Here is a 57,671-nt window from a genome sequence, read left to right on the forward strand (position 1 = left end):
AATACTACCAATTGGTAGGGGCCGCCGTTGTACAACCACTCATCGAGGGAAGCTGCTTCCCAGATTGGGTAGAAGTGCAAGCCAATTGCGTTAGATGAGGGAACAACTGCACCTGTGATGATGTTGTTACCGTACATCAAGGAACCTGCTACTGGTTCACGGATGCCGTCGATGTCCACTGGAGGAGCAGCGATGAAGGCGATGATGTAGCAGATGGTGGCGCTCAGGAGGGTAGGAATCATCAAGACGCCGAACCAACCGATGTAAATCCGGTTGTCTGTGCTTGTGACCCACTCACAAAAGCGTTCCCAGACATTGGCGCTTTCGCGTTGCTGTAAGGTTGTTGTCATTTGTTTATGATTGCTTTATTTGGTTTTCAATGTTCGTGACGGCTTTGTGTTCCGCCATGTTAATAAACATAAAGCTTTTATTTCAGTTTGTAAAGACCTTTTAAGAACAGTTTTTCTTATAGGTGTCATAAATTATGCTTTTTAAAAGCCAGAACGCTTGCTGTATAAGGAGTTTAAAAGCTGAATGCGGAATTGGTGGACGATCGCCCACCAATGAAGAATACTCATAATCTACCTGGACAACGAGATTCCAGACTTGCGTCAGTGTTAAGATACATCAAGGGTTGCGATCGCCAACCGCAAAACTCCCATTGACATATATGTAGTTGCACAAGTCCGATCGATAAAAATCCCAAGGAATGTCCCGCACCGTCACCTACAGCCCTGCTTATACTCTGGTTCCCACTTACGAGTGTTTTAACCGCTGCACCTATTGCAATTTTCGGGCAGAACCGCTGCAAAGTCCTTGGCTAACACTTGCAGAAGCCGAAAAACAGCTTTTGCTGCTGCAAACTCAAGGTGTAATTGAAATTCTCATCCTCAGCGGCGAGGTACACCCTCACAGTCAACGGCGAAAAGCTTGGTTGCAGCGGATTTACGATTTGTGCGAACTGGCACTTGCTCTGGGATTTTTGCCGCATACTAATGTGGGGCCGCTCAGCTTTGAGGAGATGGCACAGTTAAAAGAGGTGAATGTATCGATGGGGCTGATGCTAGAACAGCTTGCCCCACATTTGTTACAAACGGTTCACCGACACGCACCGAGTAAAGTGCCGGCGCTGCGGCTGCAACAGTTAGAATGGGCTGGGAAATTAAAGATTCCGTTCACAACTGGTTTGCTGCTGGGAATTGGGGAAAGTGAGGCCGATTGGATTGAGACATTAGAGGCGATCGCCCGGATTCATTCGCGTTACAATCACATTCAAGAAGTTATCCTCCAGCCTCACAGTCCGGGAAATCAACAAAGTTGGGAAGGCGAAGTTTTTGATGCTACAAAAATGCCGGAAGTAATTGCGATCGCCCGCAGCATTTTACCTGATGAAATCAGGCTGCAAATTCCCCCCAATTTAGTTGCACAGCCAAAGATATTGCTGGCTTGTTTAGAAGCAGGTGCTAGAGATTTAGGAGGAATTGGGCCGCGGGATGAAGTTAATCCCGATTATCCTCACCTGCAACACCAAACTTTAACAGAAATTTTAGCAGCATCGGGATGGCAACTCGTGCAGCGTTTGCCTGTTTATCCTCAGTACGATAAGTGGCTGCCGCAGACTTTGCAAACGGCTGTTAAACAATGGAGAGTTAGTCATTAGAAATTCTTATTTCTTAGTCCGCGCAGGCGGACTTCGTTTGACAAGAAGCGGTTTCAACCGCCGAGTGATAAAAATAAACTATTGAGATTTTAAATCAAAGAACCGCCACCATCAATCCAGACTTCAGTACCTGTGATGAAGCTGGAGGAATGTGATACCAGAAATAACACTAATTGGGCGACTTCTTCGCTAGAACCGGCCGTATTATCCGTCAAAGGAATCATGTCTTGAATGGAATCAGGGTCGACTGGAATGCGATCGAGATGGCGCTTAACGGTGCTTTCCTCAATGGCAGTTAGCACCCCGCCCGGACAGATCACATTGACTCTAATTTGGCAGGCTGCGAGTTCTAGCGCCAGCATTTTTGCAAAGGCTACTTGGGCAGCTTTTGAACAAGCGTAGGCCGTGGCACCAACTTTCCTGAAACTTCTGGTGCCATTAATTGATGATGTAATGACAATCGAACCTCCTTGTTTTTTCAGATGAGGAACAGCATACTTAACAGTCAAAAATGTTCCTCTGAGGTTGGTGTTAATTGTCCGATCCCACTCATCGGGTTCTATCTCCTCTATCGGCGACCATACACCGTTAATACCCGCATTTGCAAACACAATATCAATTCTTTGATATTCGTCAAAAATTGTTTGAAATGCTTGTTGCATTTGCTGAGAATCCCCAACATCTGCGGCAATAGCCAGCCCGCAGCCTCCTTCCTTGACCAACTGGCGGACGGTTTCTTGCCCCGTTTCCAAAATGTGATCGATAATCGCAACTTTTGCGCCTTCCTTGGCCATTAAAATGGCTGCTGCATGACCAATTCCCGACCCACCGCCGGTAATAACTGCAACTTTTTCTGAAAGTTTCATATTTTTTTAGATAAATATTTTTTTTTGCGATCGCCTAGCATAAAAATAATACTAGAGAGAGGACTAAATTCCTCACTAGAAACAAGTTTCCGTCATCAAAATCATGAAAGTTACAAGTGGTTTAAGGCACTAATTATAGCGGTAAGGTGTGCAGTGCACACCCTACTTTAGGCAGAGGAGTACGTCACTTTTAACGCAGTTCTTACGGCTGGGGCACCCAGACAGAAACTGAACCAGCGTTACACCGAAAATCCGCCCAACCATCGTCATTAGTTGTGATGGGTTCTTGGATATGTTCGGTGATGTCAATATAAGTTCGATTCGGTTGTCCGACTTCCATAAACTTGGTGCCATCGCCTCCGTTACTGAGTACCACAGCCATGCCGCCCGGATGTTCTTCATCTCCGAGTCGCGTCCAGCCAATAGTGTTGGCGTGGTCGAAGTAATCGTACTGATTGCCGTAGGAATAGGTTTGGCGCGCTAACAAGAATTTATCGAGAATAAACTGATGTTTGTCTAACCAAATCTCGTATTCGTTGCCATCGTTTGCTGTATCCTTATAGTTAGCGCCGTAATAATCCGGGTAAAAAATGCACGGATATCCTTCGCGCCGCAGCAGAATTAAAGCGTAGGCAAGGGGTTTAAACCAAGCCTCGACAACTGATTCTAGGGATTGTAAGGGTTGGGAATCATGGTTGTCAACCAAGGTAACGGCGAGGGCTGGTTGCTGTTGGACGAGGGTGTTATCAAAAATTGTTCGTAAGTCGTAGCTATTGCCGGCTTTGCTAGCAGCGTAGAAGTTGTAGTGGAGGGGCGCGTCAAACAAGGAGACTTTACCATCGGTTGCTTGGATGAAGTAGTGCAAAGCTTCAACTTCATAAGACCAATATTCACCGACTGCAAATAGGTCGCGTTGGGCATAGTGGCGAACGTGTTCCAACCATTCTTGGAAAAATTCTGCTTTAACGTGTTTGACGGCATCGAAGCGAAAGCCGTCAACGTTTGTTGTATCGACATACCACTCACCCCAGTATTTTAACTCCCCGCTGACTTCTGGGTTGTCCATATCTAAATCGCAACCCATCAGGTAGTCAAAATTACCTTTTTCTAAGTCTACTCCTTGATCGAATTCTTTGCCTTTTAGCAGGTAAACGGCATGGGTTTCTGTGTTGTAAACGTTGTAATCAATGGCGTCAAAATGCCACCAATGCCACTCCATGCTGGAATATTTTTTGTCGCGACCGGGGAAAGTAAAATGCGTCCAAGCTTTGATTTTTTGATATTCGCCTACGGTGTCATTCCGGTTGTCGGGATGGAAGGGTGTGGCTTCGGCTTCTTCTTCTGCATCGGCACCTAATTTGTGGTTGAAGACAACATCAGCATAAATCCGAATTCCAGCATCTTGTGCAGCTTTAATCGCGGCCAAATACTCATCTTTTGTCCCGTATTTCGTGCGTACCGACCCTTTTTGGTCGAACTCGCCTAAATCGAATAAGTCGTAGACGCCGTAACCTACATCCATACCGCCGCCAGTTCCTTTATAGGCGGGTGGCAGCCACAGGGACGTAACGCCTATTTTGGCTAAATCTTTTGCAGATTTTGCTAGCTGATTCCACAGGCTGCCGTCGTCGGGGCTGTACCAGTGAAAATACTGCATCATGACGCCATTTAGTTCAGACATATATTTAGTTTTTCCTGTTTTGTTAAATTGCAATCGACATTTATGTTCGTAGCTCGCTAGTTTACGTATGTCTGCAATCTATGGTTAATAAATATCATAATAGATGGGGCTGCTAAAAAGAATCTATCTGTTGATGTATTGACAACAAAATGTAAATTTGATAGTAATTATTTTAGGTCTACTAAAAAATATTAAGTTAGTGGCGATTTTGCAGCAACTCGCTCAACTCTGGTGTTCCAAGTACCGTCGATCGCCAATTCAAGCAATCTAAATCCCGGCGGGATTTCGTCAACTATAATCGGATGGCTTTTGGGTAAAAGTTGGATGCAGGTGCTGGGTGTCCCCAAGTAGGTAACTGCGCCCCGCTGTTGTTGAAATTCTTGGTGAATGTGGCCACAAAGAACGATTTTTATTTGAGGGTATCGATCGACAATTGCCAAAAATTCATCGGCATTGTGCAGCATCATTCCATCCATTATTTCACAGTCGATCGGCAAAGGATGATGGTGCAAGGCAATGATAACAGGTCGATCGCCCGTTTGTTGCAGTTGAGAATCCAGCCAATGCAAGCTTTCTGGGGAAAGCCGCCCGCCGTCGCATCCGGCTTCCACACTCGAAAGTAATAGAAACTGCCAGTTTCCTAGTTTCCATGATTTTTCTGGGGAAAGAGGCGACTGATTTAAGATTTCTGCCATGACTGGGATGTTGTCGTGGTTCCCAGGTATCCAGTAGGCGGGAATTCCGAGGGGGGCGATGAGGGAGACGAGGCGCTGGTAGGATTCTGGTGTTTCGTCTTGGGACAAGTCGCCTGTGAGTAGGAGTAAGTCGGGCGGCGGCTGTATCTGTTGCAAGCGATCGAGAACTGTTTGGAGGGTGCGGGTTGTTGAGAGGCCTTTCCATTCTCGATCGATCTCTGCAAACAAGTGAGTGTCGGTGATTTGGGCGACGAGTAGAGGAGAAACGAGTGTCATGGCTGGTGTTGCGGGCGATCGATGTAGTTCTAGAATAGCCTCGGATGGGTTTTGGGGATATGGGAAAAAAGGGCGATTCCCTACGGGATAGCTGCGCTTCACGAAATTTTTGACAGGTATGTTAAAATTTTCGAGATTTGGTGTACTATAAGAAAACGTCAAATTTCAGACGTGACGGCGGCATAGCCAAGTGGTAAGGCAGAGGTCTGCAAAACCTCCACCCCCAGTTCAAATCTGGGTGCCGCCTTAATTTTTAGTATTTTTAATAAGTCTTAAATGCTTGTGTGACAAGGTTTTTGCGTTTGTTATAGACTGTAAATTGTATTTAAATGTGCATAATTGATTGCGGAAAGTAATGCAAATTTAATGCAATGCAAAAAGTGCTGACCATTAAGACCAGAGTGGGCAGAATAGTGGGAGCTAGCGGACATTAAGAGACCACCTGTTACGGGTGAATGCCATGCTGATCTTGGCGATCGCGTTTGTAAGTTTTTCGCCCGATCGCCCTTCGACTTTTGCGCTTACGATTTGCGCCACGCTTGGGCGATTCGAGCGATTCGTTTCGGGCTAGATTCCTCGCTGGCTGCTAAACAGATGGGGCACAGCTTAGCCACGCATACGCAAACCTATCACCGGGCTCTCAATGAGCGCGAACAGCAGCGAGCTTACGATCGGATTTTGTCGCTGCACGCGCTTTCTGACTACACTTAGATTTTGGATTTTCTACCTAACACAGCATCATAGGGGCGTGGTTGTGCTTACGTGCCTCCCATTACAACAATTTCCACTAACTGTCCTCAAGTATTCTCAGATTTGGCAACTGTCTGATCGCTTGTGGGATGGAAATAATCTGATCCCCTTCGATGTCAAAGTATCTCAGGTTGAACAGTTGTCCGAGCGATTCTGGAATGGAGGTAATCGGATTACTTCCAATGCTAAGCTCTGTCAGATTCGACAGTTGCCCAAGCGCCTCTGGGATGGAGGTAATCTGATTATCAGAAAGGTAAAGCAGTTGCAGATTATACAGTTGCCCAAACGCTTCTGGTATGGAGGTGATCTGATTACCAAAAAGAATAAGGTCTGTCAAATTCGACAGTTGTCCAAGCGTCTCTGGAATGGTTCTAATTTGATTATCGTTGAGATCAAGCTTTCTCAGATTGAATAGTTGCCCAAGCGCCTCTGGTATGGAGGTGATCTGATTACTGTCGAGGTGAAGCTCTGTCAGGTTTGATAGTTGCCCGATCGTTTCAGGTATAGAGGTAATGCGATTTCCTCTGAGGTTGAGTTCTGTCAGGTTTGACAGTTGCCCGACAGCTTCAGGGATGGAGGTAATGCGATTGTAGCTGAGGTCAAGCTTAGTCAGGCTTGACAGTTGCTCTATCTCTCCAGGGATGGAGGTAATGCGATTTGAATAGAAGTTCAGCTCTGTCAGATTTGATAGTTGCCCGATCGCTTCAGGGATGGAGGTAATGCGATTTGAACCGAGGTTAAGTATTTTTAAGTTGGTTAATTCAAGGACAGCATTAGGAAACTCAGTTAACCTATTTCCAACCTGTCTGTCTTCATCTTGGCCCAACAGCAAAGTTTCAAGTTTTATGCACTTGGCAATTTCTGGTGGCAACTTTTTCAACTTCAGCCCCGACAAATCCAGTTTTGTCGAATTCTCCTCAGATGCTTGATCGATTCTCTGCACTGCTTTCTCTCGCGTCATGTTCTTTGCCTCTCAGTGAAATTCATTTTAGTGTGACTATGATTTTAGTCTATCTCTCGTCTATCAAGTTCTTCTTTCCGCAGTAAAACTTAGCTAAAACTGTCCGAAATTTCGGACAGTTTTAGGGTAGTGGTATTTCGTAAAGGACAGAGTAAAATACTCTATTTTGGAAGTCAGACTGGGTAAGACTCCTCGAAAGGTCGATTATTCTTCATCCTTTACGAAAAGACACTACCCGTACTCCTACGCGATATTTGATTTTTTGTAGATGTCTATTGACTACGATCGCAAATCGTCGATCAGTTTTTCTATAGCCATACTTTTTGTGGTTTCATCTGGCAGATAATTAAACACTTTCTGCAAAAATTCTATAGACGCATTTTCAATAAACCAATCTGCACCCGGATTATCCCCAAGATTTAAAAAATACTTTAAACGTTCCTCTATAGCTTCCTTATCTGCTTTATCCAGTTGTCCAACTCGCTTAAGCCACTCCCCTTGCGAATCTTTAAAACAGTTAGCATCAACAGTACATATCTGATGCACTAGAGCGAAGGAATTCTTAGAAAGACCATTTGTGCTTGTAGAATTAATCGGATATACAGTTGGCAAACCTTTATAGGTTTCTTGTGAAGTCAACGGAATCAGCGTCAAAGTTTGGATGTATTTAGATTCATCTTGAAATTGGTCACTTGTCCAAACAATATAAGGATGCTCTCCCCGAAAAACCCGACTCGAATTAATCACCTGAGTGCAAGAAATTGTCTTGCACTCAATCTTCCCTGGTTCATGTATCTCATAAATATGATGATGACCGAGTTTGCAACGAAGAGATACTCTATAGGGATTGATAAAATAAATCCAACCTTGACGCGGTTTTTGTCCAGCCACTCGCTCACCCCAATTCACTCATTAACTTTTCTCTTTCTTTGTACAGATTCAGTCTCACCTGTTCCTCTGGTTCGTGGCTATATTTAACCTCAAGCATGGGAGCAGTGCTATAGACATATTGTAGTAATTGATTCAGTTTATCCTCTCCGGCACCGGCCCATTCTCTCCTGATGTTGTCAAGCATGAGCTTCAGACCTAAAGGTAACTTTAAATCATCTACATTCCCGGCTCTCTCACCAAGTCTGATGAATATACTTTCTCCCTGAGATTCTTGAACAATCTCTTTGCCATTCATTTGATTTAAAACAGCCTCTATGCCTTCATTCCAAGGCCCATAGTAATAATAACGCCAATCTAAATCAGTAAGCTGTTTGTCTGTCCATTTGACCGCATAAAGATCGGCTAAGTACAAAAACTTGATTAACTGCATTTTTGTAATATAGCCTTTTGTTGCGTAGACAAAGTATTTGATCAGGTTTTCTAGCATGGCTTTCCTTCTTTTGATTTCAAAAAGCTCCCTAATTAATCTTATAATTTGTTCGCTCAATTTAACTTTATTCTATTATATCATCCAAAGGAAAGCTTGGCTATTAAACCACTAAAGAAATATCACAATTTAATTGCTAATCACTAATCGCCCCAAAGCAATTAGCAATTAGCAATCTTGCCCAAATTATCACATTTTGCTGATAATTCTCAGCAGGATTTCCACGCCTGTTACCGCTTGCCAGCCAAACAGCCCCAAAAGCACAACATTCAGAAAAATGTGAGTGTTTCTCGCCCAATCATTGCCTTTTTGCATCAGAGGAGTCAGCGAGGCCGAAATGGCAATCATTGCCGTCATTCCCAATCCTGCTACTAAGTGCGGGGCGACAAATAGTTTGCCGTTGTTGATGTAGGTGACAGCCATTCCGCCCACTGCACCCGTAACCATCAAGGCTAACAGCAAAGAACCCATCTGGTGATGCTTGATGTTGAATTTGCCCTTAATTAACTCTTTTTTGACTTCGCCTTCCGCGCTTCTGGTACGTCGGATTTGCAGGCCGAGATACAAAGCATAAAATGAGATGGCCAGCAGTACCCACATTAAAACTGGGTGGAAGAATTGGCTCCAAACTTTCACTGACTGAGGAATTTCGAGATTCATAGTGTTCTGAGGATTAGCAAACATACTTCATAAAACTTAGCATACCAGTCAGGCCGTCTCATGTGATGGTAAAAATATACGGTATGAGAGACTATTATGCCTGCCACTAAACAAGACGCTGTATTGATTCAAGCCGCCAAGACTGGCAACATTATTCACGTCCAAGCTTTACTCGCTAAGGGAGTTAACGCTAACGCCAAAGACTCTGAGGGGACGACGGCTTTGATGTTTGCTGCCCAAAAGGGCTATACAGAAATCGTGCGTACTCTACTAAACAATGACGCTAATGTCAACCAGGTGAGCAGGCGTTTTGGGCTAACGGCTTTGATGCTAGCGGCGGCTCACAAACAGGCTGATTCTGTGCGACTGTTGCTGGCTGCGGGTGCTGATGTTAATGCTAAAAATGATGATGGAAGTACAGCTTTGATGGCGGCTTCTCTGAAGGGCGATATCAATGTTGTGCGGATGTTACTTGATGCTAATGCTGATGTAAATATCCGAGATAAAGATGGAGATTCAGCTTTGAAAATAGCTGCTTTATCCGGTCATCAAGCTGTTGTTAAAGCTTTAGTGGATGGGGGTGCTGTTGCTGACAATTCTATGCTGTTTTTAACTGTCCGTCAAGGAAGCGCAGAAATTGTGCGAATTTTGCTCAAGTGTGGGGCGGATGCTAATGTTAAAAATCTAGAGAGCAAAACTGCTTTGATGCTGGCTGCGACGGCGGGAAATTTGGCTGTTGTCGAGGCGCTGTTGGCTGCTGGTGCTGATGTCGAAATTCCCGACAAAAACGGAGAAACTGCTTTAACTTTGGCTGCGGATGCCGGCAATACTGATGTGGTGCAAACTTTGCTTGGTGCGGGTGCTAATGCGAATGTGAAAAATGGAGATGGGGGCACGGCTTTGATGGCCGCTGCTGCTGGGGGAAATGCGGCGATCGCCCATATCTTACTCGATGCTGGCGCCGATATCAACGCTAAGGATAAAGATGATGAAACTGCTTTGAATTTTGCCGTGGTTGAAGGCTGCGAAGATGTAGTGGAATTGCTCTTAAACCGAGGTGCTAGTGTCGGTTCTAGAAATCGGTTGGGCGATACGCCTTTACTGGTGGCGGCTGTTCACGGCCATAGTGCGATCGTATCGGCTTTGCTGCAAAAAGTAAACTCAAATCGGGCTGAGTTTCTGAATGCTAAAAACTTTGGGGAGACGGCTTTGACGCTGGCTGCGTTTCACGGACATACCGAGACGGTGAAGGCTTTGCTTGACGGCGGTGCTGATCCCAATGTCCCGGCGGATTTGGGGAAAACTGCTTTAATGAAGGCGTGCGATCGAGGTTATATTGCGATCGTCCAATTATTAGTCGAAAAAGGTGCCGATGTCAACTTGCTAGATGATTCGGGCGCAACCGCTTTAATGTGGGCCGCACATCGGGGTTATCCTGATGCAGTAAAGATTTTAATTGATGCTGGTGCAGAAATAAACCACAAAAATCCGGGAAATTATACAGCTTTAATGCTGGCAGAGTTTAAAGGTTATTCTAATGTGGTGAAATTGCTCAAAAGTGCTGGAGCACTGGAGTAAGAATGAAATCGTTTTGAGTAAGGTAATTCTGTCATTCTGAGCCTAGGCTTTGGGAAGTAAAGAAGCTCACATATCGGGACTTACGCACTGTAAGGGTGTGGCAATAATTGAGATTCTTCGCCTTACTCAGAATGACACAATTAGGTGATTAGTGCATCCAGGACACTGAATTAACCTCAATTTGCTTTGCGTACCCAGCCGTTAATAGTAAAGCGGCTATCAGCAAAAGCTTTTGAGGGACAGCTAACTCGCAAAACTTCGTGCATATAGCGACTCAGAAAAAATACGATGCTGTTATTGCGCGGTTCAACGGTTCTGAATGTCTTATCCGCAACATAAAAATTGTTCTCAATTTTGCTGTTATAAATCTGCAATTCGCCGCCTGAAAAAGCCTTGGGTTCTCGATAGAAATAGTAAACGTAAGTAAAAAATCTGCTTGCGGTATCTGGCGAGCCGCTGTCGTTGTGAAGTTTATAAAAGTTGTTGTCATTGTGCATGGTTAACTGAGCTTCTATCTCACCAAGCGGAAATGAGGGAATATTTAATTTTTGCAGCACGTCGGGGAGAATTGCTTTGATGCGATTAACCATCAATTCGGAAAATTCAGGGAACGAGTGGAGTACCATCGAACGGCGGTAATCTTCGGCATTGGTTGAGGTGCTGGTACTCACAAATTCTGATTCTTTTGCTAAGACATATTTAATGAGTTTGTTCTTTTCTGCAGGTGTCAAAAAGTTGTCTATTTGGGCGTAGCGAGATATTAAATCGTCATTTACAGGCGGCGCAGGGGCGGGAATTTCTGGGGCGGGAATTTCTACGGGAGTTGCAGGCTGCTGCGGTTGCAGTTCCTGCAAGTAAATTGGGGGTTCGGTGACTAATCCGACTAGGTTTTCGCCGGGAAAAGAAAGGGCGGAACGACCTCCGTCTATAGGGATTTGAAATAAGGTGGAAAAACCTGGTGTTTGTTGAGTGCGATCGACTAATGTTTTGATCAGGCTGTGCAATAATGGTGTATCAGATTTAAGGGTGACGGTGCATTGATGTCCGCCGGTGAGCAGGATTTTGACTTTTATGTCTTGGGGTTTAATTTGCGGTTGAGTGTAAGTCATAATTTTTTAAGGACGCAACTGGGAATTTGGTACGACATAACAGTGTTGATTGGTGTCATAGCCTTCCAGATCCCCCCTAACCCCCCTTAAAAAAGGGGGGGACAAGAGTGTCTAAATTCCCATTAAGAAGGGGGGGACAGGAGTTTTCTCAAAGTCAACCCCTACTCCCCAACAACCAGGGGGATGCGAGGGGGATCGAGACTTAGAGTAAAACCAGAGATACAAAGAATTTCCGACTTACGTTAAGACCAATAAACACTATTGTATCCCTACAATATGGCACACAATTGAAAATGGGTTTAGGTCTTATTCCTAATGCAAAAAGTGCCGAATATCAGTGAAAACCATTGTGATTCCGAGTTGGTTGGCGGCTTGAATGGAATCTTGATCGCGCATACTTCCGCCCGGTTGGACGATCGCAATTATGCCCGCCTCAGCCGCAGTTTTGACTGAATCGTCGAAGGGGAAGAAACCATCGCTAGCCAAAATCGCTCCTTTGCTTTTGTCTCCTGCTTGTTCCAATGCTAGTTTAACCGAACCGACGCGATTCATTTGTCCGGCGCCGACACCGATTGTAGTGCGATCGCGCGTCACAACGATCGCATTTGATTTGACGTGTTTCGCTACTTTCCAAGCAAACAGCAATTCTTCTAACTCTTGAGCAGTCGGCTGTTTCTCAGTAACGGTGCGCCATTTGCTAGTTTCTTCTACTACATTATCTGACTCTTGCACCAGCAAACCGCCTGCAATAATTTTAACTGTTTGTGGCGGCCCTTGAGTCAAATCAGGCAAAATTAATACTCGAACTTTTGCCTTCTTCTTGATGATTTCTTCGGCTTCCGGTTCGCACCCCGGCGCGACAATACATTCTAAAAATGTTTGAGTTAAGGCCGTTGCGGTAGCAGCATCAATCGGGCGGTTGAGGGCGACAATTCCCCCGAAAGCTGACACTGAATCGGTGTCGAAAGCTTTTTGATACGCTTCAGAAATTGTTGTTCCCAAGGCTGTGCCGCAAGGATTTGTATGCTTCAAAATAGCGGCGGCGGGGGTGTCGGGGAATTCTACGATCAGCCGCCTTGCTGCTTCTAAATCTACTAAATTATTGTAGCTTAATTCTTTGCCTTGCAAGATGGTGCTAGTCGTCCAGCCTGTCGCTGTACTTCCGCTTTGATACCAGGTGGCGGCTTGATGGGGATTTTCGCCGTAGCGGAGAGTTTGCAACTCTTTTCCTGATAAATTAAACTGCTCTGGTAGCGAAGATTTTTCAGCGGATTGGCTGCTGCTGAGATAACTTGCGATCGCGCGATCGTAGTTGGCTGTATGTTTGAAAGTTTCTAGGGCGCATTTTTGCCGAAACTCTAAGGATGCTTCGCCGCCATTTTCCCGCAGTTCTTTTAAATAAGTATTGTACTGTTCTGGATCGCACAAAACTGTCAAATGAGCGTGGTTTTTGGCTGAAGCTCTCAACATTGCTGGCCCGCCGATATCTATCTGCTCAATTGCATCTGCTAGAGTAACTCCTGGTTTAGAAATTGTCTCTTCAAATGGATACAAATTGACTACAACTAAATCGATCGCCCGAATTTGATTTTCATTTAAATCTGCGATGTCTTGCGGTACATCGCGGCGCGCTAAAATGCCACCGTGGATTCGTGGGTGAAGTGTTTTGACTCGCCCTCCCAAAATTTCGGGAGAACCAGTATATTCCGCAACTTTGGTGACTGGGATGCCTGCTTCTTTGAGGGCTGTTGCTGTCCCGCCACTACTAATTATGTCAAATTCAAATTCTTCTACTAGACTGCGCGCTAAGTCGATTAGTCCGGTTTTATTGGATGTGCTCAGAAGTGCTAGACGTGCCATTGGTTTGAAGTTGCGATCGCAAAAATAGACAGGTTATATTCTATACCAAGTCGGGTGGCACGGACATGATTTGGTAATGGCTAATTATGATTATTTTTAAGAAATTAAAGAAGAGTTCGCTTATTTTTGACCATATTTTTTGTCAAACTTATATAATATTTTATACTAACCAGTGGCTTCTAAATATGTAGAACTTGCGCGTGGAACTGGTTATTTTGTGAGTGCAAGGGGGATTGAAGCCATATTCAGCTTGCACAGTTCGTGTCGCTACGTAAGTGTCAATGTTGTTGAAGTTACTTAATAAAACTTAATAGATAAATTAATGGCGATCGCTGTTGAATTTTAACGATGTTTTATGATGAATTCTAAAAGTAATGTGCTAGCATCGGGTGTAAATTGCTCACCCCCTAAATTTCCTGGAAAATTGGGCGATCGCAATACCTTAATCTAAACACTAATTTGGTAGGGTTGAAATATGTTTTTTCAAGAAGCCGATCAAGAAAATAAGCTCAGTAATATTAGCAGGAATCAGAAAAAAACTGCTCACAATATGCCCCATAGAACAGAGTACCAACAGGTTCCCAAAAAAAGAGCCGAGAATTCGACGGAGGCTAACATTTCCGAAGCTTATAGTCTTAGTCTGTGCGAAATGCAGCAGATGGAGCGAGCAATGGAACAGCTAAAGCAGGATTTGAAAGCTAGCGAATCTCGGTTTCGGAATGTGATCGAAAAAAATGCCGACAGCATTGCAATCGTTAACAAGCGAGGACTTGTCTGTTTTGCCAACCAGTCAGCAGAAGCGCTGTTTAACTGCAAAGCAGAGGAACTTCTAGGGCAAGCATTTTTTGGCAATTTGGTAGTAGAAGCTTCAGCTTGCGACATTGAGATGGACACGGATATGATTCCCCAAGTTGGAAAAACAGAAGCAGCCGGAACTCGCGTCGTGCAAACAGAAGTTGAAGCTATTCGCAAGCAAAAAGCAAATGCTGTAGTAGAAATGCGGGTGGTGGAAACGCAATGGGATGGAGAGATGGCTTATTTAGCTACGCTGCGAGACATTACCGATCGCAAGCGCGCAGAAGAAATGCTTTGGTTGTACGATCGAGCTATAGCAGCTACTAGCACCGGAGTTACGATTTCTGACGCCACTGACCCCGAACATCCAATTATTTATTGCAATCCCGCATTTGAAAGCATGACAGGTTATCGGCGGCAGGAAATTATCGGAAAAAACGGCCGATTTTTGCACGGAAGCGATACAGATCCGGCGGCAGTAGAAATAATTCGCCACGCCTTGCAAACAGAAAGCGAATGCAAGGTAATATTAAAGAATTACCGCAAAGACGGAACCGCTTTCTGGAATTGTTTCTCCATATCTCCCGTGCGCGATAGAATGGGCAAATTAACTCATTTTATTGGCGTACAGAGAGACATCACAGAGCGCAAACAAGCCGAAGAAGCCTTGCATAATTCCGAAGCACAAAGCAGAGAGCAATCCGCTCAACTAGCAGCCACACTTAACCAACTCAAAGCCACTAATTCCCAATTAGTTCAAAGCGAAAAAATGTCTAGTTTGGGATTGCTACTTGCCGGCGTCGCTCACGAAATAAACAACCCCGTCAGCTTCATTTACGGCAATCTCGCTCATCTCACAAATTATACTCAAGACTTGTTTCACCACCTCGAACTTTACCAAAAGCACTATCCTACTCCTGTCGCAGAAATTCAACAGGAAAGAGAAGAAAATGATCTCGATTTTTTAGCTGAAGATTTACCTAAAATACTGTCTTCAATGAGCGTTGGTGTCGAGCGGATTTGCCAGATTGTGCAGTCGCTGCGGAACTTTTCGCGGCATGACGATTCACAGATGAAACCCGTTAACCTCCACGAAGGTATTGACAGCACGCTGTTAATTCTAAATCACCGTTTGAAAAGAAAGGGAGAAAACCCGCCAATTGAAATTGTCAAACAATACGGAAACTTGCAGCCTGTTGAATGTTTTTCAGGGCCGATAAATCAAGTTTTTATGAATATTCTTAGCAATGCGATCGATGCCTTAGAGGATGCGAACAGTAGGCGAAATTGTCAAGAAATGGCAGAAAAACCCAGCCAGATTAGGATTGGTACGGAAGTGGTCGGCAATTTTGTAGAAATTAAAATTGCCGACAACGGCCCGGGAATAACTGAGGAAGTCAAGCAGCGCATATTCGATACATTTTTTACTACTAAACCCATTGGCAAAGGCACGGGAATGGGTTTGTCAATTAGCTATCAAATTATTGTAGAAAGGCACAAAGGCGAATTAAATTGTACTTCGGAATTGGGCAAGGGCACGGAATTTACTATCAAAATTCCGATCGCACCTTAGCGCGGAATGTACAATCTGCACCTTACCAAATTGGTATATCGGCAAACAGGCGAGCGGGACTCTCGCACTCGTAAAAAACAATTTTTCTCGTTTTTTATCGTTCCCAGACTCGGGCTGGGAACGCATACTTAGAGGCTCTGCTTCCCCATTGTAGAGACAATTATCAGGTGCTTTTCGGCTCAGCTTACCGCATAAATAGCGAATTAAAAAACCTCTGCACCCTCCAACTTCTTAAAAGTTTCAACCTTAGCCCTCGCCGCTTCCCCGCAAGTCTTCGGCGTCGGAAACATCTTCCCAGGATTCGCCAAACCTTTCGGATTAAACACCTGACGCACCCACTGCATCGTCTCCAAATCTACCTCCGAAAACATATCCGGCATAAAACACTTCTTGTCAGCACCGATGCCGTGTTCCCCCGAAAGACTTCCCCCAACTTTCACGCAAAGCCTGAGAATTTCCCCGCCCAATTCTTCCACCTTTTCCAGCGCACCTTTTACCGAGTTATCGTACAGAATCAGCGGGTGCAAATTCCCATCTCCCGCATGAAATACATTAGCAATCCGATAACCGTATTTCTCGCTCAAACCCTCAATTTCTTTCAAAACATAAGCCATTTGCGTTCGCGGAATTACGCCGTCTTGCACGTAATAATCCGGGCTGAGATGACCCGCCGCCGCAAAAGCAGCTTTCCGCCCTTTCCAAATTTTTAGGCGCGTTTCCGGGTCGCTTGCTGTCGTGATATTTCGTGCTCCGTTATGCTTGCAAATATCAGCAATCCGCTGTTTATTTGTGGCAACTTCCACTTCTAAACCGTCAATTTCTACGAGGAGAATTGCCGCCGCATCGCGGGGATAACATCCAGTTGCCACCACATCTTCCACAGCATTGATGCTGATGTTATCCATGATTTCCATGCCGCCGGGAATAATGCCAGCGCTGATAATATCGGAAACTGATTCGCCCGCTGCTTCTATACTGGAAAAATCCGCTAGGAGAACGCAAATCGATTCCGGCGCTTTGAGAATTCGCAGAGTAACTTCTGTAGCGATTCCTAAAGTGCCTTCGGAACCGACAAATACACCAGTTAAATCGTAACCGGGCATTTCGGAAATTTCGCCACCGACATCGACAATTGAACCGTCGGGAAGTACCAATTTTAATCCTAAAACGTGATTCGTTGTGACTCCGTATTTGAGGCAGTGAACCCCGCCAGAATTTTCGGCAACGTTGCCACCAATCGAACAAACAATTTGACTGGAAGGATCGGGCGCGTAGTAGAAACCGGCGCCGCTAACTGCTTGCGTTACCCAGTTATTAATTACTCCTGGTTGCACGACAACTTGCTGATTTTCTAAGTCTACTTTCAGGATTTTTCGCATCAGGGCAGTGACAATCAGCACGCAGTTTTCTACAGGCAAAGCGCCGCCGGAAAGGCCGGTTCCTGCGCCTCTAGCTACCCAGGGAATTGAGTTGCGATCGCATATTTTGACCACTTGCGCCACTTCCTCCGTAGTTCGAGGCAATACCGCCACGGCGGGGCGCTGGCGATAGCTGGCGAGTCCGTCACACTCGTAGACAATCAATTCTTCGCGGCGCTGTACGACGCCATTTTTGCCAACTACAGCCTCGAATTCTTTAATAACGGGTTTCCAGTTGCGTTCTGTTTCTATTGCTATCATTAGGGAATTTAATTAGGGAACTATCAATAATATTGTTACAAACTTTACTATTTTTGTGCAATTATTTTTCTAAGGGTTGCAATATTGACACAGGGAAGGATCGGCAGTCTCTCGACCGTCGGGAAATTGTTTTTCTTTAGTATAACCGCAGTTTTTGCATTTATAGATTGCCGATCGCACTAGCTGAGTCGGAAAATAGCAAAGTCCGCAGGGCAATCCGATTTTCGTCTCAGCAATATCGAATCCCGGCCAACCGCACTCCGGGCAGAAGTGCTTGAATTTTTTAACTAAATCGAGAGTTGCATTTTCGATGTTTTTCATCCGAGTTGGATTGTACATCGCCCGCATATCTGTTTCGATGTGAACTCGGCCGGTTGACGATTTTTTTAAGCCTGCTGTCACAGCGTCAAAAAGTTGTTTTTCTGTCCTAATGCCCTTGACAATTTCGCCGTTACCGAGCGCAGCATCGCCAACTACAACCACCAGTCCATGTTCGGGAAATCCAGCTTTTTTCGCAAAATCATCTGCTTCTTCTATACTGGAAACTAACTGGTGACTATAGTTAGTTTCAACGGAGAAAGAGTCGCCGATTAGTTCTAGATTGTTGGCGCGATCTAATAAAATTACTATTTCTCTGTTAGCTGGCAGATACGGCATCATTGGGTGAGGGCCGAAAGTACCTTCGCTGGCAAAGGCAAGAGTTTCACCCGCAATTTCTAGGGCTTTTTGGGCTTTCTGGCGAGCTGCTTCTATTTGTGTTCCTAAGCGTTTAACTTCTCTGGTGAAGGTGCCGAATTCGTCTGTATCAAGTGCCGCAGGTACTAGGATATTTACGCCCAATTCTCTTTCCAAAACGGGAGCCATCACCTGTTCTTTCTGGTGCATGGTAGCAAGAATTGCGGTGCGATCGCTCAATAATTGATTGGGATTCACAGGCTCAGAAATATTAGACATATAGCAGCATCATTTCATCACAGAATGCTCAAATAAACCCTTTGACCTAAGTTATCACTTCAGCACTAAAGCGTCAATCTTAAAAGTAGCTAGTTGCCCCCAGTCACTCCCCCAGCTTGACCTCTGAGTACAAAAATTACTCCCGTCATAATTAGCGCCACGCCTACTAACCGCAGCGGCGGCAAAGGCTCGTGAAATATCAGTTTGCCGCCTAAAACAGTAAACAGGTAACTAATTGACAGTAAAGGCGAGACTATGCTAAGGTTTGCCCGCGACAAAACTACAATAAACCCGATCGAAGAAATTGCATACAAAGAAAGACCAGTTACTATCAACGGCTGAGTAGCCATTGCTATAATTTTTTCTATTAAATTAGCAGCGCCAATGGGCCCTAATATTTTAGCTCCTGCCTTCAGACTAAATTGACCGGCGACCCCGCACAATATTGCAGCAAGCAATAACAGAAAAACGCTTCTATTCATAAATTTACTAACCTATAGTACAATCAAAAATTGCCGTTCCCAAAAACCTGAAAAACTTTAATTAAGTTTGGCTAGGTTTTATTCACCACTAATATTTTAAGCAGAGATACGGGAAAATCAAGTATGGTCGATCGCGATCGAGAATGGAACAAATATATGGCAGAGCAGACCAACCCAAGCGGAGAATACACTCTAGAACTATCGATACTCATGCCTTGTCTGAACGAAGCAGAAACTTTAGAAATCTGCATACAGAAAGCACTGAGGTCGCTGCGCGAACTTGATATTGCAGGCGAGGTCATCATAGCAGACAACGGTAGCACTGACGGTTCTCAAGCTATCGCTACCAGAATGGGAGCGAGAGTCGTGCCCGTAGCAGCCAAAGGCTACGGCAGCGCCCTCATGGGAGGCATCATGGCAGCGCGCGGAGTTTATATTATCATGGGCGATGCTGACGACAGCTACAATTTTTCCAACCTCGGCTTTTTTGTCGAAAAATTGCGAGAAGGTTTCGACTTAGTGATGGGAAACCGCTTTCAAGGGGGAATCAAACCGGGTGCAATGCCGCCGCTGCACAAATATTTAGGAAATCCGGTGCTGACATGGGTTGGGCGACTATTTTTTGCAAGTCCCGTCGGCGATTTTCACTGCGGACTCAGGGGTTTTAGGAGAGACTCAATTTTGAAACTCGACTTGCAAACAACGGGGATGGAATTTGCTAGCGAAATGGTGGTCAAGGCCTCTGTATACAAGCTGCGGATAACTGAAATCCCAACCGTACTTTCTCCCGACGGCCGCAGCAGGCCGCCGCACTTGCGAACTTGGCGAGATGGCTGGCGGCACCTGCGATTTTTGCTGCTTTACAGTCCTCGCTGGCTGTTTTTGTATCCGGGTACTGCGCTGATGATTTGGGGTCTAATTATCGTGGTTTGGCTGTTACCCGGTACTCAAAAGATTGGGAGTATCAGCTTTGATGTGCACACGCTGCTTTATGGTGCGATCGCAATTATCATCGGTTTTCAAGCAGTAACTTTCGCTTTTTTTACCAAAATTTTCGCCATCAGCGAGAAATTCCTGCCCGAAGACCCCAAACTCAACAAAATATTTCGCTATGTCACGTTAGAGACAGGATTGATTGTCGGAGTCACGCTGATATTAATCGGAATAGTTGGGTCGTTCTTGTCATTAACTATCTGGAGCGAAACAGCTTTCGGTTCTCTCGATCCTTCTAAAACTCTGCGTTTGGTTATTCCCTCGCTCACTTGCCTGACTGTTGGTTTGCAGATGGTTTTGTCGAGCTTTTTTCTCAGCGTGCTGAGCTTGAAGCGTAGGTGATAACATTAAAGTTACTGCCAACATTCCTCAAAACTAAATCGCAATGCAGGGGAAGTTCAGGGCGATCGCACTTCCTTCGATCCTAAATTGCTATAATGACAATCAGCAAAAAATCTTAATGAAAAATCTATGTCTACTTATAGCGAGGTACTGAGTCAGGCTCAAAATCTCACTCTTGAAGAGCAACAGCAGCTTTTAGAAGTATTGTCAGCATTGATTCGCGATCGGGTAACAACCCAAACTCAGGGTAAACGATCGGAAATTGATGCAGCACTGATTGAAATGGTACAAGATCCAGAGTATCAAGCTCAAGTGCTACAGATGGAGGCTGAGTTTGCGGTAGCGAGTTGGGAAGCGCTGCAATTGGGAGAATCTCCTGTATGAACCGGGGAGAAGTCTATGATGCTAGACTTGAGCCTGTTGAGGGTTCTGAACAAGGAGGAACCCGTCCTGTTATCATCGTTAGTCGAGCTACAATCAATACATATAGCCCTGTAGTTTTGGCTATTCCCTGCACTACTTATCAAACTGGTAAACGAGTTTATCCCACTCAGGTATTAATTAAAGCTCCCGACGGTGGATTAACCAACGATTCTATCGCTATGGCAGATCAAGTACGGGTATTATCTAAACCTCGTTTATTGAGTTTACGAGGAATGCTTAGTGATGAAGCAATACTTCTGCTGAATCAAGCTTTATTAATTGCCTTGGATTTGCCTGGTCAAGTTTAATTGCACTTGAGGAATATCAGGGCGATCGTACTTTGGGAAAATAAGGGCGATCGCACTTTGGGGAAGATCAGGGCGATCGCGCTTTGGGAAGATAAGGGCGATCGGCTGTGATTCTATCTCAACTATGCAAACATCGATCGACCTTTCGGTTGAGGAATAGGACGGCCCAGTGCGTTAGCCGTTTCTATCCACTCCTGCATAATAATCTCTAGATTTTGCAATGCTTCTTGATAAGTTTCGCCATCTGCAGCACATCCGAGCAATTCAGGTAGTTGGGCAATAAATGCCTGGTCTTCCTCACTCCAGTAAAGGATTAGTTCATACTTCATGATTCTTCTTTATGTGATGTTCAACATAAGAGCGCAGCACAGCATTCATTAGAGATTGATAACCTTTTCCTTGGCTTTTAAACCAATCTAATACATCGCTATCAACTCTTAAAGAAATAGCTTGTTTTGTCAGTGGTGTTACGAATTTTGCTTTTGGCCAAAAATTCGCATCTAATTCAGGAATATCAGAGGTATCGATCGCAGATTCTGGAATATTCTCTAATTCTTCAAGTCGTTTGCGCGAGATAGTCATATTCAAACTGCATGATGCTGTATATACAAAACGTATCTACTTATCCTATAGCACAAAGGCGATCGCCCTTCGAGAATACTCCCCAAAGTTCGATCGACCGAAAGCGGAGGAGAGGCTTCCTACTCATCTGCCTCCCATCCTGATTTTGGGCGATCGAAGCGATCGGGGAAGCGAGCGCTAGCTTCAGCAGCTCGATCTCAAAGTAGCTTGACACTATCAAATAGCTTGATATACCCTAAAGTAGGAGATGAACATCAAGTGACGGGAGATAATGATAAAGACTCAAGATAGCATTTTTGATTTGTCGCCAAAAGAAGAAGCTGTACTCACATCAGTCTTTCACCGCGAACGTTACGGCTTGGAGATTATTGAGGCGGTGAAGGAGGCGAGTGGCGGGAAAATTAAACTCGGCTTTGGTTCCCTGTACCCAACCCTCCACAAGCTAGAGGAGAAAGGCTATTTAGAAGCACGCTGGGGTGATGAGACGCCGGAAGAAAGAGGTGGTGCAAGGCGGAGGTACTACAGAATTACAGGGTTAGGTCAGAAAGTTTTAGCTGAAAAACAGCAATTTCTCAACGATCTGGCTGGGCGGGAACCAGCTTGGGGAGGGGTATAAAATGAGCGAGAAAATGTTGTTAACCAAAGGCCAACTTATCATCACCAGCATAAGTATCATCTCATTAATTTTCTTCAGCTTTATTATTGGTGATGTGCTGGGTATAGTCTGCCTTTTCTCTAATCCTAACCTAGCAAAGACGCTATTTGGCATATTTCTGTTTTGTCCTGCCACTTTCATACTTGTTGTGGGACTTATTTTTATGTCTTATGGTATGTATCATTTTATTTTTGGTGCAGAGCTAGGGCCAGAAAAGGGTAGTAAAATGATTCTAAATTCCGTAGTTTACATTTTTTTTCCGGGTATCTTCATTCTGGTGACTGATGTTATTTTTCTCAAAGTCCCATTTGGCATCCATCTGTTGTTTAGTTACTGCTTCTTACTGCTTTTGCTATTTGGAACGCAGGTTTACAGAGGATGGTCAGCCATACCAGAAGAAGATACGAAGGCTCGGTTCATTGCTTTTCTTAAAAATATCATTCCAATAGAATTTCAGGAAGAGTGGCTGGGTGATTTGCGAGAGCAGCATCATCAGTCAATCAAGGAAGGCAAGCCACCCTGGAAAGTAGGTTTCATAACCTTATTCACAGGTTTAGGTTTAATTTTGTCTTACTTCTGGTTGAAAGCCGATAAGTTCGTTTCACGATGGATGACCAGAGCAAAATAGGTTTTCTGAGGATAGACGCTACAGCTAACAAGCAACGGTGGAAATCCCAGAAAAAAGGCACCGCTAACTAACCTGGTGCCTGCATTCAATAAAACACACACCAATTCTAACATATGCGACAGCTCAAACGTTCTCATGGTGTCAGAGTTCCCAACTCTCAACGCCGTCAGTTTTTTGCTACCCAAGTTTTACTGGTCAAGATGGCAATTATTTGCTTTGCAGGTGGTGTGACTATTTACTATCACCAAAATTTCATAGTCGGCACATTCGCGTCAATGATTGCAGGGTGTACTGTAGAAATAATTGACGCTTGCTGTGAAAAAAACAGCGATCAAAAACCGAAAAAAATGTCAAGAGGGTGAGGTAATCTCGCGCCAAAACAACACCACCTTTACCCCAAAACCCTCCCAAAAATGTAAGGACACAGCATTGCTGTGTCCCTACAGATTAAAGGTGATTGTCCGAAATTGGGATGTTTACTCTACCCCCTCAATTCGGTCTTCCACCTCCTGATAAAGTTCACGCAAACGATCCAAATTGTTCTCGGAAGTTTCCCAATAACCCCGGCCATTCACCTCAAGCAAAGTGCTGACAATCTTGCGGAACGAATGAGGATTCAGATTCAGCAAACGCTTCTGCATCTCCTCATCTTGGATAAACGTAGTGTTGACATCCTCATACACCCAATTATCCACAGCGCCCGCCGTCGCACTCCATCCAGTCGTATTCACCAGACGCTTAGAAATCTCCCGCACGCCTTCATAGCCGTGCGACAACATCCCCTCGTACCACTTCGGATTCAGCAGCTTAGTCCGCGAATCTAAACGGACGGTTTCTGATAGCGTCCGCACCTGCGCGTTGGCTGTCGTTGTATCAGCAACAAAGGATGTCGGTTTCTTCCCATCTGCGCGCAAACTGCCGATCAATTTAGTCGGATCAGAGTCGAAATAGTGCGACACGTCGGTTAGGGAAATCTCCGCCGAATCCAAGTTTTGGAAGGTGACTTCCGCAGTTTTCAAGGATGATTCAAAAATCTGTCGGTCTTGTTCCATTGTTCCCGGATTGTCGGAAGAAAAGGCGAAGGATTTGCGAGTTAAGTACATTTCCTGCAACTCGGCTTCGCTTTCCCAAGTGCTGTTTTCCACCGCCAAGTTGACGTTAGATGAATAGGAACCAGAAGCATTGGAAAAGACGCGGGTTGCTGCTTGTCGCAGGTTAATTCCCATTTCTTCCGCTTGCTTCAGGGCGTGTTTGCGGACGAAGTTCATCTCTAAGGGTTCGTCGGCTTCCGCTGCCATTTTCACGGCTTTATCTAACAAATTCATTTGGTTGATGAACAAGTCGCGGAATACGCCAGAACAGTTAATTACTACGTCGATCCGAGGGCGTCCCAACTCTTCTAAAGAAAGCAATTCGAGTTTGTTTACCCGGCCCAATGCGTCGGGAACTGGCTTCACTCCCACCATCCACATTACTTGGGCGAGGGATTCGCCGTATGTCTTGATGTTGTCGGTTCCCCACAACACAACGGCGATCGTTTCTGGGTAATTTCCGCCGTTATCAACGCGCTGTCTTTCTAACAGTCGATCGACTACAACCTTAGCAGACTTAACCGCCCCCGTTGTAGGGATTGACTGCGGGTCCAAAGCGTGCATATTCTTGCCAGTCGGCAAAACATCCGGGTTGCGAATCGGATCGCCCCCTGGCCCGGGGATAATGTATTCGCCCTCTAACGCGCGCAATAATGCGCCCAATTCGTTATCGGCACAAACTTGCTGCAAGCAGAATTCCAGATACTCAAACAGCGGTTTAATCAGTTCTGGATCGACCTTTTTGTAACCCGCTGCGTGTAAGGATTCAATCCAAGGTGTTTTCTTGCCCATGTTGAAGAAATTTAACTTGGAAACCAGGGAAACTCGACCCTCAGCATCGGTTTGTTCCTTCACTAAAGCGGTGACGGCATCCCGACAGGCTAAAGTGATGTTTTGCAGCAATTCAACATCTGCTAAAATGCCTTTGTCGTTGTTCGTGTAGATATCGTCAATATTGCGATCGCAACTTTGAGCAATAATCCGCGACAAACTGACTAATCCGTCTTCTTCCCGGTCTAAATTGGCAATGTTAACCAAAGTTGCGATCGCCTCTTCTGCAGTCGGTGGCTTACCGATCACGTGCAAACCGCAAGGTAACAACCGCGACTCAATCTCCATCAACTTGCGGTAAACCAAGCCAACTAAATTGTCCCGTTCCTCCGCAGTCATATCCGCAGCAACCCCTCGTTCTTGTTCGGGAGGTAAGGCGATATCCTTATCCAAATTCACCAAACGGCATTTTTCGACGATCGCATCCACAATCGGCACACCGCGCCCAGTCTCTTTCAAAGTTTGATAAGAAGCAATTAACTCGCTTAGTTCCTGCAAACCTTTGTACAAACCAGCATTTTCAGCCGGAGGAGTCAGATAACTGATTGTTTCAGCATAACTGCGACGCTTAGCAATTGTTGCCTCACTAGGATTATTAGCAGCGTAATAATAGAGGTTAGGAATCTTGCCGATCAAACTGTCAGGATAACAATCGACAGACATCCCCATCTGCTTACCGGGCATGAATTCCAGGGAACCGTGAGTGCCAAAGTGCAGCACCGCATCCGCACCCCAAATGCGCTCCAAATATGTATAGTAAGCAGCAAAACCGTGGTGCGGGCTAGCAGAACGAGAGAATAACAACCGCATCGGATCGCCTTCGTATCCAAAAGTAGGTTGCACTCCGATAAACACATTGCCAAAATGTTTGCCAAAAATAAGCAAATTTTGTCCGTCGCTGTTCAAATGTCCCGGAGGCGGGCCCCAATTTTCTTGCAACCGTTCCGAATAAGGAGTGAATTCTTCGTATTCAGCTACCGACATCCGGTAAGCAATATTTAATTCGGGACTTTGGTATTGGGCTGTTGCGTCATGAATGACTTCTTGCATCAGTTTCTCGGCGGAATCCGGCAATTCTGGCAAGTCGTAACCGTTACCTTTTAAGGCTTTCAATACTTCGTAAATCGAGCCGAAAACGTCCAAGTAAGCGGCTGTTCCGACGTTGCCTTTATCGGGAGGAAAACTGAAAACTGTGATCGCAACTTTTTTATCTAATTTTGGTTTGCGGCGCAGCATTGCCCATTTCATAGCGCGCTGGGAAATTGCTTCGATCCGGTCTTGTAGGGCGATCGCCTTTCCAGTTGCGCCGTCGCGTCCCGACACAATAATCGGTTCGATCGCACCATCCAACTCAGGAATGGCAACTTGCAACGCAACTTGAATCGGGTGCAAGCCTAAATCGCTATTTTCCCATTCTTCTGTCGTTTGGAAAACCAGCGGCAAAGCCACCATGTAAGGGCAATTTAATTTTTTCAAAGATTCGATCGCCTTCGGGTGATCTTGTTTCGCCGGGCCGCCCACCAAAGCAAAACCAGTCAGAGAAACCACCGCATCAACAATCGGCAGAGGTGTAACACCTTTTGCCCCGACTTCCAAGAAAAAATTCTCAACAGGTTTAGAGAAGTCCAAACCGCCGGCAAAAATCGGCACAACCCGCGCGCCCATTGCCTCCAATTCCTGCACCATTGCTACATAGTGCGCGTCATCTCCTGTGACTAAGTGAGTGCGTTGCAACACTAAACCAATGCAGGGTGCGAGGGGATCTTTTAGATCGGCAGAAATATCTGTACGGGCATTAAACCAGGTCAGATATGCTTTTACATCTTCAAACATCGACGATGCCAAAGGATGCCAAATCCCCATGTCTGGGTAGACAACCGGTTCTTGGAAAGTTGGCTGTGACTGACCTTTGAAGACATATTTATGTGACAGCATCAGCAAGAAGTTTTCCAAGTTTTCTTGGGAACCCCCCAGCCAATACTGGAAACTCAGCATGAAGTTGCGTGCATCTTGGGCTTTGTCGATGGGCAAATATTTCAGCACTTTCGGCAAAGTTTGCAGCAGTTTCAGCATTCCGTCTTGGAAGGAACTCCCGGATTTTTCCTTCCGTTTTTTCATGAATTCGCCGATCGCACTTTTGCTTTGTCCCAACTGTGCCATCGAGAAACTGCCCATTTTATTGAGCCGCATCACCCCTGGCATCGACGGGAAGACGACGGCGACATCCAAGCTGTCGCGCAGCGGTTCCACCGCCGCTACAACTTTTTCTGCCAAATCTTCGATGAAAATTAGAGAAGCAATAAATACATTGGCATCCGCCACATCCCGCTTGAAGGCTTCGTAATTTTCCGGGCTGCGGAGTTCCTCGATCAGGTAGCCACTGATTTCTATTGCCAGATTCGGATTTTTCTGGTTTATCGATCGAACCGCTGCCGACAGGGCGCTTTGATACTGCGGTTCCAGTACGACATAGACCACCTTCATGAGCGATCGCCCCTGCAAGTTTTCCGGCACAACGTGGCGAATGGTGGGCTTGACGTGAGTGAACATCCGGTTAGGCTCCTTTAAGATGCTGTTTTCGCGAATCGGGAATTTTTTTATCCCATAAGCATTTTTACCAGAAAACGCTTGCCATTAGGCGATTTGAGCCTGCACATGACACAATTCGACAAATTTAGGTCAACTTTTCGTTACATTTTTTTATAAATTCCTTGAGCAAATACTCCAATTTTTCTTTACAAAAATTAACTTGACAAATATATATTAATGTGTATAGGATTAATGAGTTGGATAAAAATAATTAAAAATTAACCAACGATTGAGAAAGAAATCCTGAAAAAAGTTCCAAGTTTTGTATAATTGATCAAACTTGCGATCGAGCAATTAACTGAGGGGAAAAAGGCATAATTTGTGAAGGCAGAATGTAGCCTGCGGATAATTGCTGAGTCAAAAAAGTTGACATTTTACCAGGAATTTAACACCAGTTCATAACGTTTGTTTTGTGTAAATTCCTGATCGGCGATCGAGTTCATGGAAAGCTAATTGCTATAAACTCTCAAACTCATCCCAACCTTAAGGGGGAAACATGGCTAACTACGCAATTTTCGACGAACAATTCTACCTGGCCTCATATCCTTGGATCAAACCAGCGATTGATGCAGGAGTAATCAAATCCGGGAGAGAACACTTTGAAAAATTTGGTCAAGCCGGCGGTCTAACTAAAGTATCGCGTTATTTTGACGAAAATGCTTACCTTGCTGGGAATCCAGACCTAGCACCCTTCGTCCGCACAGTCAACCCAAACGCACCTTTTGCTACCGGCCTCGATCACTTTATCCAGTTCGGTTACGATGAAGGACAGCGCCGCACCCAAGTATCGCCTGAGTACAACGAAAATTTTTATTTAGCAAACAACTCAGATGTCGCACCGTTCGTTCAGAACGGAACTTTCAAATCCGGCTTCGACCATTTCATTAAATTCGGAATCCAAGACGGTCGGTTTGGGACTTCATTTTTTGAACCGGAATACTTAAAAGAAAACCCCGACATTGTGCCGTTTGTCAACTCTGGAAACTTGAGAACAGGCCGGGAACACTTCTTCAATTTTGGACAATTTGAGCCTGCCCGCGATGCAACTTTTGTCGGCAGCCGCAGCAACGATGTTTTAACTGGTGTTGGCGTCGGGGATGTCGAACTCGTGGGAGTGGAAGTAGGTCTAGATTCGCAACGCAACCGACAGTATGAAAGCTTTGGCACCAATGAATTCGATGTCTTGATTGGTGCTCCGGGAACCAATACATTCGTACTCGGAGTTCCTGCTACAGCCGGGAATTTTAGCCCGACACCGCTGTATTTGGGTAACGGTCAAGCTACCATTCGCAACTTCGACATCGAAAGCGATTTTATCCAACTGCAAGGAACTTCATTAAACGGCTACAGCCTGATTCCCGTTGGCAGTAATTTGTCAATCCAACGTTTTGGAGACGTGCTCGGCGTGATTGAAGGAGGAGCAAGTTTGAATTTGAGTTTCCAAGAATCTAACGGTAACGGTACTTTCTTAATTGGTTAGTCATTGGTCATTAGTTATTAGTCATTAGTCATTAGTCATTAGTCATTAGCTAAGGACTAATGATTTTTTATTGGTGGTAGGCGATTGTTATATAAAAAAGTACGATCGCACTTTACGTTCTTAAAGGAGCAACAATGAATTACGATATCTTTGACGAACAATACTACCTTTCGCAATATCCGTGGCTGAAACCAGCCATTGATGCAGGAATCATCAAATCTGGAAGAGAACACTTTGAAAAATTCGGTCAAGCCGCCGGCCTCACAAAAATATCGCGGTATTTTGACGAAGATACTTACCTTGAGGGAAATCCAGACCTTAAACCCTTTGTCCGCACTCCCAACAATCCAAATGCGCCTTTTGCTACAGGCTTAGATCACTTTATTCAGTTCGGTTACGAAGAAGGTCGAACGCGAGTATCGCCTGACTATGACGAAGCATTTTATTTAAAACGATACCCCATACTGGCTCCGCTTGTAGAGAACGGAACTTTTAAATCAGGATTTCAGCACTTTGTCAACTTCGGAGTCAAAGAAGGTCTTTATGCGAACACCTTTGTTGAGCGAATATACTTGGATAGCAACAGTGATGTAGCAGCAGCAGTCAGGGCGGGATTTTTCAAAACAGGTGGAGAACACTACCGAGAATTCGGGCAATTTGAAGCAGATCGCAGAGCAGCTTTTATGGGAACTTCCGGCAATGATATCGTCACCAGTTTCGGAGTGGGAAATGTTGACATATTTGGAGTTCAATTAGATTTAAGCAATGACAGAACCTGGCCCTATGGAGGTGGTGGCAGCGATGAATTCGATACTCTGATTGGCGGTAGCGGTCGCGATAGATTTATGTTGGCGGGTACAGTTCGAGGTATAGGGGGTAGTAGACCGACGCCTAACACGTTCCCGTTCTACATCGGGCCGGGTTTTGCTACAATTCGGAACTTTACCCAAGGTCAGGATAGCATCCAGCTTCCAAGGATTTCCTTAGAACAATTATTGATATTTCCCATCAACAATAATCAAGATTTAGCTATCCAAACTAATGGCTTCCCAACTTCTACAAATGGTATTCCCACAACCAGTCGGCTTGACACAATTGCTGTAATTGAAGGCGGCGGAAATCTCAGTTTGAATCTCTTAGCACAAGATAGTTTTTTCCAATCTTCCCTTATTGGATAGAAATCTCGAAGGTATTCAGGATTTGCCTGATTGCTGCTGGGGAGTGCGATCGCACATTCGCAAAATGGGCGATCGTGCTGTTGTGTTTGCCATAAAAAAAATAATAAATTTGGCTTAACAATAATTAACTTGACATCCTTAGTTAGTAGAGTTAGTAATAGTGGGTCAAGTTTAATCGACAAGTAAGCAGACTAAGCTTGGAGCCAAAATTATGACTAATTATGAAATTTTTGACGAGTCATACTACCTTTCGCAATATCCTTGGGTGAAACCTGCTATTGATGCAGGAATTATAAAATCCGGCAGAGAACACTTTGAAAAGTTCGGTCAAGCCGGCGGCCTGACCAAAGTATCGCGTTACTTTGACGAAGAAACCTATCTATCTCAAAATCAAGATATTGCTCCCCTGCTTCGCACCCCAAACAATGCAAACGCGCCTTTTGCCTCTGGCATCGATCACTTTATTCAGTTGGGCTACGAACAGGGTCGCACCCGCGTGTCACCTGAATACAACGAAGAGTTTTATTTGGCAAATAACTCAGAGTTGCGATCGTTCGTTCAGAACGGAACTTTCAAATCAGGCTACCAGCATTTCATTCAATTCGGACTCAAAGACGGTCGTTTTGGGACTTCATTTTTTGAACCGGAATACTTAAAAGAAAACCCCGACATTGTGCCCTTTGTCAACTCTGGAGCCTTGAAAACCGGTCGGGAACACTACTTCAATTTCGGGAAAAACGAGCCAAACCGATCCGCTACTTTTGTCGGAACTTCCGGCAATGACATCCTCACAGGCATTGGTGTGGGGAATACCGAACTGATTGGAGTGGAAGTAGGTATCGATCCCCAAGGCAATCGGCAGTATGAAAGCTTTGGAAGTGATGAATCTGATGTCCTGATCGGCGGCCCTGGGAAGGATACATTCGTACTCGGAGTTCCTGCTACCTCCGGTAATCCCACATCCCGTACACTCTATGCGGATATCACCGGTATAGTTACAATTCGGAACTTTGATAAAGACAATGACAAGATCCAGTTGGCAGGCTCACCCGCTACCTACAGAACAAGTGGTGGTGGTAACGAGTTGTTAATCCTAAGCCCAGGATCTGAAACAATTGGTAGGATTGAGGGGGGAGGAAATTTAGTTTTCTCTGCGACTCAGCAAAAGGGGGACGGCACTTTCTACCTATTCCTTAAATAACCGGAACCTCGGTTATCTCTTTCTCAGTTAACATGGTAGGTGCGTTAATAACGCACCCTACTGAACTCAGATTATAGCAGTTGCCAAATTGCTGTCGATAGCGATCTAGTTGTTCTTCTGCTGGCTCAGCTTTTGCTTCGGCTGTCAAATACCGAGAACCGTGTTCATCGTGCCAGTATCGAACAGTACCATGACACAAAGTTAACAACTTTATTAATTAATTGTACGCTTCAGAAACCTGGTTTCTAAATATCAAAATCATTAAATCCGTAGTATAAAAACATGGCTAACTACGCAATTTTTGACGAACCATACTACCTGGCGCAATATCCTTGGGTGAAACCTGCTATTGATGCAGGAATTATAAAATCCGGCAGAGAACACTTTGAAAAGTTCGGTCAAGCCGGCGGCCTGACCCAAGTATCGCGGTACTTTGACGAACAAACCTATCTATCTCAAAATCCAGATATTGCTCCCCTGGTTCGCACCCCAAACAATCCCAACGCCCCTTTTGCGTCTGGCATCGATCACTTTATTCAGTTGGGCTACGAAGAAGGCCGCACCCGCGTGTCACCTGACTATGACGAAGCGTTTTACATAGCAAATAACCAAGATGTGGTGCCGTTTATTCAGAATGGAACTTTTAAAAATGGCTACAACCACTTTATTCAATTCGGGGCAAAAGAAGGCCGTTTTGGTACTTCATTTTTTGAATCAGAATACTTAAGGGAAAACCGCGATATTGTACCGTTGGTCAACTCTGGAGCTTTGAAAACAGGTAGGGAACACTACTTTAATTTTGGGCAATTTGAGCCTAGTCGCTCTGCGACTTTTGTCGGAACTTCCGGCAATGATGTCGTCACTGGTGTAGGGGTGGGGAATGTCAGAGTATTTGGAGTTGAAGTAGGAAGGGCAGGCTCAATAACGCTCTGGCCGGAAAGTTACGGCAGTAATGAATTCGATACTTTCATTGGCAGTAATGAATTCGATACTCTCATTGGTAGTAGTGGCCGCGATACATTCATGCTCGCCACAATTTTTACGGGGCGCCGTCACGGGATTGACATCGAACTGTTCTACATCGGGCCCGGTTTTGCTACAATTCAGAACTTTACCAAAGGTCAGGATCGTATTCAACTCGGAGGGTATACAGGGTATTTCTCCTATCCCTACATTCTGATTGCCACCAACAATAATCGAGATTTAGCAATCCAAACCAACGGCGGTGACACGATCGCAGTTATTGAAGGTGGCGGAAATCTCAAGTTGAATTTATTACCAGAATCTTCTTTTGGGACACTTTTACTTGGATAGAATTCTCGCAGCTATTCGGGATGTGCCTGATTGCTGCTGTCGGTGCGATAATTGATTGTACCCTCAAGAAACCGGGTTTCTCGAATAAACCCGGTTTCTAAGTCTTTAATGGCGATCGCGCGCTAGCTTCAAAACCTCAACCGCATCTTTGTGGCCCTCCGAAGACGCCCAAATTAAGGCAGTCCAAGTATTATTATCATACGCTTTGATATCCGCTCCTTTATCGATTAAAAATTCCACAACTTGAGTGCGCCCGCTACCTGCAGCACTCATCAAAGCCGTCAAACCAAAATTAGTTTTAGCATTCACATCCGCTCCCACCTCCAGCAAAAGCTGTACAATCTCCGTATGTCCGGCAGCAGCGGCACTCATTAACGGCGTCCACCCGTCATTGTCGTGACTGTTGACATCCGCACCAGCCGCCAGCAATTTTTTGACGATCGCCGAATTGCCAGCCTCAGCCGCAGTCGTCAAAGCCGTCGTGCCTTCCTCATCTTTAGCATTGATATCTGCACGCTGTTCGATCGCACTTTCTACAGCCGCAACATCACCCGTCTTGACGGCATTAATTAAATCTGTCATAAAATCTCCGTTGCATCCTCTCAAATCTTAAATCCTATGGCAGTAGATATTTTAATCCTCTCCAACGGCCCCGGAGAATTAGCAACTTGGGTACGTCCCGCCGTCCAAGCTTTGCGCGAGGAATTGGGGAACGCGGGCACTCAAGCGCGAATCTCTGTGGTGCTGTCCCCCTGTCCGCACGCCACCGGGAAAGAAGCGCAAATCGCATCTTCCTACCCAGAAGTTGACAGAGTGCAAGCACCGGAGCATTTTTTTCCATTCTTATTGTGGGGCAAAACTGCTGAAAATTGGGATTGGTATGAAACAGGAGTTGTTTTGTTTTTAGGCGGCGATCAATTTTTTACGGTTGTTATTGGCAAAAGACTCCAATATCGCACTGTTATTTATGCTGAATGGGACGCGCGGTGGTATCGCTGGATTGATAAATTTGCGGCGATGAAACCCGAAGTTTTTGCTATAATTCCACCAAAATATGCTAATAAATTTACAGTTGTAGGAGATTTAATTGCGGAAGTAGCTCGTTCCCAGGCTGTTCCTGGAAACGCATATCCAGAGGCTCTGCCTCGTACAAAAATAGAATTAATTGGATTGTTGCCCGGTTCTAAAGCGGCCAAATTAGCTTTAGGTGTACCGTTATGTTTGTCGATCGCCCAATCCATCCACCGCATCCGCCCTGAAACTCGCTTTGTAATTCCCGTTGCTCCTACCATAGATGTGCAAACTCTAGCACGTTTTGCCGACCCTGAACAAAATCCTTGCCTGCATTTATTTGAAAACGCCAGCGCCGAACTTCAGTTAACAGAAACGCCGTTTTTGCAGACAGCAAATAACTTGCAAGTAGAACTTTGGACGCAGACACCAGCCTACGATTTGCTATCAGAATGCAGCCTGTGTTTAACTACTGTGGGAGCGAATACTGCCGAATTGGGTTCGTTAGCCGTACCGATGATTGTTTTGATTCCGACGCAGCAATTGGATGCGATGAGAGCTTGGGACGGATTGCCGGGATTGCTGGCAAATTTGCCGTTAGTGGGTTCAGTTTTTGCGACTGCGATTAATTGGCTAATCTGGCAATTGGGAAAGGGAAAGCTTTATGCTTGGCCGAATATTTGGGCACAGGAAGAGATTGTGCCGGAGTTAATTGGGAAGCTGGAACCGGATGCTGTGGCTCAATTGGCGATCGACTATTTGAGCCATCCTGAAAAATTAGCACAAATGGGCGATCGTTTGCGTGCGGTTCGAGGAGAATCGGGTGCGGCGAAAAAAATTGCTGAATTGGTGTGTGAAGAAATTGAGGTGCAATCTAATTGTCATAAGAATTAGATTTTTTTATTTTTAACCGCAGATGAACCCAGATGAACGCAGGTTTAATCCAGATTAATTGGTGAAAACAGGCAAAAGAAAGTTTATTTTCTCTTGCCTGCTTATTATCCCAAAACTCGATTTGCTTTCAAGTTAAGCTCGATCGTGCTTAGCAATCACCCAAACAGCGTGAATGATGCCGGGAATAAAGCCCAAAAACGTGAGAACCAGGTTAATCCAAAAATCTGTACCGATGCCGACAGTCAAAAATACGCCCAACGGGGGAAGAAAAATTGCAGCGACTATGCGAATTAAATTGTCCATCTCAGTTACTCCAAACGACTTTTCTCTTTCAATTTAACTTCACTGACTGACAGAGCCTTTCCCGAAAAATTTAGGCGGTGCTGCCATAGTGTAAACTTCGGTTTCTGCGGCGATTACCTGCCGCAAGTGACCTGGAACTTGCATCAACCCCAACAGTGTAATCCCGTCGAACATCCGCAACCCGCCAGTTGTTTTCTCGGCGAGTAATTTGTCAGTAACTTCGGGTTCGGGCCGCGTATTTATTTCTTGAGTTGAAGCTACGGCAAAACCCCAAGGAGCTCCGTAAGTAGAAATAAAGCTGGTGCAGGATTGAACGTTGGGGAAAACCGATTTCAGGGTATTGACAATGCGAGCGTGCATTTTCATTTCAGCCGGAGAAACGGGGCCCGCTTGCACTACGAAATATCCGTTAGGCGACATTACGTTGCGAACTTTCTCAAAATACTCCTTTGTAAACAACTGGAAAGATGGGCCTTCTTCGATGGGATCGGACAAGTCAGAAATGACAATATCCCAATCTTTGTCTGTGTTGTCTAAATAGTCCAAAGCATCGCCGATTACTACTTCGCAGCGGGGGTCGTCAAAGGCGTTTTGGTGCATTTCTGGCAGGTGTTCGCGGCAAGCTTCTACTACTTCGCCGTCAATATCGATCATCACGACTTTTTCAACTGTTTTCCAGCGCAGCACTTCTCTAATTGTAGCTCCTTCTCCGCCGCCGAGAACTAGCACTTTTTTGGGGGAGCCGTGACAAATCATGGCTGGGTGCACCAGGGGTTCGTGGTACAGAAACTCGTCGCCTGTACAAGATTGCCATTTGCCGTCCAAAACTAAGCCTTTGCCGTAGGTACCGGTCTGAACTACGTACATTTCTTGATAGGCTGTTTTCTTGTAAGCGAGCACCGCGATGATGCCGTGAACGTAAATATCCCAAGGGGTAATGTACTCGCTCATCCAAAAGTCTGCACGAACTTCGCTACCTGACATCAATTACTCTCCAAATATAAACTGCTGTGTCGATGTTGTCACAAGTAGTAGTTCTTAGCACAAAATGGTGCGGGTGTGTGAGTACGATCGACACATTAAAGTGAGATTTCTCCGCAATGCTATAGTGTGGTTGCGTTCTGGGAGAGAGCAATTAGCTTGTTACTAGAGATTGCTTGTGGGCGATCGCGCGCCCAGTCGATCGCACTTTTCCCGTCGCCCCCGGTCGATCGCACTCACATTTAATATTTTCGCTTTGCATTGCCGACGGGTTTTATACAAAGGTTGTCTGAATCGGGCAATTTTTCGCGCTGGGCCCGCCTTTATAAGTTTGCGATCGCCCTTGGGAATTTTGGTAGCTGGTATTGCCCACGAAATCAACAATCCCGTCAACTTCATCTATGGCAATATTACCTATGTCAATGACTACGCAGGCGACATTTTAAAATTGCTCGCAATGTACCAGGATCGGTATCCCGAAGCAGATACAGAGATTGAAGTTTTTCTAGAAAAAATTGACATCGACTTTCTGCGCGAAGATTTGTTGAAAACTCTTTCGTCAATGAAAGTTGGCTCCGATCGCATCCGCGAAATTGTGTTGACTTTACGCAACTTGGCGCGGTAGAATAAGGTGAAAAAAAACCAGTTAACATTCACGAAAGAATTGACAGCACCTTGTTAATTGTGCAGCATTTAACTAAAGAAAAACCAGGGAACCCGGCTATAAAAGTTGTTAAAAATTATGGAAATTTACCGAAATAGAATGTTATCCTGGGGAATTAAATTAGGTATTTATGAACAGCATTAATAATGCTAGTGATGTGCTGCCATAGCGAGAAAACAAGTGTTATTTAGGGGGGAGATAGAAGCCAAGCCCCTTCATATTGTTGTAATTAAGACTTCTATTATTTCCCATAATTGGCTCAGAATTAGCATCAAAGATAATGGTTTGGGAATAAATGAAGCTGTGAAATGTAAAATTCTTGATCCGTTTTTTACCACCAAACAAGTTGGTTATGGGACAGGTTTGGGATTTTCAATTAGCTATCAGATTGTTGTGGAAAAACACGGCGGGAATTTGGAGTGCATATCCGCAATTGGAGAAGGGACTGAATTGGCGATCGAGATTCCGATGGCCAATTCCCGCAGCTAAGAGCGATCGATCGAGCTAAACTGAGGGATAATGAAAACTCCCTTTGACCGCGGCTCCTCCTAGTTTGATGTGCAACCCTATGTCTACTGTCACTTTTGGTTTGTCAACCCCTATAGCGGCAGAGGCCGGGGCATCCTACGGCAGCAGCGAACCGCCCCAGTGCCCCACCGTGCAAGCAGAGTGGATCGAGGTATTGGTGGACTCTCCTTTCAGGGTTGCGGGGGACTCGCCTGGGGAGGAAAACAAGTTATTTACCTATCGTTTACCTGCGGAACTTACCGTGCAACCAGGGGATATTTTGAGTGTACCCTTTGGCAGTCAACAGGTAGGGGCGATCGCGATTCGGTTCATTTCTCAACTGCCGGCAGACTTAGATCCGGCGCGAGTTAAAGATGTCGAAGATGTTGTCAGTGCGGGTTTTTTCCCGCCTAATTACTGGGAATTGCTCGATCGCACTGCCACCTATTATTGCACACCTTTAATTCAAGTAATTAGAGCCTCCTTGCCACCCGGTTTGTTAAGCCGTTCCGTGCGCCGAATTCGCTTAATTAAGGACGCAATTTCTCCCAATGCCGAAACATTTCTCAATCCCGCAGCCAGTCAAATTTTGCAATTGCTGCAAGCTCAAAAAAACGGCGATTACACTTGGCAATACCTCCAGCGACAAGTCAAGGGAAGTTATCGGGGATTGAAAGATTTATTGAAACGCGGTTGGGTAGAAAGTTATTTAGAACCTCCCACTCCTCCGAAACCACAACTCAAACCGGCAGTGACATTAATTGCTAGTGCATTTGGCACAGATTTAACCAAGCGGCAACAAGAAGTATTGGAAGTTTTGCGGCGTGGCGGCGGTGAAATGTGGATGAACGATTTGCTGAGAATTTGCAGCGCGAGTCCTTCGGTTGTCAAAAATTTGGAACAAAAAGGTAGCGTTGTTATCGATCAAAGGGAAGTTCTCAGGGGCGATCGCGGAATTTCTCAATTGCCAGATGCACCAAAAACTTTAACTCATTTTCAAGCTGAAGCTTTAGCGTTTATTAACTCTTTTTCGGGATTCCGTCAAGTGCTGCTGCACGGCGTTACAGGTTCGGGGAAAACCGAAGTGTATTTGCAGGCGATCGCCCCAATCTTAGCCAGCGGCAAATCCGCCCTCGTACTCGTTCCCGAAATCGGTTTGACACCGCAACTTACCGATCGATTCCGCGCCCGTTTTGGCGAGCAAATTTGCGTGTACCACAGCGCCCTATCCGACGGCGAACGTTACGATACATGGCGACAGATGCTGACTGGAGCCCCGCAAATTGTCATCGGCACGCGATCGGCTATTTTTGCGCCATTACCTCACCTCGGCTTAATTATCCTCGACGAAGAACACGACAGCAGCTTCAAACAAGACCAACCAGCCCCCTGCTACCACGCCCGCACCGTTGCCAAATGGCGCGCCGAATTAGAAAATTGTCCCTTAATTTTAGGTTCCGCAACGCCAGCCTTAGAGACTTTGGTGGGGACGCGCCGAGATTATTACTCGTTACCAAATATCCATTATTTATCATTACCCGATCGCATTTATTCCCGCCCGATGCCGCCTGTGGAAATAGTCGATATGCGCCAAGAATTGCGGCAAGGAAACCGCTCAATTTTCAGCGCTTCCCTGCAAAACGCGCTGGAACAATTGCAAGCAAGACAACAGCAAGGTATTCTATTTATTCACAGAAGAGGACACAGTACCTTTGTCTCTTGTCGAAGTTGCGGCTATGTGATGGAATGCCCGAACTGCGATGTTTCGCTTTCTTATCACCACGTCGGCGAAGGAACAGCAGAAATATTGCGCTGTCACTACTGCAACCACACGGAACGACACCCTCAAAACTGCCCGGAATGCAGTTCTCCTTACTTCAAAAACTTTGGTAGTGGTACTCAGCGAGTCGAACAGGAATTAACCCGATTATTTCCAGAATTGCGGGCAATTCGATTTGACAGCGATACAACTAGAAATAAGGGCGATCACCGCAGATTGTTAACGCAATTTGCCCATGGGGAAGCTGACATTTTGTTGGGTACGCAAATGCTGACGAAAGGTTTAGATTTAGCAGGAGTCACATTGGTGGGAGTTGTCTCTGCTGACGGGTTGCTGAACTTATCGGATTATCGGGCAAGCGAACGAGCTTTTCAAACATTAACTCAAGTCGCGGGCCGTGCGGGCAGAGGCGACGATCCGGGGCGGGTAATTATTCAAACTTACACTCCAGAACATCGGGTTATTCAAGCAGTTAGGCGGCACGAATATGCGGGTTTTGTGGAAACAGAATTAGCAGAAAGAGCAGCGCTGAATTATCCACCTTCGGGGCGGCTGATTTTGTTGCGGTTGAGCAGTGTAGATGCGGCGGAAGTTGCGGTGACGGCGGTACAATTAGCGTCTGTTTGTCAGGAGTATATTGAGCGATTGTCTGTACCGGGGTGTGAGTTGTTGGGGCCTGCACCTGCGGCGATTATGCGGGTGGCAAATCGCTATCGGTGGCAGATTTTGCTGAAGTTGCCTTTGGATGAGTCGGTGGATTTGTCGGATTTGATCGGGTTGCGCGATCGCACGCCGCGTTCTGTTAGTTTAACTATTGATGTCGATCCGTTGAATTTTGGTTAAAAAATTTGATGGGCTGTGTTGTAAGGGATGAGAATTAAATAAAATCCACTTTTCATGACTGTTGTGGGATCGGTGTCCCGCCCGTCCCCGATAGACGGGCGGGACGCCCATCCCACAAGAAAAAAGGGAAATTATTTAATTGACGATCCTAATTTAGTTGGTAGCAAAAAATAGAATACCCATATCCCCGATATCCCCGACTTCTTTAATAAGTCGGGGATATAACAGCGAGAGCGTTTTACGTTTACAGTCCTGGACGCACTTACTCTATATGTAGGGTGCTTATGGGCGCACCTTACCGCTATGGGTAGTGTGTAAAGCTAATCTTTGCGTAAGTCCTGGTTTAATTAGAGTGACCTACTTATCTTTAGCGACTCCTGCTACTGCTAGCAAATCAGAAAGGCCTTGGAATTCTGGTTTGACTAAGCCTAATTGCTCCCGCAAATAGACAATTAATTGATTCGGAGGAATTTCTTTAAGATATTGTTCTAAAAGGTCAGCTAATTCTTTTGGTAGCTCAATAGTTTGTTTCATCAGTGAGCTTTGGCTGTCAACCGCAGACAAAATATCTTGATAACAAGCACGCGCAGACTCATCATTTAGGATGCGATCGTGGATAATTTTCGTCCACTCCGGTGCGGAAACGATTAATTGCGGAACCGCCTTAATAAATGCTTGAAGTTGCTTTTTTACGTCAAAAGACTCTAGAAAATGGATGAGACTAAACATGACTTCCGGGTGCTGACATTTGTCATCTAAGACTAGATGCAGTTCTCGCAGATTTTCTATGGGTGAGTTTTTGGCAAGTTCGGCTAGAGCATTCTCAAATGCAGCGACTTCCTCATCGGAACGCATCAATCTATTAGTTTCTAAAACGTTGATTAATGAATTATGGCTCATTCTCAAACCCTCCATTTATCGAATACACCTTGCCACGCTAACTTGTTTTGCTGAATGACTTGCTGTAAACCCCGCTTAATTTCTGGGGTGTAAAGTCCTTGACAGGGATAAATCGATCGCACATCCCAAACTTCACGAGCGAGAGCCTGTCTTGGTAATATATTTAAGTTAGGGGATTGTCCATAGGATAGCGTTTCTCTGTGGCGACCGCCCATTCCTGGTGACAAATGCTCCATCATCATTGCTATCCCTTTGTTTCTGGTGTAAACAGGCACTTTTGCTTCCATAAACGCATTTGATGGTATGTGATGTGGCGTCAGGTTATCGCCTCTACATCCTGTTTTGAGTAATTCACTATAAGTACCGACAGCACCCTCACCCGAAAGTAATGAATTGGGCATAATTGGGGTTAATTCTGTAATAAGTTCGTAGTAAGGACTTTAGTCCTTAAATCCGAGTTTGAAAAGACTGAAGTCCTTACTACAAACCAATGCGTCAAGCCGGTTGCTTTAAGGCAAATCAGTGCTCCCCATCAGATAAAGGTCGCACTCCCGGGCCACGCCGCGCCCTTCGTTAATTGCCCAAACCACCAAACTCTGTCCCCGGCGACAGTCACCAGCCGCGAAAACTCCCGGAATGCTGGTTGTATATTTTTCGTGTTCGGCTTTCACGTTGCTGCGGGCGTCCCGTTCCAATCCCAGCGCATCCAGCAAGGGCTGTTCCGGGCCGAGGAAGCCCATCGCTAGCAACACAAGCTGTGCGGGCAACACTTTTTCCGTGCCCGGGATGTGGTTCGGAATAAACTGCCCTTTCTCGTTTTTCGCCCAATCCACCTCAACGGTGTGCACAGCTTTGACATTGCCGTTTTCGTCGCCCTCGAACTTTGTCGCCGTGGTGAGATAGCCGCGGGGGTCGTCGCCGAATTTGGCTGCTGCTTCTTCTTGGCCGTAGTCGAGACGGTAGACTTTCGGCCATTCGGGCCAGGGATTGTTGGCGGCGCGTTCCGAGGGCGGTTTGGGCAGGATTTCTAGCTGTACGAGGCTTTTGCAGCCGTGGCGAATGGAGGTGCCCACGCAGTCGGTGCCGGTGTCGCCACCGCCGATGATCACGATATCTTTGCCTTCGGCGGAGATGAAGTTATCGTTGGTGCTCTTGTCTAAAACTGCTTTGGTGTTCGCAGTCAAAAAGTCCATTGCGAAGTGGATGTTTTTTAATTCCCGGCCGGGGATGCTCAAGTCGCGGGGTTTGGTGGCGCCGGTACAGAGGACAACTGAGTCGTATTCTTTTAGCAGTTGTTCGGCTGGTAAGTCTTTGCCGACTTCGGTGTTGCAGACGAATGTCACGCCTTCGTCTTCGAGGACTTTCAGGCGGCGCATTACGACTTGTTCTTTGTCTAGCTTCATGTTGGGGATGCCATACATTAGCAGGCCGCCTGGTCGATCGGCTCTTTCGTATACAGTTACCCAATGACCGGCTTTATTTAGTTGCGCGGCAGCGGACAAACCTGCGGGCCCGGAACCGATGACGGCAATTTTTTTGCCGGTGCGTTTGGCGGGTGGTTCGGCGGTAATCCAGCCTTCATCCCAGCCTTTGTCGATAATTGCGGCTTCGATGTTTTTAATCGTCACCGGCGGATTGTTGATGCCGAGTACGCAAGCGCCTTCGCAGGGGGCGGGACAGACGCGGCCGGTGAATTCCGGGAAGTTGTTCGTTTTGTGGAGTCTGTCTAGGGCTTCTTTCCACAGTCCGCGATATACTAGGTCGTTCCATTCGGGGATGAGGTTGTTAATCGGGCAGCCGCTTGCCATGCCGCTGATAATTGTGCCCGTGTGGCAAAACGGGATGCCGCAGTCCATGCAGCGCGCGCCTTGGGTGCGGAGTTTGTCCTCATCCATCGGTAGGTGAAATTCGTCCCAGTTGTGGACTCTCTCGACTGGTGAGAGTTCGGAGGGCAATTCGCGCAAGAATTCGATAAAGCCTGTTGGTTTTCCCATAGTGGTGTTCTGGTTAGAATTTACTATTCTGTGAGTTTCTCAAAGGTGAAGCTGGCGGGCTTCTGAATTAACTATTGTGATCTAAATTGTGTGCGATCGCACCTCAGATTGAGCAATTCCTACCTGAAATCTTCAATATCGCCGGGAGTCGGGGAATTGTCGGCAGCCGTAAAATATACAGCGACAGCAAAGAAACCGGGTTTTTTACGGGGATTAAAGGTTTTAAAGGTTTTGATGCAGTATTTCCGTCCATCAAACCCGGTTTCTGCATAATTTCAGCATCGCTTACTCTGGGACGATCGCATTTACCGCTACATCTCGAAACGCTTACGGGTTAACTCTTCGGGCCCGCCAGCCTCAACTTTGAAGCGCAGTCCCCATCAGGAGGGCCTCGAAATACAATACAAAAAGTTACAGGTATTGCAAAATATTATTTTCAAGATATACTACTGTAAATCGGTCAGCTAAGCGGAGTTTGGTTCGTTAACTCCTAAAATAGGTAAATAAACTCATGAGTATTACAGTTCAGAACGTATCGAAACACTTCGGCTCCTTCCACGCAATTGACAACGTGAATTTGGAAATTAAAAGGGGTTCTTTAGTCGCGCTGTTGGGGCCTTCCGGTTCCGGGAAATCGACTCTGCTGAGGATGATCGCGGGGCTAGAACCGCCGGACAGCGGTCAGATTTACCTGATCGGTGAAGATGCTACTCATCAGTCGGTGCAGGAACGCCATATCGGTTTTGTGTTTCAGCACTACGCTTTGTTCAAACACATGAGTATTCGGAAAAATATTGCTTTTGCGATGGAAATTCGCAAAGTTCCTAAAGGCTCTATTAGCAGGCGGGTTGATGAACTTTTGGATTTAGTGCAGTTGACAGGTTTGGGCGATCGCTATCCTTCGCAACTTTCCGGGGGCCAGCGGCAGCGGGTGGCTTTGGCAAGAGCTCTAGCAGTTCAACCAAAAGTGCTGCTGCTAGACGAACCTTTTGGAGCATTAGATGCTAAAGTCCGCAAAGAATTGCGATCGTGGTTGCACAACCTTCACAAAGAAGTTAACATCACCACAGTTTTTGTGACTCACGACCAAGAAGAAGCTATGGAAGTAGCCGATGAAATTGTGGTGATGAACAAAGGTAGAGTCGAACAAGTTGGCACTCCTGCTGAAATTTACGATAAACCGGCATCAGCTTTTGTGATGAGTTTTATTGGGCCGGTCAATGTGCTGTCGAATGCTGTGGGTTTGTTCGCCAGCAACGCCACAACGGCTCGCAATAATGGAGCGGCTCATTCGGACGTACTGTTTTTGCGCCCCCACGACGTGGAAATTAAAACTAAGCCGGAGTCTGGTTTTTCATTAGCAAAAGTCAGTCGCATCATTCATTTAGGGCGGGAAATACAAACCGAGTTACTGTTAGAATCGCAGCAGGTAGTAACAGCTTACGTGAGTCGCGAGCGCTTCGATTCTCTACAGTTAACGCAAGATCAGCAGGTTTACGTCAAGCCCAAACACGCCATGACATTCCCTGCTTATTCAATTTAAATCAGCGGCTGCATCTTACTCAAAATACTATCCGGGAGCTTCTACAAAACACTGCTCCCACATCGTTACCAGGCTCGTGCCTGGTAATGCTGTCTCGTGGCTCTAAATCGGAGGCAGAGCCTCCTGAAATTCATTCCCAGGCTCGGCCTGGGAAGGGGAAAAAGCTTCCTCCTGAAATTTTGAGTGGGAACCATAAAAAAAGGTCAGCGAAGAATATGAATGCTAACAAATTCTTGAATTTAGCAACTAGCACTTTACTTGCTTATCGCCGTTACATCCAGGCAGGATTAACACTTTGTGCAGGATTGGGACTTTCTGCGATCGCCTCTTCAGTTGCGTACAATTGGGAATACAAATCCATGCAAGCCGAACTGCAAGACCGGCTGGACAAAATAGCTACAGACATTCAGAGAGATGTTAGCGGCAATTTAGAAATAATTCGGGCAGCCGGAACATTTTATAGCGTATTTGACGGCGTTAACAAACCAGAAATTAAGACATTTGTGGGTTCTGCCCTCTACCGCCATCCGAGCCTGAAGGCGATCGCTTGGCTGCCCCGTGTTTCTGACTCTCCGCAATTCCTAACAGAGGAAATAAATTTAGATTTAGATTGGACTGCCAATCAGCTAGCGTTAGAAAAAGCCACAAAAAGACAAGAAATTACTGCGACTGACCGCCAAAAATTGCCATCGCAAAATCAAGCCAGCATCTTCGTCTTTATGCCAATTTTTAGTCAAATTTATTCTGGTGATACCGCAGCATTGCAGCCCAATTTGCCTACTAAGCAACCACAAAAGCTTAAAGGCTTTACTCTCGGAGTTTTGCTCATTGATGCTCTTATCAAATCGGCTTTGCAGGAAAGTCAACTCAACTTTGTTAACGTGTATCTTCAAGATGCTATGGCTCCTGAAGCAGAAAGGTTTCTTGCGTTTTATGAAGCCAAGACCAAAAGGATAATTACCGACGAAAATATCAAAAATAAACTCGCTATGGGGGAAAGAGCTTACTGCCCGGACGGCAGCAGTTGCACCCGCATTCTCAATATTGAAAATCGCAGGTGGTTGCTGCAACTGCGGCTAACGCCAGAGTACATTAATCCTCTAACATTTTGGCGTTCTTTGACTGTCTTAATTTTGGGGACAATCTTAAGTTTGGCCGCGACACTTTATCTAATGAGCTTGTGGAATTATACCGATAGAATTGAAAAAATCGCAGCAGAACGCACGGCTAAATCTCGACAGCTAGAGCAAACGTTGCAAGAGTTGCAGCAAACTCAAAGTCAACTGATTCAGCAGGAAAAAATGTCTAGTTTGGGTTTATTAGTTGCTGGTGTCGCCCACGAAGTTAACAATCCTATTAGTTTTATTTACGGCAACATTCACCACGCCAGCGAATATACTAGGGATCTGTTCGAGTTGGTAAAACTTTACCAAAAAAACTATTTATCCCCTCCCTCGGAAATTTCAGACTATTTAAAAAATATTGACTTGGACTTTCTCAGCAAAGATTTGCCCCAACTGCTGTCCTCGATGAAAATAGGAGCCGAGCGCATTGTTGAAATAGTCAAATCTTTGCGGAATTTTTCTCGCTTAGATGAAAGCGAAATGAAACCTGTCAACATCCATGAAGGCATTGACAGCACTCTGCTAATTCTGCAAAGTCGCCTGAAAGCTACAGCCGATCGCCCGCCGATCGAGATTGTTAAAAACTACAGCCATTTACCTTTAGTAGAGTGCTATGCCGGACAATTAAATCAGGTGTTTATGAATATTCTGGCTAATGCGATCGACGCCCTGGAGAGTTACAACCTCGATCGCGGGCCCAAAGCAGCGAAAGCCAATCCGATGGCGATCGCCATAACCACAGAATATTCAAGTCCCGACAAAATAATTGTGCGGATATCTGACAACGGCCCCGGTATGGCAGAAAATGTCAAAAAACTGCTGTTTGACCCGTTCTTTACGACGAAACCAGTAGGAAAAGGGACAGGCTTGGGACTGTCAATCAGCTATAAAATTGTCGTAGAAAAGCACAAGGGTGCGCTGCGCTGCGATTCGACACCGGGATTGGGGACGGAATTCTCGATCGAGATTCCGCTGCGGCAAGAAGTCAGACAAGCTGTACCGTTTGTTTCGCGGAAAATATCCGAGGCCGCTTAGAAAGGGCTGGGGAAGGAAAATTTTTTTCTCATTAACTACTGTAATTCGGTCGGATTATAGTATTATAGGTAAGAATGCCACAATCAATACTGCTTTATGCAGCTTAAACCGTCGGCACTGCCGATACTGTATAACCAAAACAGGGCGAGATTAAATATGTTCACTGACTTGCAAATTATTTACGAACGTGACCCTGCGGCGCGCAACTGGCTGGAAGTATTATTTTGCTATCCCGGACTGCAAGCACTTTTTTTGCACCGGATAGCACACTGGCTTTATTCCGCTGACCTTCCGTTTGTACCGCGTTTTATTTCCCAACTGAGCCGCTTTTTAACAGGTATTGAGATCCACCCAGGAGCGAAAATTGGTAGGGGCGTGTTTATCGACCACGGCATGGGGGTGGTAATTGGCGAAACTGCGATCGTTGGAGATTATGCTGTCATTTATCAAGGAGCGACCATTGGCGGCACGGGTAAAGAAATAGGAAAACGGCATCCCACGCTGGGAGAAAATGTAGTGGTAGGAGCCGGTGCTAAGGTTTTAGGCAATATTCAAATTGGCAATGATGTTCGGATTGGTGCGGGTTCGGTAGTGCTGCGAGATGTCCCTAGCGATTGCACAGTTGTGGGAATTCCCGGCCGCATTATCTCTCGGAAAAAGCAGGTGGAAGATGCTCAAAATTCTCAAGGCATACCGGATTTGGAAGCTCAAGCGATTCGAGCTTTGTTCGATAGAATTAAGGATTTAGAAGAGCAGGTTGCTTTTTTGAAATCTCAATTATCTCCGCTCAAAACAACTCAATCAGAGCCAGCAGAGGTCGAAAAACATGAATTATTCATGTCTTCTGATTTATTCATTACACAGTTTTTAGACGGTGCAGGAATCTAGTAAAGCTTTAATTTATATAGATTTTTGCCAGCCATACTATCCTGTGGCCATTGGACAAACTAACTTTTATTCTTTCAGTAACTGGCTATGACTATTGCTTCTCTTTCCATTAAAACTTTTGATGAAACGAGCAGACATATATTTTCTCGGCGCTCGCACTTGCCCAACAGAAGCAATGCTCTGTGGCGAATTGAAACTGGAGTAGTGCGAACTGTAACGTGGCTTGAAGATGGCACAATTATCACCTTGGGATTGTGGGGGCCTGGTGATACGATCGGCAAACCGATATCAAAATGCGATCCTTTTCAAATTGAATGCCTCACTAAAGTCGAGGCAATTTTACTATGTGGCGATCGCTGGCTAAATAGAGATATTTTGCTCAATCACATTCAGCAGGCTGAAGATTTTATGGTAATGCGAGGTTACAAAAGAGTTGATTTTATGCTCTATCAACTATTAACTTGGCTGGCTAAGAGGTTTGGTTCTGAGGTAGAGCAAGGACATCTAATCGATATGATTTTAACGCATCAGGACATTGCAGAAATCATCGGTACAAGTCGCGTAACTGTCACTCGCACCCTCGGTCATTTTGAGCAGCAAGGCTTGATTGATCGTCTGCCGCTCCACCAGATTATTCTACAACCTTCCGAGGTGTGGCACTACGAAATATAAAAGGTTATTAACTGTTAATAGTTTACGAGCGGCGATGTAGATGATAGGAATGCGGGGCAAAAGAATTTCTTCGGTGACAAGGCGATATTCGAGCAAATTCACAGTTCTCTAGACAACAAATAATTTGTATCGAATGTGCGTTAAATTTTCTCCTCGAATCGTCAATAAGTTTAAAGGCAAGTGCGACGAGCGCACTTGCTTTTCTGTTTCTCCTGATTTCTTTCTTCTCACTGCCAACAGATGCGATATCTCGCACCTGTTGACTGCCGTTAAGTAGGCGAGTATGAATCAACTTAACGATGACTCAGCATATATCCGCCTACCTCCTTAGCAGTTACTTTAAGGGGGCGGTATTGCCTGTAAAATACTCGCTCCCTGCAACATTTGAGACTCTCCTGCTCTACCCGCTTCTGGGCCTTCCCAAGACGATGCAAAGGGGGAAACCAAGAATGGGCAAGCTTTCCACCCACCCTGTACCCCCACGCCGAGCATCAGGCAGTTTCCGCCCCTGTGCCCGTGCTGCTCGTAATACCGACAGTGCCGACAGCTTAAATTACCTACATTTACGTTGCTCACGGGATTTCTCCAAGCGTTTTTGTAATAAAAATATATTAACACCTGTACATCTACCGGAATTATGTACTATGATACAATGTACAATTTAAACTCGATCGCCAGTAGGGAATGTGGAACTATCTTCTAGAGTAGAATATGCCCTGTTAGCGCTCTTGGAACTGGCGAGCCACTACCCGAAGGATTCGCCCCTAACAGTAAACGAAATTACTGCTTCTCAAGAGATACCAGAACGCTATCTAGACCAAATTCTTGCCGTGCTGCGGCGTGCAAGTATCGTGCAGAGTCTGCGGGGTGCTAAAGGCGGTTATTTGCTGGCGAAAGAACCTTGGCAGATTACTTTGCTAGAGGTGTTTTCGAGTCTCGAAGGTGACGGCAGCGGCCCGACCCAAAAAGTTTCGGAATCTGTAACAATAGAAAAAACTGCGGTGCTAGAAATCTGGCAGGAAGCTCAACAGGCATCTTGGGCTGTTTTGGGCAAATACACATTACAAGATTTGTGCCAACAGCGGGATGTTCGCAAACAAGCACATCCCATGTACTACATTTAATTGGAGAGAAATTAAGCCATGAAAATTGCTAAGGATGTTACAGGAATAATTGGCAGAACTCCTTTAGTTCAGCTCAATAAAATTCCCCAAGCCGAAGGAGTAGTTGCTCAAATTGTGGCCAAATTGGAAGGGATGAATCCGGCTGCTTCGGTGAAAGATCGGATTGCGGCGAGCATGATTCAGGCGGCAGAAGAGGCGGGATTAATTCAACCGGGGAAAACTATTTTAGTTGAACCGACTTCAGGCAATACTGGAATTGCTTTGGCAATGATCGCGGCGGCGAAAGGGTACAGTCTGATTTTAACGATGCCGGATACGATGAGTACGGAACGCCGATCGATGCTGAAAGCTTACGGAGCTCAGTTGGAATTGACGCCCGGACATGAAGGGATGTTAAGCGCGATCGCCCGTGCGGAAGAAATTGCAGAAGAAACCCCCGACGCTTTCATGCTGCAACAGTTTCGCAACCCCGCTAATCCAAAAATTCACCGGGAAACCACGGCCGAGGAAATTTGGGAAGATACAGAGGGTAAAGTAGATTTTTTAGTTGCTGGAGTTGGCACCGGCGGCACAATTACTGGAGTTGCTGAGGTAATTAAACAGCGGAAACCGAGTTTTAGGGCGATCGCAGTTGAACCAGCCACCAGCCCCGTGCTTTCTGGAGGAAAATCTGGTGCTCACAAAATTCAAGGGATTGGTGCAGGATTCATCCCAGAAGTGTTGAAACCAGAGTTAATTGATGAGGTGATTGCAGTTAGCGACGAAGATGCGATCGCCTACAGCCGCCGACTAGCCAGAGAAGAAGGATTGTTGTCAGGAATCTCAGCAGGCGCTGCTTTGTTTGCTGCAATTCAAGTCGGCAAGCGTCCCGAAAATGCAGGAAAATTGATAGTTTTTGTGCAGCCTTCTTATGGCGAACGCTACCTCAGTACAGCCCTGTTTAAAGATTTAGAATTGCCGACGATCCGCGAACTCGAATCATTAATCAGCAATTATTAATACGTAGTAGGGGCGAGCGTCATTACTTCGACATTGCTATCAGCTTAACCCGAAAGACCGCCAGGGGCTTAAACCCCTGCCGGACTGCACCGAAAGCGCATATTTGTTGACAGCAATACTCCTGACCTTACCCTACTTTTCAGACTTGATACAACTTCCAACTAGCCATCGCCAACATTCCGTAAATCACAAACTTTAGCGGGCGTTGAGGCATAACTTGGCAGAATTTAGCCCCTACCAAAACTCCCCGCACCGAACCCAACCAAATTGGCAAAACTAAACTCCAGTTTACTGTTCCGAGGCTGAGGTGTCCCAGAGATGTAAACATCAACAAAATTGCCGGCTGCGAAATATCTGTACCCACCAATTTAGAAGTATCCAGGCGGAAAAAAGCAATCAGCAACAGTGCAAACATCGCGCCCGAAGACACGCTAGTGATTCCCACTATGCAGCCTAATATTGCTGCCGCACTCACAGTACAAATACGGCCATAATTTGTATTTAATTCCCATTCTGGCGGCGAAGGTAATTTAAAATTAGGGAAAAATGTTTTCAGCAGTAATTGCGTCAGCGATAAAGCGACAATTAGGGCGATCGCTACTCCGAGAAAGCGCAGCAATATGCTGTCTAAGTCCTGATTTCCGCTGGATTTGATGCAGTGTAAAATCCACACGCCACTCAGCGAACCGGGCACGCTCCCCAAAGCCAGCCACTTAACTACTTGCAAGTCGAGGGTTTTTGGCTGCCAGTGTTTGAAGCCGCCAACAACTTTCATCAGTGTGGCCGCTACGACATCCGAACTAATAGCAATTGATGCCGGAACCTGGAAGACAAAAATTAACATTGGGGTGATGAGCGAGGCTCCGCCGACTCCGGTCAAACCAACCAGAATGCCCACAAAAAAGCTGAGAAATGATAGTAATAAGTAGTTCACTGTTATGACCAAAAACTGTGTATTTAAGCGCTGCCAACCAACAAATAGATGATTTTGGCGGCTACTGCCACACAGTAACATAGGGAAAATTTAATCCGCGATTCAATATTTTTTTCGGAAACTTTGCTCTTAAACGCTGACAATTAACCTCGGGTTCAGCTACCATTTCAGTTTTAAAACTAACGATATACCAATAAATAAATCAACATAAATTATAGGAAAAATTTTCCTATAATTCTTATTTTAGCCGATGTGACTGATTTAAAAACGTCGATTTATTCATGGTTTATATTTTGTATTATACCTTGAATTGACAAGGGTCGCCGATAAAACAAAGCAGAGGTTAACCGACTGCTTACCCGAAAAAAAATCGGGAGTATCGAAAACCTTAAAATACAGCGTATTCCAGGTTTATGAAGTACACCTGGAATACGCTGCATCCAATTGCCAGAAGCAACCAGCCTCGGATTTTTTTAAACCAGACTTCCTTAAAGCCCTTCAAAATCTAGTTACTTCCTTGCTTTTTGTGACTGGCAAACTGACCTCACAGAGGCAATCTGAGCCACTTTTCCTACTCCTGAACGGCCAGTAATGGCAGAGGCGAGGCGATCGCTCCACACAGACTTCCTTGCTCAGTCGTGAAACTCAGGGCAGTAATATTTAGGAGCCAGAGCGTTAAGCGCATCAACTTCAGCATTGCCTTGAGGTTGCAGCAAGTCGATCGACATTCCCCCACTGAGCGCATTACATATCCTGCGCGCACGTTCGATAGCAGCTTGGGGATTTCGCTGAAGGCGAGACACGGCATCGGATGAGGATGACTTGAGCCGTTTGCTCAACGATTGTTGGTAATTATTAATAAAAGCCTGATCATTTGGCTGTAAAGCGATCGGGCGACCACTGCTACTACGTCCACAAAGCTTACCTAAGTCGATCGTTCGACCATCACTCGTCTGTATATAGCAAACGTAATCAACCGGTGTTTGAGCGACTGAACCACTAGATTGACATAGGTCAACGGCAAAGGCGATCGACAGCATTACCAAAGAATAAAACACTCGTTTCGACTGGCTGACATATTGCACTAATCTTCAAACTCCCATCCTTTTCTTTCTAATCTTATAGAGAACCCACACCGGATGTTGTCACAATCCGGCGTGATTCACCATATTCTGCATAGTGCGAACATAAGAGCGTTTTACAGGCAAATAAAATGCTCGCACTACAAGACAGTAATGTTATGCTCCTCGTTGAGACTTCCAAGGACCCCAAATGGCAAACGTGATGCCTGGGGTTTGGATATTAACGAACATAGTATTACCATCCGGCGAGAAGCAGGCTCCGGCAAACTCGCTATCGTTGATAGCATTTTTTGCCAGACGATACAGTTCCCCGTTGGGAGTTACACCCACCACGAACTGCTCATCATCGCCATCTTCGCAAATGATCAGATCACCATAAGGTGCCACAACAATGTTGTCAGGACCATCGAGTTCCTCAGCCGATTTAGCCTCAACAAAAAGTTCGATCGCATCTTGATCGGGAAGATACCGCCAAACCTGACCAAATCCGTTCGGTCTGCCATTAGCATCAACAGAGCCACCGTCGGAACAACAGAAGTAAACTTCACGATTGCCGTACCAGATGCCTTCCCCACGAGTAAACTGGGCAGCACCTTTACCGAAACCTTCGACCCGTACCGTATCCGTAGCAGGGTCAGGATTGTCAATTGTCACCCATTCCACCGGCATCGGTTTGCGCTTGGGAAAGCCGGCAAAAGTCTTTGCCTGAGGCATATTCTTAATCTTCAGCGCTTGCAGAGTGCCCCCGGCGCTTAAATTCTTCACTTCATTGGGGATAAAGCGATACAAAAGGCCATCTCTTTGGTCTTCAGTCTCGTACACAATTCCGGTTTTGGGGTCGATCGCCACCGCTTCATGGTTAAACCGTCCCATTGCAACTAAAGGTACGGGATTCACAGGAACCGTTGCGAGAGCCGGAACTTCAAAGTTGTAGCCGTGAGATTTGGAGACATTTGTCGCATGGCCCGGTGCTCTATTAGTCGCCACAGTCGAGGTATTCTCCTCGGAAGTAATCCAAGAACCCCAGGGAGTCGGGCCGCCCGCACAATTTCGATAGGTGCCACTAAGCGAAGTGTAGTGGTTGACGAGCTGACGATTGCGGCCAACCTGTAGTGTGGTTGTCCCGCCTTTGCAAAGAGGATCGTAAGGATTGGGGCCCACAACTTGTGTTGTAGAATTCGGACTCAATTCGTGATTGCGAACTAAAATCACCGTGTTTTGGGGACCTGGGAAAGCCGCCATGCCATCGTGACCACCGGGCACAGGGGAACCGTCGCTCATCATTTCGCCCGTTCGTGAAAAAGCCCGATACTGAAACCCACGGGGTAAATCTAACAATCCATTCGGATCGGCTATGAGAGGGCCATACCCTCCCCCAAATACTGATTGACCATTGGCCTTTCTGGCATAAAGCGCTTCTAGAGGAGACATCATCAAAGTGCCAGCAGCGCTTGCTCCTGCCAAGGTAAAAAACTTTCGTCGTGATAGTTGCATCAGCTTTTCCGGTGAATTAAACAAAGCATACTAAACCTGCATCAAGACCAAGATAAGGTTGGTTTAACTTTTCATTAAGGTTGTCTCATAGTTGTTAAAAGTCAATCCCCGCGGCTCGTAAATCCTCGACGAACCTGACTGTTCGTTGCTCTGCCTGTTCAGCCCATTGACGTTTTTTTTACTAGGGAGTTGTAGGGTAGACAGCAAGTTAATCAGCCTTATAGAAAAACATTTCCCTAAAATGAATGTAGGTTTCTTGAATTTTACAAATTTAGGATAACTCCTAACATTTATGAGACTTTAGTTGCCGTATTAAGTTTGTAAATTTGCGATAGTATACATTTTTTTTAACAGCTTATCTTTTTTCTACCTCTACTCAGATAATAGCCATTTCAAAAGTGAGATCATCCCCTCCGCGTGAGTTCCTTCTCCGAGTACCTGTGCTTGTACTTTACCAAACTGCATCATAACGCCGCGTTCTCCAGCGTTGAGAATGACAAAAAACTTTGAAATAATAGCTCAAAAAACTATCACTAGAGCTGGTTTAACTGCTAGGTCAACCTCTTTATTTTTTTATTTATTGATTTGAGGAAGTCAACGTTAATGCGGGATTCTCAAGCCATCTTACACCCCGATTGCACTTAATTATCCCATCAATATTGACTGAATAGATATTCTATTTTCCTGCCACCAACAACTGTTCAAAATCCGCTGCTGCCAAAGGAGGGCTAAACAAATAGCCTTGCATTATATCGCACTTATAACGCCAGAGAAAATCTTTTTCTGCTTCTGTCTCAACTCCTTCGGCAATTACCTCAAGACAGAGACTGTGCGCCATTTCAATAATAGCTTTCACAATCGCTGCATTTGTGCAACCATCGGTGATATTGCTGATAAAACAGCGGTCTATTTTTAAAGTATCGAATGGGTATTGCGTTAGATAGCTTAAAGAAGAATACCCAGTTCCGAAATCGTCAAGAGATATACAAACTCCCAAATTTTTCAAGTGTTGCAAAGTCGCGATCGCACTTTCGGCATCTTCTACCATCAAACTTTCTGTCAGCTCTAATTCCAAACTGCTCGCTTCCAAACCAGTTTCTGCTAAAATTTGGGCAACTCTGCTGCTGAGATCCGGTTGGTGAAATTGGCGCGGCGACAGATTCACAGCTATTCGGAGCGAAAAACCAGCATTTTGCCAAACTTGCATTTGCTTGCAAGCTGTCTGCAAAACCCACTCCCCTAACTGTACAATGAAGCCAGTTTCTTCGGCATGGGGAATAAATTCTGCGGGTGAAATTAGCCCTTTTTCTGGATGTACCCAGCGCACTAAAGCTTCTGCGCTCATAATTTTACCTGTCTGGACATTGACTTGCGGCTGATAGTAAACTTGGAATTCTTCTCGTTCCAGTGCGTTGCACAAACTGGTTTTTATCTGCTCTAATTTGTCTGCTGTATTTTGGATAAATTCGCTGGCTTGCGATTGCAAAATACTGTACTGTTCGGCGACAGCTTCTTGTTTTTTCAAGCGGCTCGATATCGCGCCCACAAGTTCAGCTTTACTAAAAGGTTTAGTCAGGTAATCATCTGCTCCCAATTCCATACCTTGCCGCATTTCAGAGCGATCGGCTTTACCGGTCAGAAAAACAAAAGGTACTGTAGCAGTAACAGGATTCGATCGCAAGGCCACCAGCACCCCATATCCGTCAAGTTCTGGCATCATCACGTCGCAAATAATCACGTCGGGAACATTTGACACCGCCGCATATAAACCTTGCGATCCATTTTCTGCACCCGTCACGTCGAAACCTTCAGCTTTGAGGAGTTTGAGAATATTCTCCCGAATTACTTGCTCGTCCTCAATCACTAGAATCTTTTTCATACATCATTCCCTGAAAGCAGTATAATTGACAGGCGTTACTGAACGCGATAAGCGTGGCAATAACTGAGAACGCACAGCTCGATGGCCCCAACAGCCGAATATTTTCCGACACAAATAGCAAACGCCTGAAAAACGCTAATTTTTCAAGCACAACTAGATTAATGTTTCTCTGCTTACTCAGTGCCGTCCGTATTATTACGAGGTTAATTAATAATCTCTCAACTAATTCTAGGCGATCGACAGTTAGCAGCGCCTTAAATAACTGCTAAACTAATTGTGCCACCTGAACGATTGTCTGCAAACAATCTCAGCCTATTTATACCAGTTGCCAAAAACCATGCAACTGCAAGCAAGTTCCAAACCCTTGCGGAGTCAGTTTTCCCCATTCTTCAATGTAAAATCTCAACTTTTAAATCTCAAATGGTATTACCTACTGGATTCCCTGAACCCGCACAGATTGGGGTCATAGAAGTTAAGCAATATCCTCAGTACCGCGCTGTCACCTACACCCACGCTGGCGATTTGCGACAAGCAACTGGCATCGCCTTCAATCCCTTATTTCAACACATCAGCAACAACCAAATTGCGATGACAACGCCAGTAGAAGCACGCTACACGGAAAATTCCGCGCAAATCGATGCGGTTCCCCAAGCAAAAGTTTCGTTCCTCTATCCCGAACCAAATATCGCCCCCAGCAGCGTTAACTCCGCTGTAGAAGTCACAGATACTTCTCCGATGATGGTTGTCAGCATCGGCGTGGGCGGGGCCTACACTTGGGAAAGCTACGAAAATAACCTCCAGAAACTCAAAGATTGGCTTCAAGAACATCCTGAATACGAAATAGTCGGCCCGCCGCGCCGCTTTTTTTACAATTCCCCGATGACGCCGGAAGCAACTAAAATCAGCGAGGTACAAATTCCGATCAAGTGCCGCTGACGTGAACAACTAATTCGCGAATGTGGCCCCGCTGGCGGTGTTCCCACAGGTAAATTCCCTGCCAAGTTCCTAACAGCAACCTGCCGCGATCGATCGGGATTTGTTCAGAAGTATGAGTCAGCGCAGTGCGAATATGCGCCGGCATATCGTCTGGGCCTTCCGCATCGTGAATGTAGCGATCGCCCTCCGGTACCAGTTTAGCCAAAAAGTTAGCCAAATCCTTAAGTACATCCGGGTCAGCATTTTCTTGAATCACCAAACTAGCAGAAGTATGGCGCAGAAATAAACTACAAAGTCCCGTTTTAATACCTGAATTCGCCACCACATCTTCTATCTTAGGAGTGATTTTGCCCAAAGATTTCCCTGTAGTTTGAATCTTGAGTATCTGTTGATAGTGATTCATTCGATTTTAGATTTGAGATTTTGGATGAAACTGATGCAAAAGTCTTCTGTCGGCGGAGGTAGACTTTGTTTGTGTAAGATCGATTTCTAATCGCACTTATGAAAAGTAGTCTACAACAGCTTGGGCGAGATCCTCGGTACCATTTTTATCCAATTTACCCGACAAACGGGGCGGATGCAGCGGTTTTCGCAAAAACTCCCAATCCCCCTCAAAAAACTCCGCCGCCGTCAAAATTTGATGTTCCGCATAATTTTGAATCCCTTCCAGCAACACCGCAGCTTCTGCAAACCCTTCTCTCATTATAGAAACAACAGGTATTTCCAAGCGCAAAGCTTCCGCAAAAGTGCTGTATCCCGGTTTAGAAACTAAGCGCCCGCAGACAGGCATAATATCGACCGGACGCGGTAAAATCGGGAAAGATTGTGCAAACTCCTGATTTTTGACATTAATCAAATTCGGCAAATCGGGAGCTCCCGCATCAAAAGTAATAAATTGCCAGTCGCTAAATTGCTGTAAATTTTGATAAGGAATTTCCTCTAAACCCAGTCCGCCGAAAGTTAACAATACAGTTTTTTCCCGTGGTGTTTCGATGTCGACTACTTCCCGAATTTTTTCGTTACTGTAGCGAGGATTGCCGCCAGTCAAGCCCACATCTTGAATATTTGGGAAAGCTGCCATCGGTTCGTGCAAAGGAAGACGAAAAAGCCGATCGCACATTCCGAAACACTCACCAATCCAATCTGCAATTTCTACAAATTCCCCGCCCCAATCTCGATAGATAAAATCCCACCCAAAATTGCTCATCATCCAGCAAGGAACCCCAGCCGCTGCCGCCATTCGCGTTGCCAAAGGAGGAATATCTGCCAGCACCAAACCCACCCGATTTTGCTTGATAAAATTAACTTCGCTGGCAATTAGGGAATTTTGCTTTTTCCGAATTTCCCGCAATTTTTCCAGCGTCGCGTCTTTATCCATATTCAAACTGTCAGCTTGCACGACTCCGACATCAAAAGCGCGGGGACGGTGGATAAAGTCGCCACCAATATAAGATTCTAGCAGCCAGCGAGGTGCTGTTGTTGTGATAATTAGTAAAATATCTGGATTTAATT

55 protein-coding genes, 1 tRNA gene and 1 pseudogene (1 of these 57 running past the window's edge) are annotated in these 57,671 nt (G+C 45.5%); 26 read left to right on the forward strand and 31 right to left on the reverse strand.

Annotated elements, in window-relative coordinates:
* Positions 1–350: pseudogene (locus QUA74_RS02925) on the reverse strand (photosystem II q(b) protein); the annotation flags it as partial.
* Between the two features lie 359 nt (positions 351–709).
* On the opposite strand from QUA74_RS02925, the gene cofG reads away from it, so the two are divergent.
* Positions 710–1,660 carry a 7,8-didemethyl-8-hydroxy-5-deazariboflavin synthase subunit CofG gene (gene cofG / locus QUA74_RS02930; RefSeq protein WP_333324788.1) on the forward strand — a complete coding sequence of 317 codons (951 nt, stop codon included), beginning with the start codon at positions 710–712 and terminating at the stop codon, positions 1,658–1,660.
* An 89-nt stretch (positions 1,661–1,749) separates the two neighbouring features.
* Here cofG and QUA74_RS02935 read toward each other — a convergent pair whose 3' ends face one another.
* From QUA74_RS02935 to cpdA, 3 genes are all read right to left on the reverse strand, one after another.
* Positions 1,750–2,526, reverse strand: coding sequence for an SDR family NAD(P)-dependent oxidoreductase (locus QUA74_RS02935; RefSeq protein ID WP_333324790.1), 777 nt, complete (start codon positions 2,524–2,526; stop codon positions 1,750–1,752).
* 202 nt (positions 2,527–2,728) lie between these two features.
* Positions 2,729–4,207, reverse strand: coding sequence for an alpha-amylase (locus QUA74_RS02940; protein ID WP_333324791.1), 1,479 nt, complete (start codon positions 4,205–4,207; stop codon positions 2,729–2,731).
* 191 nt (positions 4,208–4,398) lie between these two features.
* Positions 4,399–5,280 (reverse strand): 3',5'-cyclic-AMP phosphodiesterase, encoded by an 882-nt coding sequence (gene cpdA, locus QUA74_RS02945; protein WP_333324793.1) that lies wholly within the window; start codon positions 5,278–5,280, stop codon positions 4,399–4,401.
* A 74-nt stretch (positions 5,281–5,354) separates the two neighbouring features.
* Here cpdA and QUA74_RS02950 point away from each other — a divergent pair.
* Positions 5,355–5,425 (forward strand) — tRNA-Cys (locus tag QUA74_RS02950).
* 540 nt (positions 5,426–5,965) lie between these two features.
* On the opposite strand, the gene QUA74_RS02955 is transcribed toward QUA74_RS02950, so the two are convergent.
* The 4 genes from QUA74_RS02955 to QUA74_RS02970 all read right to left on the reverse strand — a co-directional run bounded on the left by QUA74_RS02955 (position 5,966) and on the right by QUA74_RS02970 (position 8,927).
* Positions 5,966–6,889: a leucine-rich repeat domain-containing protein gene (locus QUA74_RS02955; protein ID WP_333324795.1), complete on the reverse strand. Its 924-nt coding sequence runs from the start codon at positions 6,887–6,889 to the stop codon at positions 5,966–5,968.
* A 279-nt stretch (positions 6,890–7,168) separates the two neighbouring features.
* Positions 7,169–7,798 (reverse strand): type II toxin-antitoxin system PemK/MazF family toxin, encoded by a 630-nt coding sequence (locus QUA74_RS02960; protein WP_333324797.1) that lies wholly within the window; start codon positions 7,796–7,798, stop codon positions 7,169–7,171.
* Positions 7,785–8,327 carry a type II toxin-antitoxin system antitoxin SocA domain-containing protein gene (locus QUA74_RS02965; RefSeq protein WP_333324799.1) on the reverse strand — a complete coding sequence of 181 codons (543 nt, stop codon included), beginning with the start codon at positions 8,325–8,327 and terminating at the stop codon, positions 7,785–7,787. Before QUA74_RS02965 ends, QUA74_RS02960 begins: the two co-directional genes overlap by 14 nt.
* A 129-nt stretch (positions 8,328–8,456) precedes the next feature.
* Positions 8,457–8,927, reverse strand: coding sequence for a DUF4079 domain-containing protein (locus tag QUA74_RS02970; RefSeq protein ID WP_333324801.1), 471 nt, complete (start codon positions 8,925–8,927; stop codon positions 8,457–8,459).
* Positions 8,928–9,023: 96 nt separating this feature from the next.
* Between QUA74_RS02970 and QUA74_RS02975 the strand changes: the two genes are divergently transcribed.
* Positions 9,024–10,505 (forward strand): ankyrin repeat domain-containing protein, encoded by a 1,482-nt coding sequence (locus QUA74_RS02975; protein WP_333324803.1) that lies wholly within the window; start codon positions 9,024–9,026, stop codon positions 10,503–10,505.
* A gap of 176 nt (positions 10,506–10,681) precedes the next feature.
* Here the strand turns inward: QUA74_RS02975 and QUA74_RS02980 are convergent, their stop codons facing one another.
* A complete protein-coding gene (locus tag QUA74_RS02980; RefSeq protein ID WP_333324805.1) occupies positions 10,682–11,614 on the reverse strand; it encodes a 2OG-Fe(II) oxygenase in 933 nt (310 codons plus the stop codon).
* Between the two features lie 312 nt (positions 11,615–11,926).
* Positions 11,927–13,474, reverse strand: a complete 1,548-nt coding sequence (gene purH / locus QUA74_RS02985; protein ID WP_333324807.1) for a bifunctional phosphoribosylaminoimidazolecarboxamide formyltransferase/IMP cyclohydrolase — start codon at positions 13,472–13,474, stop codon at positions 11,927–11,929.
* 475 nt (positions 13,475–13,949) lie between these two features.
* On the opposite strand from purH, the gene QUA74_RS02990 reads away from it, so the two are divergent.
* The gene (locus QUA74_RS02990) at positions 13,950–15,842 is read left to right on the forward strand and encodes a PAS domain S-box protein (protein ID WP_333324809.1); all 1,893 of its coding nucleotides are present in this window, start codon (positions 13,950–13,952) and stop codon (positions 15,840–15,842) included.
* A gap of 203 nt (positions 15,843–16,045) precedes the next feature.
* Here the strand turns inward: QUA74_RS02990 and glcD are convergent, their stop codons facing one another.
* From glcD to QUA74_RS03005, 3 genes are all read right to left on the reverse strand, one after another.
* Positions 16,046–17,521 carry a glycolate oxidase subunit GlcD gene (gene glcD / locus QUA74_RS02995; RefSeq protein WP_333324811.1) on the reverse strand — a complete coding sequence of 492 codons (1,476 nt, stop codon included), beginning with the start codon at positions 17,519–17,521 and terminating at the stop codon, positions 16,046–16,048.
* Between the two features lie 69 nt (positions 17,522–17,590).
* Complete coding sequence (locus QUA74_RS03000; protein ID WP_333324813.1) at positions 17,591–18,475, reverse strand: DUF6671 family protein; 885 nt, start codon at positions 18,473–18,475, stop codon at positions 17,591–17,593.
* 89 nt (positions 18,476–18,564) lie between these two features.
* Entirely contained in the window at positions 18,565–18,957 is a 393-nt protein-coding gene (locus tag QUA74_RS03005) for a transporter (protein WP_333054053.1), read from the reverse strand.
* A 123-nt stretch (positions 18,958–19,080) separates the two neighbouring features.
* Between QUA74_RS03005 and QUA74_RS03010 the strand changes: the two genes are divergently transcribed.
* From QUA74_RS03010 to QUA74_RS03020, 3 genes are all read left to right on the forward strand, one after another.
* Positions 19,081–20,292, forward strand: coding sequence for a glycosyltransferase family 2 protein (locus QUA74_RS03010; RefSeq protein ID WP_333324815.1), 1,212 nt, complete (start codon positions 19,081–19,083; stop codon positions 20,290–20,292).
* Positions 20,293–20,421: 129 nt separating this feature from the next.
* Positions 20,422–20,676 carry a hypothetical protein gene (locus QUA74_RS03015; RefSeq protein WP_333172072.1) on the forward strand — a complete coding sequence of 85 codons (255 nt, stop codon included), beginning with the start codon at positions 20,422–20,424 and terminating at the stop codon, positions 20,674–20,676.
* Positions 20,673–21,023 (forward strand): type II toxin-antitoxin system PemK/MazF family toxin, encoded by a 351-nt coding sequence (locus QUA74_RS03020; protein WP_333255831.1) that lies wholly within the window; start codon positions 20,673–20,675, stop codon positions 21,021–21,023. Before QUA74_RS03015 ends, QUA74_RS03020 begins: the two co-directional genes overlap by 4 nt.
* Before the next feature lie 122 nt (positions 21,024–21,145).
* Here the strand turns inward: QUA74_RS03020 and QUA74_RS03025 are convergent, their stop codons facing one another.
* Genes QUA74_RS03025 through QUA74_RS03035 form a run of 3 tightly spaced genes read right to left on the reverse strand, consistent with a single transcriptional unit; the run spans position 21,146 to position 21,819 of the window.
* Positions 21,146–21,352, reverse strand: coding sequence for a type II toxin-antitoxin system HicB family antitoxin (locus tag QUA74_RS03025; protein ID WP_333324817.1), 207 nt, complete (start codon positions 21,350–21,352; stop codon positions 21,146–21,148).
* On the reverse strand, positions 21,342–21,605 hold the full coding sequence (locus QUA74_RS03030) for a BrnA antitoxin family protein (RefSeq protein WP_333324819.1): 264 nt from the start codon (positions 21,603–21,605) through the stop codon (positions 21,342–21,344). Before QUA74_RS03030 ends, QUA74_RS03025 begins: the two co-directional genes overlap by 11 nt.
* 40 nt (positions 21,606–21,645) lie before the next feature.
* Positions 21,646–21,819: a hypothetical protein gene (locus tag QUA74_RS03035; protein WP_333324821.1), complete on the reverse strand. Its 174-nt coding sequence runs from the start codon at positions 21,817–21,819 to the stop codon at positions 21,646–21,648.
* Between the two features lie 57 nt (positions 21,820–21,876).
* Here QUA74_RS03035 and QUA74_RS03040 point away from each other — a divergent pair, with 57 nt between their 5' ends.
* The 3 genes from QUA74_RS03040 to QUA74_RS03050 all read left to right on the forward strand — a co-directional run bounded on the left by QUA74_RS03040 (position 21,877) and on the right by QUA74_RS03050 (position 23,250).
* Positions 21,877–22,221 (forward strand): PadR family transcriptional regulator, encoded by a 345-nt coding sequence (locus QUA74_RS03040; RefSeq protein WP_333324823.1) that lies wholly within the window; start codon positions 21,877–21,879, stop codon positions 22,219–22,221.
* Position 22,222: 1 nt separating this feature from the next.
* Entirely contained in the window at positions 22,223–22,888 is a 666-nt protein-coding gene (locus QUA74_RS03045) for a hypothetical protein (protein WP_333324825.1), read from the forward strand.
* A gap of 113 nt (positions 22,889–23,001) precedes the next feature.
* On the forward strand, positions 23,002–23,250 hold the full coding sequence (locus tag QUA74_RS03050; RefSeq protein ID WP_333324827.1) for a hypothetical protein: 249 nt from the start codon (positions 23,002–23,004) through the stop codon (positions 23,248–23,250).
* A gap of 114 nt (positions 23,251–23,364) precedes the next feature.
* Here the strand turns inward: QUA74_RS03050 and QUA74_RS03055 are convergent, their stop codons facing one another.
* Positions 23,365–27,360 (reverse strand): magnesium chelatase subunit H, encoded by a 3,996-nt coding sequence (locus QUA74_RS03055; RefSeq protein ID WP_333324829.1) that lies wholly within the window; start codon positions 27,358–27,360, stop codon positions 23,365–23,367.
* 535 nt (positions 27,361–27,895) lie between these two features.
* Here QUA74_RS03055 and QUA74_RS03060 point away from each other — a divergent pair.
* The 3 genes from QUA74_RS03060 to QUA74_RS03070 all read left to right on the forward strand — a co-directional run bounded on the left by QUA74_RS03060 (position 27,896) and on the right by QUA74_RS03070 (position 31,258).
* Entirely contained in the window at positions 27,896–28,879 is a 984-nt protein-coding gene (locus tag QUA74_RS03060) for a calcium-binding protein (RefSeq protein WP_333324831.1), read from the forward strand.
* A gap of 134 nt (positions 28,880–29,013) precedes the next feature.
* Positions 29,014–30,057 (forward strand): calcium-binding protein, encoded by a 1,044-nt coding sequence (locus QUA74_RS03065; protein WP_333324833.1) that lies wholly within the window; start codon positions 29,014–29,016, stop codon positions 30,055–30,057.
* A gap of 211 nt (positions 30,058–30,268) precedes the next feature.
* Positions 30,269–31,258, forward strand: a complete 990-nt coding sequence (locus QUA74_RS03070; protein WP_333324835.1) for a calcium-binding protein — start codon at positions 30,269–30,271, stop codon at positions 31,256–31,258.
* Here the strand turns inward: QUA74_RS03070 and QUA74_RS03075 are convergent.
* Positions 31,251–31,466, reverse strand: coding sequence for a hypothetical protein (locus tag QUA74_RS03075; protein ID WP_333324837.1), 216 nt, complete (start codon positions 31,464–31,466; stop codon positions 31,251–31,253). The two genes, QUA74_RS03070 and QUA74_RS03075, sit on opposite strands and share 8 nt — an antisense overlap.
* Before the next feature lie 74 nt (positions 31,467–31,540).
* Between QUA74_RS03075 and QUA74_RS03080 the strand changes: the two genes are divergently transcribed.
* Positions 31,541–32,572, forward strand: a complete 1,032-nt coding sequence (locus QUA74_RS03080; protein ID WP_333324838.1) for a calcium-binding protein — start codon at positions 31,541–31,543, stop codon at positions 32,570–32,572.
* Between the two features lie 105 nt (positions 32,573–32,677).
* On the opposite strand, the gene QUA74_RS03085 is transcribed toward QUA74_RS03080, so the two are convergent.
* Entirely contained in the window at positions 32,678–33,154 is a 477-nt protein-coding gene (locus QUA74_RS03085; RefSeq protein WP_333324840.1) for an ankyrin repeat domain-containing protein, read from the reverse strand.
* A gap of 36 nt (positions 33,155–33,190) precedes the next feature.
* Here QUA74_RS03085 and QUA74_RS03090 point away from each other — a divergent pair, with 36 nt between their 5' ends.
* A complete protein-coding gene (locus tag QUA74_RS03090) occupies positions 33,191–34,477 on the forward strand; it encodes a lipid-A-disaccharide synthase (RefSeq protein ID WP_333324842.1) in 1,287 nt (428 codons plus the stop codon).
* Between the two features lie 132 nt (positions 34,478–34,609).
* Here the strand turns inward: QUA74_RS03090 and QUA74_RS03095 are convergent, their stop codons facing one another.
* A complete protein-coding gene (locus tag QUA74_RS03095; RefSeq protein ID WP_333041499.1) occupies positions 34,610–34,780 on the reverse strand; it encodes a YqaE/Pmp3 family membrane protein in 171 nt (56 codons plus the stop codon).
* Between the two features lie 39 nt (positions 34,781–34,819).
* Positions 34,820–35,764, reverse strand: coding sequence for a fused MFS/spermidine synthase (locus tag QUA74_RS03100; RefSeq protein ID WP_333324844.1), 945 nt, complete (start codon positions 35,762–35,764; stop codon positions 34,820–34,822).
* A 175-nt stretch (positions 35,765–35,939) separates the two neighbouring features.
* On the opposite strand from QUA74_RS03100, the gene QUA74_RS03105 reads away from it, so the two are divergent.
* The 3 genes from QUA74_RS03105 to priA all read left to right on the forward strand — a co-directional run bounded on the left by QUA74_RS03105 (position 35,940) and on the right by priA (position 39,555).
* A complete protein-coding gene (locus tag QUA74_RS03105) occupies positions 35,940–36,386 on the forward strand; it encodes a hypothetical protein (protein WP_333324846.1) in 447 nt (148 codons plus the stop codon).
* Between the two features lie 219 nt (positions 36,387–36,605).
* Positions 36,606–36,914 (forward strand): ATP-binding protein, encoded by a 309-nt coding sequence (locus QUA74_RS03110; RefSeq protein ID WP_333324848.1) that lies wholly within the window; start codon positions 36,606–36,608, stop codon positions 36,912–36,914.
* 79 nt (positions 36,915–36,993) lie between these two features.
* Positions 36,994–39,555, forward strand: coding sequence for a primosomal protein N' (priA, locus tag QUA74_RS03115; RefSeq protein ID WP_333324850.1), 2,562 nt, complete (start codon positions 36,994–36,996; stop codon positions 39,553–39,555).
* A 357-nt stretch (positions 39,556–39,912) separates the two neighbouring features.
* Here the strand turns inward: priA and QUA74_RS03120 are convergent, their stop codons facing one another.
* The 3 genes from QUA74_RS03120 to gltD form a co-directional block, all read right to left on the reverse strand.
* A complete protein-coding gene (locus QUA74_RS03120; protein WP_333324851.1) occupies positions 39,913–40,455 on the reverse strand; it encodes an Imm30 family immunity protein in 543 nt (180 codons plus the stop codon).
* A gap of 2 nt (positions 40,456–40,457) precedes the next feature.
* Complete coding sequence (locus QUA74_RS03125) at positions 40,458–40,856, reverse strand: hypothetical protein (protein WP_333324853.1); 399 nt, start codon at positions 40,854–40,856, stop codon at positions 40,458–40,460.
* 108 nt (positions 40,857–40,964) lie between these two features.
* Positions 40,965–42,449, reverse strand: a complete 1,485-nt coding sequence (gene gltD / locus QUA74_RS03130; protein WP_333324855.1) for a glutamate synthase small subunit — start codon at positions 42,447–42,449, stop codon at positions 40,965–40,967.
* Positions 42,450–42,535: 86 nt separating this feature from the next.
* Here gltD and QUA74_RS03135 point away from each other — a divergent pair, with 86 nt between their 5' ends.
* The 5 genes from QUA74_RS03135 to QUA74_RS03155 all read left to right on the forward strand — a co-directional run bounded on the left by QUA74_RS03135 (position 42,536) and on the right by QUA74_RS03155 (position 47,711).
* On the forward strand, positions 42,536–42,787 hold the full coding sequence (locus tag QUA74_RS03135; protein WP_333324857.1) for a hypothetical protein: 252 nt from the start codon (positions 42,536–42,538) through the stop codon (positions 42,785–42,787).
* Between the two features lie 173 nt (positions 42,788–42,960).
* Entirely contained in the window at positions 42,961–43,992 is a 1,032-nt protein-coding gene (locus QUA74_RS03140; protein ID WP_333324859.1) for a sulfate ABC transporter ATP-binding protein, read from the forward strand.
* Between the two features lie 215 nt (positions 43,993–44,207).
* The gene (locus QUA74_RS03145; protein ID WP_333324862.1) at positions 44,208–46,151 is read left to right on the forward strand and encodes an ATP-binding protein; all 1,944 of its coding nucleotides are present in this window, start codon (positions 44,208–44,210) and stop codon (positions 46,149–46,151) included.
* A gap of 156 nt (positions 46,152–46,307) precedes the next feature.
* A complete protein-coding gene (cysE, locus tag QUA74_RS03150; RefSeq protein WP_445302122.1) occupies positions 46,308–47,039 on the forward strand; it encodes a serine O-acetyltransferase in 732 nt (243 codons plus the stop codon).
* Positions 47,040–47,126: 87 nt separating this feature from the next.
* Positions 47,127–47,711 carry a Crp/Fnr family transcriptional regulator gene (locus tag QUA74_RS03155; protein ID WP_333324866.1) on the forward strand — a complete coding sequence of 195 codons (585 nt, stop codon included), beginning with the start codon at positions 47,127–47,129 and terminating at the stop codon, positions 47,709–47,711.
* A 339-nt stretch (positions 47,712–48,050) separates the two neighbouring features.
* Here QUA74_RS03155 and QUA74_RS03160 read toward each other — a convergent pair whose 3' ends face one another.
* On the reverse strand, positions 48,051–48,287 hold the full coding sequence (locus QUA74_RS03160) for a hypothetical protein (protein ID WP_333324868.1): 237 nt from the start codon (positions 48,285–48,287) through the stop codon (positions 48,051–48,053).
* A 110-nt stretch (positions 48,288–48,397) separates the two neighbouring features.
* Between QUA74_RS03160 and QUA74_RS03165 the strand changes: the two genes are divergently transcribed.
* Entirely contained in the window at positions 48,398–48,835 is a 438-nt protein-coding gene (locus QUA74_RS03165; protein WP_333324870.1) for an Rrf2 family transcriptional regulator, read from the forward strand.
* Positions 48,836–48,853: 18 nt separating this feature from the next.
* On the forward strand, positions 48,854–49,834 hold the full coding sequence (cysK, locus tag QUA74_RS03170; RefSeq protein WP_333324872.1) for a cysteine synthase A: 981 nt from the start codon (positions 48,854–48,856) through the stop codon (positions 49,832–49,834).
* 139 nt (positions 49,835–49,973) lie between these two features.
* On the opposite strand, the gene QUA74_RS03175 is transcribed toward cysK, so the two are convergent.
* The 4 genes from QUA74_RS03175 to QUA74_RS03190 all read right to left on the reverse strand — a co-directional run bounded on the left by QUA74_RS03175 (position 49,974) and on the right by QUA74_RS03190 (position 55,223).
* Positions 49,974–50,768 (reverse strand): sulfite exporter TauE/SafE family protein, encoded by a 795-nt coding sequence (locus QUA74_RS03175; RefSeq protein WP_333324874.1) that lies wholly within the window; start codon positions 50,766–50,768, stop codon positions 49,974–49,976.
* A 632-nt stretch (positions 50,769–51,400) separates the two neighbouring features.
* Positions 51,401–51,853, reverse strand: coding sequence for a DUF732 domain-containing protein (locus tag QUA74_RS03180; protein WP_333324876.1), 453 nt, complete (start codon positions 51,851–51,853; stop codon positions 51,401–51,403).
* A 153-nt stretch (positions 51,854–52,006) separates the two neighbouring features.
* Positions 52,007–53,344 (reverse strand): alkaline phosphatase PhoX, encoded by a 1,338-nt coding sequence (locus QUA74_RS03185; protein WP_333324878.1) that lies wholly within the window; start codon positions 53,342–53,344, stop codon positions 52,007–52,009.
* 676 nt (positions 53,345–54,020) lie between these two features.
* Positions 54,021–55,223 carry an EAL domain-containing response regulator gene (locus QUA74_RS03190; RefSeq protein ID WP_333324880.1) on the reverse strand — a complete coding sequence of 401 codons (1,203 nt, stop codon included), beginning with the start codon at positions 55,221–55,223 and terminating at the stop codon, positions 54,021–54,023.
* Between the two features lie 420 nt (positions 55,224–55,643).
* On the opposite strand from QUA74_RS03190, the gene QUA74_RS03195 reads away from it, so the two are divergent.
* The gene (locus QUA74_RS03195; RefSeq protein ID WP_333324882.1) at positions 55,644–56,159 is read left to right on the forward strand and encodes a heme-binding protein; all 516 of its coding nucleotides are present in this window, start codon (positions 55,644–55,646) and stop codon (positions 56,157–56,159) included.
* Here QUA74_RS03195 and QUA74_RS03200 read toward each other — a convergent pair.
* Positions 56,146–56,562: a secondary thiamine-phosphate synthase enzyme YjbQ gene (locus QUA74_RS03200; RefSeq protein WP_242718954.1), complete on the reverse strand. Its 417-nt coding sequence runs from the start codon at positions 56,560–56,562 to the stop codon at positions 56,146–56,148. The two genes, QUA74_RS03195 and QUA74_RS03200, sit on opposite strands and share 14 nt — an antisense overlap.
* A 96-nt stretch (positions 56,563–56,658) precedes the next feature.
* A protein-coding gene (locus QUA74_RS03205; protein WP_333324884.1) for a glycosyl transferase crosses the window boundary here: on the reverse strand, positions 56,659–57,671 show its 3' portion. Its footprint extends 88 nt past the window's final position; 1,013 of the gene's 1,101 nt are visible here — the last part of the coding sequence; its start codon lies off the right edge, out of view; the stop codon is at positions 56,659–56,661.

It is taken from the genome of Microcoleus sp. LAD1_D3, assembly GCF_036702135.1.
Lineage (GTDB): Bacteria > Cyanobacteriota > Cyanobacteriia > Cyanobacteriales > Microcoleaceae > Microcoleus.

Coding starts and splice junctions, on each gene's coding strand:
- QUA74_RS02980 (WP_333324805.1), bottom strand. CDS start 11,614: ATGACTTACACTCAACCGCAAATTAAACCCCAAGACATAAAAGTCAAA.
- QUA74_RS03045 (WP_333324825.1), top strand. CDS start 22,223: ATGAGCGAGAAAATGTTGTTAACCAAAGGCCAACTTATCATCACCAGC.
- QUA74_RS03155 (WP_333324866.1), top strand. CDS start 47,127: ATGACTATTGCTTCTCTTTCCATTAAAACTTTTGATGAAACGAGCAGA.
- glcD (WP_333324811.1), bottom strand. CDS start 17,521: ATGATAGCAATAGAAACAGAACGCAACTGGAAACCCGTTATTAAAGAA.
- QUA74_RS03120 (WP_333324851.1), bottom strand. CDS start 40,455: ATGAGCCATAATTCATTAATCAACGTTTTAGAAACTAATAGATTGATG.
- QUA74_RS03025 (WP_333324817.1), bottom strand. CDS start 21,352: ATGAAGTATGAACTAATCCTTTACTGGAGTGAGGAAGACCAGGCATTT.
- QUA74_RS03195 (WP_333324882.1), top strand. CDS start 55,644: ATGGTATTACCTACTGGATTCCCTGAACCCGCACAGATTGGGGTCATA.
- QUA74_RS03100 (WP_333324844.1), bottom strand. CDS start 35,764: ATGTCAGGTAGCGAAGTTCGTGCAGACTTTTGGATGAGCGAGTACATT.
- priA (WP_333324850.1), top strand. CDS start 36,994: ATGTCTACTGTCACTTTTGGTTTGTCAACCCCTATAGCGGCAGAGGCC.
- QUA74_RS02955 (WP_333324795.1), bottom strand. CDS start 6,889: ATGACGCGAGAGAAAGCAGTGCAGAGAATCGATCAAGCATCTGAGGAG.
- QUA74_RS03085 (WP_333324840.1), bottom strand. CDS start 33,154: ATGACAGATTTAATTAATGCCGTCAAGACGGGTGATGTTGCGGCTGTA.
- QUA74_RS03140 (WP_333324859.1), top strand. CDS start 42,961: ATGAGTATTACAGTTCAGAACGTATCGAAACACTTCGGCTCCTTCCAC.
- QUA74_RS02940 (WP_333324791.1), bottom strand. CDS start 4,207: ATGTCTGAACTAAATGGCGTCATGATGCAGTATTTTCACTGGTACAGC.
- gltD (WP_333324855.1), bottom strand. CDS start 42,449: ATGGGAAAACCAACAGGCTTTATCGAATTCTTGCGCGAATTGCCCTCC.
- QUA74_RS03055 (WP_333324829.1), bottom strand. CDS start 27,360: ATGTTCACTCACGTCAAGCCCACCATTCGCCACGTTGTGCCGGAAAAC.
- QUA74_RS03080 (WP_333324838.1), top strand. CDS start 31,541: ATGGCTAACTACGCAATTTTTGACGAACCATACTACCTGGCGCAATAT.
- QUA74_RS03125 (WP_333324853.1), bottom strand. CDS start 40,856: ATGCCCAATTCATTACTTTCGGGTGAGGGTGCTGTCGGTACTTATAGT.
- purH (WP_333324807.1), bottom strand. CDS start 13,474: ATGGCACGTCTAGCACTTCTGAGCACATCCAATAAAACCGGACTAATC.
- QUA74_RS03065 (WP_333324833.1), top strand. CDS start 29,014: ATGAATTACGATATCTTTGACGAACAATACTACCTTTCGCAATATCCG.
- QUA74_RS02990 (WP_333324809.1), top strand. CDS start 13,950: ATGTTTTTTCAAGAAGCCGATCAAGAAAATAAGCTCAGTAATATTAGC.
- QUA74_RS03040 (WP_333324823.1), top strand. CDS start 21,877: ATGATAAAGACTCAAGATAGCATTTTTGATTTGTCGCCAAAAGAAGAA.
- QUA74_RS03060 (WP_333324831.1), top strand. CDS start 27,896: ATGGCTAACTACGCAATTTTCGACGAACAATTCTACCTGGCCTCATAT.
- QUA74_RS03095 (WP_333041499.1), bottom strand. CDS start 34,780: ATGGACAATTTAATTCGCATAGTCGCTGCAATTTTTCTTCCCCCGTTG.
- QUA74_RS03185 (WP_333324878.1), bottom strand. CDS start 53,344: ATGCAACTATCACGACGAAAGTTTTTTACCTTGGCAGGAGCAAGCGCT.
- cysE (WP_445302122.1), top strand. CDS start 46,308: ATGTTCACTGACTTGCAAATTATTTACGAACGTGACCCTGCGGCGCGC.
- QUA74_RS02975 (WP_333324803.1), top strand. CDS start 9,024: ATGCCTGCCACTAAACAAGACGCTGTATTGATTCAAGCCGCCAAGACT.
- QUA74_RS03190 (WP_333324880.1), bottom strand. CDS start 55,223: ATGAAAAAGATTCTAGTGATTGAGGACGAGCAAGTAATTCGGGAGAAT.
- QUA74_RS03000 (WP_333324813.1), bottom strand. CDS start 18,475: ATGTCTAATATTTCTGAGCCTGTGAATCCCAATCAATTATTGAGCGAT.
- QUA74_RS03005 (WP_333054053.1), bottom strand. CDS start 18,957: ATGAATAGAAGCGTTTTTCTGTTATTGCTTGCTGCAATATTGTGCGGG.
- QUA74_RS02935 (WP_333324790.1), bottom strand. CDS start 2,526: ATGAAACTTTCAGAAAAAGTTGCAGTTATTACCGGCGGTGGGTCGGGA.
- QUA74_RS03050 (WP_333324827.1), top strand. CDS start 23,002: ATGCGACAGCTCAAACGTTCTCATGGTGTCAGAGTTCCCAACTCTCAA.
- QUA74_RS03090 (WP_333324842.1), top strand. CDS start 33,191: ATGGCAGTAGATATTTTAATCCTCTCCAACGGCCCCGGAGAATTAGCA.
- QUA74_RS03145 (WP_333324862.1), top strand. CDS start 44,208: ATGAATGCTAACAAATTCTTGAATTTAGCAACTAGCACTTTACTTGCT.
- QUA74_RS03030 (WP_333324819.1), bottom strand. CDS start 21,605: ATGACTATCTCGCGCAAACGACTTGAAGAATTAGAGAATATTCCAGAA.
- QUA74_RS03200 (WP_242718954.1), bottom strand. CDS start 56,562: ATGAATCACTATCAACAGATACTCAAGATTCAAACTACAGGGAAATCT.
- cysK (WP_333324872.1), top strand. CDS start 48,854: ATGAAAATTGCTAAGGATGTTACAGGAATAATTGGCAGAACTCCTTTA.
- QUA74_RS03070 (WP_333324835.1), top strand. CDS start 30,269: ATGACTAATTATGAAATTTTTGACGAGTCATACTACCTTTCGCAATAT.
- QUA74_RS03015 (WP_333172072.1), top strand. CDS start 20,422: ATGTCTACTTATAGCGAGGTACTGAGTCAGGCTCAAAATCTCACTCTT.
- QUA74_RS02970 (WP_333324801.1), bottom strand. CDS start 8,927: ATGAATCTCGAAATTCCTCAGTCAGTGAAAGTTTGGAGCCAATTCTTC.
- QUA74_RS03010 (WP_333324815.1), top strand. CDS start 19,081: ATGGTCGATCGCGATCGAGAATGGAACAAATATATGGCAGAGCAGACC.
- QUA74_RS03020 (WP_333255831.1), top strand. CDS start 20,673: ATGAACCGGGGAGAAGTCTATGATGCTAGACTTGAGCCTGTTGAGGGT.
- cofG (WP_333324788.1), top strand. CDS start 710: ATGTCCCGCACCGTCACCTACAGCCCTGCTTATACTCTGGTTCCCACT.